Source organism: Mesorhizobium huakuii (assembly GCF_030160235.1).
GTDB classification, from domain to species: Bacteria; Pseudomonadota; Alphaproteobacteria; order Rhizobiales; family Rhizobiaceae; genus Mesorhizobium; species Mesorhizobium huakuii.
Map to the genome: position 1 here is coordinate 1 of NZ_BSNY01000051.1, position 56717 is coordinate 56717.

52 protein-coding genes, 1 tRNA gene and 1 pseudogene (1 of these 54 running past the window's edge) are annotated in these 56717 nt (G+C 64.3%); 10 read left to right on the forward strand and 44 right to left on the reverse strand.

The window, feature by feature from the left end:
* Positions 1-326 precede the first annotated feature (326 nt).
* The 11 genes and pseudogenes from QQK95_RS25650 to QQK95_RS25700 all read right to left on the reverse strand — a co-directional run bounded on the left by QQK95_RS25650 (position 327) and on the right by QQK95_RS25700 (position 14165).
* On the reverse strand, positions 327-587 hold the full coding sequence (locus tag QQK95_RS25650) for a DUF2312 domain-containing protein (RefSeq protein ID WP_010912082.1): 261 nt from the start codon (positions 585-587) through the stop codon (positions 327-329).
* 160 nt (positions 588-747) lie between these two features.
* Positions 748-4206, reverse strand: coding sequence for a pyruvate carboxylase (pyc, locus tag QQK95_RS25655; protein ID WP_284277192.1), 3459 nt, complete (start codon positions 4204-4206; stop codon positions 748-750).
* Between the two features lie 295 nt (positions 4207-4501).
* Complete coding sequence (locus QQK95_RS25660; RefSeq protein WP_284277193.1) at positions 4502-5617, reverse strand: branched-chain amino acid ABC transporter substrate-binding protein; 1116 nt, start codon at positions 5615-5617, stop codon at positions 4502-4504.
* Positions 5618-5754: 137 nt separating this feature from the next.
* Positions 5755-6102 carry a DUF6867 family protein gene (locus tag QQK95_RS25665; protein WP_013892487.1) on the reverse strand — a complete coding sequence of 116 codons (348 nt, stop codon included), beginning with the start codon at positions 6100-6102 and terminating at the stop codon, positions 5755-5757.
* Between the two features lie 110 nt (positions 6103-6212).
* Positions 6213-6941 (reverse strand): ABC transporter ATP-binding protein, encoded by a 729-nt coding sequence (locus QQK95_RS25670; protein WP_010912086.1) that lies wholly within the window; start codon positions 6939-6941, stop codon positions 6213-6215.
* Between the two features lie 17 nt (positions 6942-6958).
* Positions 6959-8044, reverse strand: a pseudogene (locus QQK95_RS25675) (ABC transporter ATP-binding protein); the annotation flags it as partial.
* The gene (livM, locus tag QQK95_RS25680; protein ID WP_284277197.1) at positions 8044-9639 is read right to left on the reverse strand and encodes a high-affinity branched-chain amino acid ABC transporter permease LivM; all 1596 of its coding nucleotides are present in this window, start codon (positions 9637-9639) and stop codon (positions 8044-8046) included. The gene livM and the pseudogene QQK95_RS25675, both read right to left, overlap by 1 nt.
* 4 nt (positions 9640-9643) lie before the next feature.
* The gene (locus QQK95_RS25685) at positions 9644-10546 is read right to left on the reverse strand and encodes a branched-chain amino acid ABC transporter permease (protein WP_284277198.1); all 903 of its coding nucleotides are present in this window, start codon (positions 10544-10546) and stop codon (positions 9644-9646) included.
* A gap of 336 nt (positions 10547-10882) precedes the next feature.
* Entirely contained in the window at positions 10883-11884 is a 1002-nt protein-coding gene (locus QQK95_RS25690) for a 4-hydroxyproline epimerase (protein ID WP_284277199.1), read from the reverse strand.
* Positions 11885-11901: 17 nt separating this feature from the next.
* Entirely contained in the window at positions 11902-13215 is a 1314-nt protein-coding gene (locus QQK95_RS25695) for an NAD(P)/FAD-dependent oxidoreductase (protein ID WP_284277200.1), read from the reverse strand.
* 14 nt (positions 13216-13229) lie between these two features.
* Complete coding sequence (locus QQK95_RS25700; RefSeq protein ID WP_284277201.1) at positions 13230-14165, reverse strand: dihydrodipicolinate synthase family protein; 936 nt, start codon at positions 14163-14165, stop codon at positions 13230-13232.
* A 69-nt stretch (positions 14166-14234) separates the two neighbouring features.
* Between QQK95_RS25700 and QQK95_RS25705 the strand changes: the two genes are divergently transcribed.
* On the forward strand, positions 14235-14927 hold the full coding sequence (locus tag QQK95_RS25705) for a GntR family transcriptional regulator (protein ID WP_284277202.1): 693 nt from the start codon (positions 14235-14237) through the stop codon (positions 14925-14927).
* A gap of 8 nt (positions 14928-14935) precedes the next feature.
* Here the strand turns inward: QQK95_RS25705 and QQK95_RS25710 are convergent, their stop codons facing one another.
* From QQK95_RS25710 to QQK95_RS25720, 3 genes are all read right to left on the reverse strand, one after another.
* Positions 14936-15250, reverse strand: a complete 315-nt coding sequence (locus tag QQK95_RS25710) for a hypothetical protein (RefSeq protein WP_284277203.1) — start codon at positions 15248-15250, stop codon at positions 14936-14938.
* A 243-nt stretch (positions 15251-15493) separates the two neighbouring features.
* Entirely contained in the window at positions 15494-15799 is a 306-nt protein-coding gene (locus QQK95_RS25715; RefSeq protein WP_284277204.1) for a hypothetical protein, read from the reverse strand.
* Between the two features lie 245 nt (positions 15800-16044).
* Positions 16045-17541 carry a CoA-acylating methylmalonate-semialdehyde dehydrogenase gene (locus QQK95_RS25720; protein ID WP_284277205.1) on the reverse strand — a complete coding sequence of 499 codons (1497 nt, stop codon included), beginning with the start codon at positions 17539-17541 and terminating at the stop codon, positions 16045-16047.
* 160 nt (positions 17542-17701) lie between these two features.
* Here QQK95_RS25720 and QQK95_RS25725 point away from each other — a divergent pair, with 160 nt between their 5' ends.
* Positions 17702-18583: a LysR family transcriptional regulator gene (locus QQK95_RS25725; RefSeq protein WP_284277206.1), complete on the forward strand. Its 882-nt coding sequence runs from the start codon at positions 17702-17704 to the stop codon at positions 18581-18583.
* Between the two features lie 30 nt (positions 18584-18613).
* Here QQK95_RS25725 and QQK95_RS25730 read toward each other — a convergent pair whose 3' ends face one another.
* Positions 18614-19189: a hypothetical protein gene (locus QQK95_RS25730; protein ID WP_284277207.1), complete on the reverse strand. Its 576-nt coding sequence runs from the start codon at positions 19187-19189 to the stop codon at positions 18614-18616.
* Positions 19190-19375: 186 nt separating this feature from the next.
* On the opposite strand from QQK95_RS25730, the gene QQK95_RS25735 reads away from it, so the two are divergent.
* Both QQK95_RS25735 and QQK95_RS25740 read left to right on the forward strand, forming a co-directional pair.
* Complete coding sequence (locus QQK95_RS25735; RefSeq protein WP_284277208.1) at positions 19376-19819, forward strand: hypothetical protein; 444 nt, start codon at positions 19376-19378, stop codon at positions 19817-19819.
* Entirely contained in the window at positions 19816-21969 is a 2154-nt protein-coding gene (locus QQK95_RS25740; RefSeq protein WP_284277209.1) for a phospholipase D-like domain-containing protein, read from the forward strand. The genes QQK95_RS25735 and QQK95_RS25740 overlap by 4 nt, the downstream gene beginning before the upstream one ends.
* A gap of 11 nt (positions 21970-21980) precedes the next feature.
* On the opposite strand, the gene QQK95_RS25745 is transcribed toward QQK95_RS25740, so the two are convergent.
* The 10 genes from QQK95_RS25745 to rsfS all read right to left on the reverse strand — a co-directional run bounded on the left by QQK95_RS25745 (position 21981) and on the right by rsfS (position 31609).
* Complete coding sequence (locus QQK95_RS25745) at positions 21981-23237, reverse strand: D-amino acid dehydrogenase (protein ID WP_284277210.1); 1257 nt, start codon at positions 23235-23237, stop codon at positions 21981-21983.
* Positions 23238-23361: 124 nt separating this feature from the next.
* Positions 23362-23904 (reverse strand): nucleoside-diphosphate kinase, encoded by a 543-nt coding sequence (locus tag QQK95_RS25750; RefSeq protein WP_284277211.1) that lies wholly within the window; start codon positions 23902-23904, stop codon positions 23362-23364.
* Positions 23905-23918: 14 nt separating this feature from the next.
* The gene (gene rnk / locus QQK95_RS25755; protein WP_284277212.1) at positions 23919-24341 is read right to left on the reverse strand and encodes a nucleoside diphosphate kinase regulator; all 423 of its coding nucleotides are present in this window, start codon (positions 24339-24341) and stop codon (positions 23919-23921) included.
* A 276-nt stretch (positions 24342-24617) separates the two neighbouring features.
* The gene (gene alr / locus QQK95_RS25760; RefSeq protein ID WP_284277213.1) at positions 24618-25763 is read right to left on the reverse strand and encodes an alanine racemase; all 1146 of its coding nucleotides are present in this window, start codon (positions 25761-25763) and stop codon (positions 24618-24620) included.
* Positions 25764-25828: 65 nt separating this feature from the next.
* Entirely contained in the window at positions 25829-26350 is a 522-nt protein-coding gene (locus tag QQK95_RS25765; RefSeq protein WP_284277214.1) for an RNA pyrophosphohydrolase, read from the reverse strand.
* Positions 26351-26380: 30 nt separating this feature from the next.
* Positions 26381-27562 (reverse strand): divergent polysaccharide deacetylase family protein, encoded by a 1182-nt coding sequence (locus tag QQK95_RS25770; protein WP_284277215.1) that lies wholly within the window; start codon positions 27560-27562, stop codon positions 26381-26383.
* 193 nt (positions 27563-27755) lie between these two features.
* Positions 27756-29087 (reverse strand): S41 family peptidase, encoded by a 1332-nt coding sequence (locus QQK95_RS25775; RefSeq protein ID WP_284277216.1) that lies wholly within the window; start codon positions 29085-29087, stop codon positions 27756-27758.
* Position 29088: 1 nt separating this feature from the next.
* Positions 29089-30459, reverse strand: coding sequence for a murein hydrolase activator EnvC family protein (locus QQK95_RS25780; protein ID WP_284277217.1), 1371 nt, complete (start codon positions 30457-30459; stop codon positions 29089-29091).
* A gap of 206 nt (positions 30460-30665) precedes the next feature.
* Positions 30666-31148 (reverse strand): 23S rRNA (pseudouridine(1915)-N(3))-methyltransferase RlmH, encoded by a 483-nt coding sequence (gene rlmH / locus QQK95_RS25785; protein WP_284277218.1) that lies wholly within the window; start codon positions 31146-31148, stop codon positions 30666-30668.
* An 83-nt stretch (positions 31149-31231) separates the two neighbouring features.
* On the reverse strand, positions 31232-31609 hold the full coding sequence (gene rsfS, locus QQK95_RS25790) for a ribosome silencing factor (RefSeq protein WP_010912111.1): 378 nt from the start codon (positions 31607-31609) through the stop codon (positions 31232-31234).
* 242 nt (positions 31610-31851) lie between these two features.
* On the opposite strand from rsfS, the gene QQK95_RS25795 reads away from it, so the two are divergent.
* Positions 31852-32703 (forward strand): mechanosensitive ion channel family protein, encoded by an 852-nt coding sequence (locus QQK95_RS25795; protein ID WP_284277219.1) that lies wholly within the window; start codon positions 31852-31854, stop codon positions 32701-32703.
* 19 nt (positions 32704-32722) lie between these two features.
* On the opposite strand, the gene QQK95_RS25800 is transcribed toward QQK95_RS25795, so the two are convergent.
* The 5 genes from QQK95_RS25800 to obgE form a co-directional block, all read right to left on the reverse strand.
* Entirely contained in the window at positions 32723-34015 is a 1293-nt protein-coding gene (locus QQK95_RS25800; protein ID WP_284277220.1) for an MFS transporter, read from the reverse strand.
* A gap of 95 nt (positions 34016-34110) precedes the next feature.
* Positions 34111-34698 (reverse strand): nicotinate-nucleotide adenylyltransferase, encoded by a 588-nt coding sequence (locus tag QQK95_RS25805; protein WP_407660626.1) that lies wholly within the window; start codon positions 34696-34698, stop codon positions 34111-34113.
* 72 nt (positions 34699-34770) lie between these two features.
* On the reverse strand, positions 34771-36057 hold the full coding sequence (locus QQK95_RS25810) for a glutamate-5-semialdehyde dehydrogenase (protein WP_284277222.1): 1287 nt from the start codon (positions 36055-36057) through the stop codon (positions 34771-34773).
* 3 nt (positions 36058-36060) lie between these two features.
* Positions 36061-37197, reverse strand: coding sequence for a glutamate 5-kinase (gene proB, locus QQK95_RS25815; protein WP_284277223.1), 1137 nt, complete (start codon positions 37195-37197; stop codon positions 36061-36063).
* A 4-nt stretch (positions 37198-37201) separates the two neighbouring features.
* Positions 37202-38233: a GTPase ObgE gene (gene obgE, locus QQK95_RS25820; protein ID WP_284277224.1), complete on the reverse strand. Its 1032-nt coding sequence runs from the start codon at positions 38231-38233 to the stop codon at positions 37202-37204.
* A gap of 132 nt (positions 38234-38365) precedes the next feature.
* Here obgE and QQK95_RS25825 point away from each other — a divergent pair, with 132 nt between their 5' ends.
* Positions 38366-39235 carry an endonuclease/exonuclease/phosphatase family protein gene (locus QQK95_RS25825; RefSeq protein ID WP_284277225.1) on the forward strand — a complete coding sequence of 290 codons (870 nt, stop codon included), beginning with the start codon at positions 38366-38368 and terminating at the stop codon, positions 39233-39235.
* Between the two features lie 7 nt (positions 39236-39242).
* Here QQK95_RS25825 and QQK95_RS25830 read toward each other — a convergent pair whose 3' ends face one another.
* The 4 genes from QQK95_RS25830 to QQK95_RS25845 all read right to left on the reverse strand — a co-directional run bounded on the left by QQK95_RS25830 (position 39243) and on the right by QQK95_RS25845 (position 41541).
* The gene (locus QQK95_RS25830) at positions 39243-39776 is read right to left on the reverse strand and encodes a GNAT family N-acetyltransferase (protein ID WP_284277226.1); all 534 of its coding nucleotides are present in this window, start codon (positions 39774-39776) and stop codon (positions 39243-39245) included.
* Between the two features lie 21 nt (positions 39777-39797).
* Positions 39798-40385 carry a GNAT family N-acetyltransferase gene (locus QQK95_RS25835; RefSeq protein WP_019861830.1) on the reverse strand — a complete coding sequence of 196 codons (588 nt, stop codon included), beginning with the start codon at positions 40383-40385 and terminating at the stop codon, positions 39798-39800.
* A gap of 116 nt (positions 40386-40501) precedes the next feature.
* A complete protein-coding gene (gene rpmA / locus QQK95_RS25840) occupies positions 40502-40771 on the reverse strand; it encodes a 50S ribosomal protein L27 (RefSeq protein WP_010912120.1) in 270 nt (89 codons plus the stop codon).
* A gap of 98 nt (positions 40772-40869) precedes the next feature.
* A complete protein-coding gene (locus tag QQK95_RS25845; RefSeq protein WP_284277227.1) occupies positions 40870-41541 on the reverse strand; it encodes a 50S ribosomal protein L21 in 672 nt (223 codons plus the stop codon).
* A gap of 181 nt (positions 41542-41722) precedes the next feature.
* Between QQK95_RS25845 and QQK95_RS25850 the strand changes: the two genes are divergently transcribed.
* Positions 41723-41953 (forward strand): hypothetical protein, encoded by a 231-nt coding sequence (locus tag QQK95_RS25850; RefSeq protein ID WP_284277228.1) that lies wholly within the window; start codon positions 41723-41725, stop codon positions 41951-41953.
* Positions 41954-41957: 4 nt separating this feature from the next.
* Positions 41958-42047 (forward strand) — tRNA-Ser (locus tag QQK95_RS25855).
* Positions 42048-42069: 22 nt separating this feature from the next.
* On the opposite strand, the gene QQK95_RS25860 is transcribed toward QQK95_RS25855, so the two are convergent.
* From QQK95_RS25860 to QQK95_RS25875, 4 genes are all read right to left on the reverse strand, one after another.
* Positions 42070-42741 carry a DapH/DapD/GlmU-related protein gene (locus QQK95_RS25860; RefSeq protein WP_284277229.1) on the reverse strand — a complete coding sequence of 224 codons (672 nt, stop codon included), beginning with the start codon at positions 42739-42741 and terminating at the stop codon, positions 42070-42072.
* Positions 42738-44063: a glycosyltransferase family protein gene (locus QQK95_RS25865; RefSeq protein WP_284277230.1), complete on the reverse strand. Its 1326-nt coding sequence runs from the start codon at positions 44061-44063 to the stop codon at positions 42738-42740. Before QQK95_RS25865 ends, QQK95_RS25860 begins: the two co-directional genes overlap by 4 nt.
* 322 nt (positions 44064-44385) lie before the next feature.
* Positions 44386-46221 carry a DNA helicase RecQ gene (gene recQ / locus QQK95_RS25870; RefSeq protein ID WP_284277231.1) on the reverse strand — a complete coding sequence of 612 codons (1836 nt, stop codon included), beginning with the start codon at positions 46219-46221 and terminating at the stop codon, positions 44386-44388.
* Positions 46218-47864, reverse strand: a complete 1647-nt coding sequence (locus QQK95_RS25875) for a sulfotransferase (RefSeq protein ID WP_284277232.1) — start codon at positions 47862-47864, stop codon at positions 46218-46220. Before QQK95_RS25875 ends, recQ begins: the two co-directional genes overlap by 4 nt.
* Before the next feature lie 173 nt (positions 47865-48037).
* Here QQK95_RS25875 and QQK95_RS25880 point away from each other — a divergent pair, with 173 nt between their 5' ends.
* Complete coding sequence (locus QQK95_RS25880; RefSeq protein ID WP_284277233.1) at positions 48038-49459, forward strand: coniferyl aldehyde dehydrogenase; 1422 nt, start codon at positions 48038-48040, stop codon at positions 49457-49459.
* 180 nt (positions 49460-49639) lie between these two features.
* Here the strand turns inward: QQK95_RS25880 and QQK95_RS25885 are convergent, their stop codons facing one another.
* The 3 genes from QQK95_RS25885 to uxaC are packed head-to-tail and all read right to left on the reverse strand — an operon-like array spanning position 49640 to position 52233.
* On the reverse strand, positions 49640-49978 hold the full coding sequence (locus tag QQK95_RS25885) for a cupin domain-containing protein (protein ID WP_284277234.1): 339 nt from the start codon (positions 49976-49978) through the stop codon (positions 49640-49642).
* A 10-nt stretch (positions 49979-49988) separates the two neighbouring features.
* The gene (kduD, locus tag QQK95_RS25890) at positions 49989-50765 is read right to left on the reverse strand and encodes a 2-dehydro-3-deoxy-D-gluconate 5-dehydrogenase KduD (protein ID WP_284277235.1); all 777 of its coding nucleotides are present in this window, start codon (positions 50763-50765) and stop codon (positions 49989-49991) included.
* 58 nt (positions 50766-50823) lie between these two features.
* Positions 50824-52233: a glucuronate isomerase gene (gene uxaC / locus QQK95_RS25895; protein ID WP_284277236.1), complete on the reverse strand. Its 1410-nt coding sequence runs from the start codon at positions 52231-52233 to the stop codon at positions 50824-50826.
* 138 nt (positions 52234-52371) lie between these two features.
* On the opposite strand from uxaC, the gene QQK95_RS25900 reads away from it, so the two are divergent.
* Positions 52372-53889, forward strand: coding sequence for a mannitol dehydrogenase family protein (locus tag QQK95_RS25900; RefSeq protein WP_284277237.1), 1518 nt, complete (start codon positions 52372-52374; stop codon positions 53887-53889).
* Between the two features lie 127 nt (positions 53890-54016).
* On the opposite strand, the gene QQK95_RS25905 is transcribed toward QQK95_RS25900, so the two are convergent.
* The 3 genes from QQK95_RS25905 to QQK95_RS25915 all read right to left on the reverse strand — a co-directional run.
* Positions 54017-54424 carry a F0F1 ATP synthase subunit epsilon gene (locus tag QQK95_RS25905; protein ID WP_095775824.1) on the reverse strand — a complete coding sequence of 136 codons (408 nt, stop codon included), beginning with the start codon at positions 54422-54424 and terminating at the stop codon, positions 54017-54019.
* Positions 54425-54668: 244 nt separating this feature from the next.
* On the reverse strand, positions 54669-56249 hold the full coding sequence (gene atpD / locus QQK95_RS25910; RefSeq protein ID WP_284277238.1) for a F0F1 ATP synthase subunit beta: 1581 nt from the start codon (positions 56247-56249) through the stop codon (positions 54669-54671).
* 70 nt (positions 56250-56319) lie between these two features.
* Positions 56320-56717: the 3' end of a F0F1 ATP synthase subunit gamma gene (locus QQK95_RS25915; protein WP_010912153.1), read on the reverse strand. Its footprint extends 487 nt past the window's final position; 398 of the gene's 885 nt are visible here — the last part of the coding sequence; its start codon lies off the right edge, out of view; it ends in the stop codon at positions 56320-56322.

Below are 56717 nucleotides of genomic sequence, written 5' to 3' on the forward strand. Positions count from 1 at the left end.
GCGCGCGCCTAACATGCTGACTTAATGACATATTCTCACAGGCGGTGTTTAAGTCGGGTGAGACATGCGCGAAATCAAAAACCTAAAGCGCGTCGCGATCCTTCGGATTCGCTCCATGCGCTTTAAGCAGCGGTCCACATTTGGATGCGCTCCAGCCCTTGATACGCCGATCCGAAATCGACGGGCCTCGGCTTCACGCGGCGGCCAGGATCGATTTCGTCATCCTGAGCCGCCCGGCCTGCTCGTGTGGCACCACCGGCATCGCTGGCCGAGGCGCGGCGGCAGCCGAAGTCAAACCATTCATGGCCGGTTTCCGGCCACGCGCCTCACACCATGCCGAGCGCGGCCATGTACAGATCGAGGATGGCGTCCTCTTCCTGGCGCTCGGCCTGGTCCTTCTTGCGTAGCCGGATGATGGTGCGTATCGCCTTGGTGTCGAACCCCGTGCCCTTGGCCTCGGCGAACACTTCCTTGATGTCGTCGGCGATCGTCTTCTTTTCTTCCTCGAGCCGCTCGATGCGTTCGATGAGGGCACGCAGCTGGCCGGCGGCAACAGTCTGGCTGGTCTCGGTGATATCGTCGGCCATGTTTTTCTCCAAAATTGGTTGGGCGCCGCGACTCGGCGAAAGACGGCGGCAAATTTGAGCCGGTTCGATGCCCGACCGGCAGCGGCGGGTCAAGCTGTTATCGAACAAGGCATGAGGGCTGCCGACAGAAGCCGACAACCTGCCCGCTCCTTGCCGGCTCTCAAGCGAAGGCGATCAGCAGATCCTTGGCATCGATCTGGTCGCCGGCCTTGACCAGCACCTCGGCGACGGTGCCGTCACGCTCGGCGTGCAGCGCCGTTTCCATCTTCATGGCTTCGATCGACAGCAGCACGTCGCCGGCCTTCACCGCCTGGCCGGTGGCGACCGAAAGGGCGGAAACCACGCCCGGCATCGGCGCGCCGACATGCGCCTCGTTGCCTGGCTCGGCCTTGCGGCGCGCCTTGGCGGCTGAGGCGCCATGCGCCCGGTCCGGCACCTTGACGCGCCGCGGCTGGCCGTTGAGCTCGAAGAACACGGTGACCATGCCCTTGTCGTCGACATCGCCAATAGCGAGGCACCGCACGACCAGCGTCTTGCCCTTCTCGATGTCGATGAAGATCTCGTCTTCCGACTTCATGCCGTAGAAATAGGTCGGCGTCGGCAGGACGCTGACCGGGCCGTAGGTCTCCTGCGCGCTGGCGAAGTCGGTGAACACCTTCGGATACATCAGCCACGAGGCGAATTCGTATTCCGAGAGCTTGCGCTCGAGCTTCTCCTCGATCTCCTTGCGGCTGGCCTTGAGATCGGCAGGCTTGAGCAGCGATCCGGGCCGCGCCGTGATCGGCTTGTCGCCTTTCAGCGCCTTCTTCTGCAAAGCCGCCGGCCAACCGCCGGGCGACTGGCCGAGATCGCCACGCAGCATCGAGACGACCGAGTCCGGGAAGGCGATATCCCTGGCAGGGTTCTCGACATCCGCGACGGTCAGGTCCTGGCTGACCATCATCAGCGCCATGTCGCCGACGACCTTGGACGACGGCGTCACCTTGACGATGTCGCCGAACATCAGATTGACGTCGTGATAGGTCTGCGCCACCTCGTGCCAGCGCGTCTCCAGCCCGAGCGAACGCGCCTGTTCCTTGAGGTTGGTGAACTGTCCGCCCGGCATTTCGTGCAGATAGACTTCCGAGGCCGGCCCCTTGAGGTCGCTTTCGAAGGCGGCGTACTGGTTGCGCACCGCTTCCCAGTAGAACGAGATCTTGCGGATCCATTGCGGGTCGAGGCCGGGGTCGCGCTCGGTGCCCTTCAGCGCCTCGACGATCGAGCCCAGGCAAGGCTGCGACGTGTTGCCGGAGAAGGCATCCATCGCCGCGTCGATGGCGTCGACGCCGCTCTCCACCGCCGCCAGCACGGTCGCCGCCGACAGGCCAGACGTGTCGTGGGTGTGGAAATGGATCGGCAGGTCGGTCGCCTCGCGCAGCGCCTTGAACAGCACGCGGGCGGCGGCCGGCTTCAACAGGCCCGCCATGTCCTTGACGGCGATGATGTGGGCGCCGGCGGCCTGCAATTCGCCGGCCAGGCCGACATAGTATTTCAGATCGTACTTGGCTCGCGCCGGATCGAGAATGTCGCCGGTGTAGCACATCGCCGCTTCGATCAGCTTGCCCTCGGCGCCGACCGCGTCCATGGCGACGCGCATGTTCTCGACCCAGTTCAGGCAGTCGAAGACGCGGAACAGGTCGATGCCGCCGGCAGCCGCCTGCTTGACGAAATGCTGCACGACATTGTCGGGATAGTTGGTGTAGCCGACGCCGTTGGCGCCGCGCAGCAACATCTGCAGCAACAGATTGGGAGCCGCCTCGCGCACCAGCGACAGCCGCTCCCACGGATCCTCGGTGAGGAAGCGCATGGCGACGTCAAAGGTCGCGCCGCCCCAGCATTCGAGCGACAGAAGCTGCGGCAAGGCGCGCGCATAGGTGCCGGCAATATTGGCAATGTCGTGCGTGCGCATACGGGTCGCCAGCAGCGACTGGTGGCCGTCGCGCATCGTCGTGTCAGTGACCAGCACTTCCTTCTGCTCGCGCATCCAGCCGGCGAACTTCTCCGGACCGAGCACGTCCAGCTTCTGCTTGCTGCCGCCGGGCACGTTGCCGTTGAGATAGGGCACGACCGGTGCGGCCGCATCGGCCTTCGGCATCGGCCGGCCGCGCGTCTCGGGGTGGCCGTTGACGCTGACATCGGCCAGGTAGTTGAGCAGCTTGGTGGCGCGGTCCTGCCGCTTGACCTGCTGGAACAGCTCCGGCGTCGTGTCGATGAACTTGGTCGTATAGGAATTGTCGGCGAAGCTCGGGTGGTTGATGATCGCTTCGAGGAAGGTGAGGTTGGTGGCGACGCCGCGGATGCGGAATTCGCGCAGAGCCCGGTTCATGCGGGCAATCGTCTCGGCCGGCGTCGGCGCCCACGCCGTCACCTTCTCCAGCAGCGGATCGTAGAAGCGGGTGATGACCGCGCCGGAATAGGCAGTGCCGCCATCCAGCCGGATGCCGAAGCCGGTGGCGCCGCGATAGGCGGTGATACGGCCATAATCCGGAATGAAATTGTGCTCGGGATCCTCGGTGGTGATGCGGCACTGCAAGGCATGGCCGTTCAGCCTGATGTCCTTCTGCTCCGGCACGCCCGATTGCGGTGTGCCGATGGCGAAGCCGTCGAGGATGTGGATCTGCGCCTTGACGATGTCGATGCCGGTCACCTGTTCGGTGACGGTATGCTCGACCTGGATGCGCGGGTTGACCTCGATGAAATAGAATTTTCCGGTATCGGCATCCTGCAGGAACTCGACCGTGCCGGCGCCGATATAGCTGGTCTCGCGCGCGATCTTCAGCGCGTGGCCGCAAAGCTCCTCGCGCTGCGACATTTCGAGATAGGGCGCGGGCGCCCGCTCGACGACCTTCTGGTTGCGGCGCTGGATCGAGCAATCGCGCTCGAACAGGTGCACGACATTGCCATGCGTGTCGCCAAGCACCTGCACCTCGACGTGGCGCGCGCGCTCGATCAGCTTTTCGAGGTAGACCTCGTCCTTGCCGAACGCGGCCTTCGCCTCACGCTTGCCTTCCGTGACCTCACGGGTGAGATCGGCCTCGGAACGGATGGCGCGCATGCCGCGCCCGCCGCCGCCCCAGGAGGCCTTCAGCATCACCGGATAGCCAATCTCCTTGGCCAGTTTCTTGACCGCCTCCATATCGTCCGGCAACGGATCGGTGGCGGGAATGACCGGCACGCCGACCTCGATGGCGAGGTTGCGCGCCGCGACCTTGTTGCCGAGGCGGCGCATCGTGTCCGGCTTCGGACCGATGAAGGTGATGCCGGCCTGCGCGCAGGCCTCGGCGAATTCGGGGCTTTCGGACAGCAGCCCGTAGCCGGGGTGGATGGCATCGGCGCCCGAAAGCCTGGCGACGCGGATCACCTCCTCGATCGACAGATAGCTCTCGATCGGTCCCATATCCTTGGCCAGATGCGGGCCGCGCCCGACCTGGTAGCTTTCATCGGCCTTGAACCGGTGCAGCGAATATTTGTCCTCCTCGGCCCAGATCGCCACGGTTTTGAGGCCCAACTCGTTGGCCGCGCGAAAAACGCGGATGGCGATTTCTGACCGGTTGGCGACGAGGATCTTCGTGATGGCCAAGGACTGGGCTCCAGCAGCGGAAGGGACGGGAAATCGGTGCAATGATTAGCGTGAAAATGCTGCAGTGCAAACAAAATCAACGCCGATTTAAACCGATTTAAATCAATTATCCGGCCAACACTCGCACGCCTTGACCCCAACGGACGGAACAATGGCGACAATTTCGATCCTGGATGCGATCTCTCCAGGCTGAGCGGAGCCGACAAAGAGCGTCATCGGCCGACTGAGACGCGCCAAAAGAAAATGCCCGGCGCGTTGCGCCGGGCATCTTGGATTTCAGGCCTGCTGGAGCAGCTTATTTCGGGAACCAGGAATACTTGCCGTCGTCCTTCTTCTTCCACTCGTACATGATGTAGCCCGGCAGCTTCGGGTCGCCCTTGGCGTCATAGGCGAGATCGCCCAGAACGGTCGGGAACGGGCCGCTTTCATGCATCGCCTTGGCAACGGCCTGCGGGTCGTTCGTCTTGGCGGCAGCAGCTGCCTCGGCGACCACCTGCACGGCGGCGTAGGCGTAGAGCGTGTAGGCTTCCGGCTCGAAGCCCTGCGCACGGAACTTCTCGACGAGTTCCTTGTTGGCCGGGATCAGGCGCGGATCGGGTCCGAACGTGTTGAGCGTGCCGGCGACGGCGTCGCCAGCGATCGCGGCGAGTTCGTCCGTCACGATGCCGTCACCCGACATCATCGGCGCCTTGAGGCCCTGGTCCGCCGACTGGCGGATGATCAGGCCGGCTTCGGTATGCAGGCCGCCCCAGTAGATCAGGGTGACGCCGGCTTCCTTCATCTTGGCGATAAGCGCCGAGAAGTCCTTGTCGCCGACATTGACGCCTTCATACATCACTTCCTTGACGCCGGCGGCGTTCATCGCCTTCTTGGTTTCATCGGCGAGGCCCTGGCCATAAGGGGTCTTGTCGTGCACGACGGCGACCTTGGCATCCTTGAAGTTCGCGGCGATGTAGGCGCCGGCGATGCTGCCCTGCTGATCGTCGCGTCCGCAGGTGCGGAACACGTTCCACAGGCCACGCTCGGTGAACTTCGGGTTGGTCGCGGCCGGCGTGATTTCGACGATGTTGTTTTCGGCGTAGACTTCCGAGGCCGGGATCGAGACGCCCGAGTTGAAGTGGCCGATCACGAACTTGACGCCGTCGCCGACGAACTTGTTGGCGACCGAAATGCCCTGCTTCGGATCGGAGACGTCGTCGCCGACTTCGAGCTTGATCTGCTCGCCATTGATGCCGCCCTTGGCGTTGATCGCGGCGACCGCCGCCTCAGCGCCCTTCTGCAGCTGTGCGCCGAAGGCCGCGTTCGGACCGGTGATCGGACCGGCAACGCCGAATACTACATCAGCCCACGCGTTGCCGCCGAACGCGACCAGCGCGGTCAGGGCGACGGCGGACAAAAGTGACTTTTTCATTTAAACGCTCCCATTAACGGAGTGGGCGTGGATGAAGCTTTCATGCGATGCCCACCCTTATCGCAGAAAGCATAGTTTGCCGATTTTCAGGCACTTGTCACGCCGATTCATCCCTGACGCGGCGTTAATGATGAACGTCAACCTTTCGGTTTCCAGCTCAAGATTGAAGCTCTTTCGTAGAGCCAATTATACTGTGTGACCATCTGGTTTGTTCGTGTGTATTGATAGCCGACGAAGCCCAATATCATCAGCACGATGGTGTCGACGATATAGTAGTGCAGCGAGAACATCGTGCCGTCGAACAGCGCGTGATGGATGAAGCGGATGCCGATGCCGAGACCCAGCAGATAGGCAAAAAGCTGGATGAAGGAGCGCCATGTCTGGGCGCTGGCCTTGCCGGTCATCCAGGCCGCCCAGCCGCCGAGCAGGCAGGTGACGAAGAAGAACTGCCAGATCGAGGGTTCCTCATAGAGAATGCCCTGCATGATGAAGTCTCCCTAGCATGATCCCGAAAAGCTGCGGACTCTTCGGACAAGGATCACGCGACAAACGAACAAGTTGGAGCGGAATACTGGATGCACGTTCCGCTCCAAACTCAGTGATGTCCGCCTTCGAGATAGGCGGCGCGCACTTCCGGATTGGCGAGCAGTTCCTTGCCGGTGCCGCTCATCGTCACATTGCCGTTGACCATGACGTAGCCGCGCGTGGCGAGCTTCAGCGCGCCGAACGCGTTCTGCTCGACCAGGAACACGGTCAGCCCTTGCGTGCGGTTCAGCTCGCGGATGGCGTCGAAGATCTGCTTGACGATCAGCGGCGCCAGGCCCAGCGACGGCTCGTCGAGCAGAAGAAGCTTCGGCCGCGCCATCAGCGCGCGTCCGATGGACAGCATCTGCTGCTCGCCGCCCGACAGCGTGCCGCCGCGCTGGGCGATGCGCTCCTTGAGCCGCGGGAACAGCGTGAACACCTTCTCGACGTCCTCGTCATAGTGCTTGAGGTTGTCGAGGCTGGCGCCCATCTGCAGGTTTTCCATCACCGTCATGCGCGGGAAGATCCGCCGGCCTTCGGGTGACTGGGCGATGCGCATGCGCGCGATCTCGTGCGTCGGCAACTGGGTGATGTCGGTGCCGGCGAAGGTGATGGTCCCCGTACGGGCGCGCGGAGCACCGAAAATGGTCATCATCAGCGTCGATTTGCCGGCGCCGTTGGCGCCGATCAGCGCCACGATCTCACCTTCCTTGACGGTGACGTCGACGCCGTTCAAAGCCCGGATGTTGCCGTAGTAGGTCTCCACGCCCTTGATATCGAGCAGCGTTGTCCCGGCCATTATTTACGCCCCCCACGCGGCTTGGCTGTCGAGGATTTTCCGGTCGGCTTGGCCGTGGCCCGCTCGGACGGCTTTCTTGGCGAATTGGCCCTTGCATCGACCTGCGCCGCCTTTGAGGCGCCCTTCGACACCGTGACGCGCTCGCCGTCGCTGTGTCCGACGGTGTCGGTCACAGGTCCGGCCAGGTATGATGACGACGTTCCCGGGCCATGCGCGGCATCCGGCCCAATGTCGAGCTGCTCGATGACGTCCTCATCGCCGACCTCGGTCAGCACGGTCTCGACCTCCTCGTCGTCGACGCCGAGATAGGCGGCGATGACGCGCGGATCGGTGCGCACCGACTGCGGATTGCCGTCGGAGATCTTGCGGCCATATTCCAGCACCACGACATGGTCGGAAATCTGCATGACCACCGACATGTCGTGCTCGATCAGCAGGATCGAGGTACCGGTGTTGTGCTTGATGTCCATCAAGAGATCGTTGAGCGCCGCCGATTCCTTCGGGTTGAGGCCGGCCGCGGGCTCGTCGAGACACAGAAGCTCCGGACCCGTGCACATGGCACGCGCGATCTCGAGGCGCCGCTGCGCGCCATAGGGCAGGTCGCCGGCCGGATCGTCGGCGCGATCGACGAGATCGGCCTTCTCCAGCCAATGCCTGGCCAGCTCCATCGACTCGGCTGATGCCTTGCGGTAACCGCTGAAGCCGAACAGGCCAAGCACCGTATAGCCCGATGCCTTCATCAGCTTGTTGTGCTGGGCAACCAGAAGGTTCTCCAGCAGCGTCATGCCCGAGAACAGCCGGATGTTCTGGAAGGTGCGCGCCACCTTGGCGCGCGCCGGGATCTCATGGTTGGGCAACCGCTCCAGCAGATAGGTCGAGCCGTCGGCCCGGTTGAGCGTGATCATGCCTTCGGACGGCTTGTAGAAGCCGGTGATGCAGTTGAACACTGTGGTCTTGCCGGCGCCGTTAGGCCCGATCAGCGCCGTGATCTCGCCGCGTCTGGCGGTGAAGGACAGGTCGCCGATGGCGACCAGGCCGCCGAACTTCATCGACAGATGGTCGACCTGCAGGATGGCGTCATTCATTTGCGTGGTCGCATTCATCAGCCGTGGCCCTCCTTGGTGAAGGAGCTTGAGACAGCCCTTCGCTCCTTGAGGAAGGCGGTCGGTTCACGACTGCCGACGAAGCCGCGCGGCTTCCACAGCATGACGATGACCATGGCCATGCCGAACAGAAGCATGCGGTACAGTTCAGGGGTGAAGTCCGGCCCGAAGATCTGCTTGAGGAAGTCGAGTTCACGCAGCGCCTCGGTGCCGCCGATCATAACCATCGCGGCAACCGCGATGCCGACCAGCGAGCCCATGCCGCCGAGAACGACGATGGCAAGGATGATGGCCGATTCCAGGAAAACGAAGGATTCCGGGCTGACGAAGCCTTGCCGTGCGGCGAAGAACGAGCCGGCGAAGCCGCCGAACATGGCGCCGGTGGCGAAGGCGGTCAGCTTGGTGGTGGTGGTGTTGATGCCGAGCGAGCGGCAGGCGATCTCGTCCTCACGCAAGGCTTCCCAGGCGCGGCCGACCGGCAGACGGCGCAGCCTGATGGTGACGAAGGCGGTAAGCAGGCACAGGCCCAGGATCAGATAGTAGAGGAAGATCTTGTAGTAGGCGCTCGAGGTCGCAATGTGCAGGACCTTGGCAATGTAGTTGGGGTCCGACACGTTGAAGGTCATCAGGCCGAAGAAGGAAACCTTGGGAATGCCGGAGATACCGGCCGACCCGTTGGTGACCTCGCGCCAGTTGATCAGCACCAGGCGGATGATCTCGCCGAAGGCGAGCGTCACGATCGCCAGGTAATCGCCGCGCAGGCGCAGCACGGGGAAGCCGAGCAGCACCCCCCACAGGGCGGCCATGCAGCCCGCGGCCGGCAGCAGGATCCAGAACGACAGGCCGTATTGCGTGGCAAGAAGCGCATAGGCATAGGCGCCAAGTGCGTAAAAGGCGACGTAGCCGAGGTCGAGCAGGCCGGCGAGGCCAACGACGATGTTCAGTCCCCAGGCCAGCATCACATAGATCAGGATCTGGATGCCGAAATTGTCGACCCATTTCAGCGAGCCCTGCAGACCTCCGGCAATCGACCAGGCGTTCAGCGACAGCACCGCGACCACGAGGATCGGGTACAGCACCAGTGCCGTGATGCCCAATTTGGTGAAGTTGGCATGGATGAAGGCGCGGAAGTAGTAGATCACGCAAGCCAGCAGATAGATGACCGCCAGGGCGCGCAGGAATTGCAGATAGCCGGCCGGTTCTGCTCCCACCCATCCGGCGAGGGAGCTGTTGAACAGGAACAGCAGCACCGCCGCGACGACAGCCACGATGAACGCCGGCAGCGTGAAGAACCTTGACCCGACGCTGGCCGGCAACAGACCGGTGGCGACGTTGGCGATCTTTTGGTTGGCCATGAAAGGCTGGCCATAGGCAACATAGAGGAAACGGCCGACGGCCGTGGCGATCACCACGGCGGCGAGCAAGCCCCAGCGCTGAGTGAGGACCAGTTCATTGGACATGTTCTGACCGGTCTTCAGCCCGATGAACAGCACGAACAGGCCAAGCGCGATGGCGCCGGCATAGAACGCTTCCTTAAGCGCGCGTTGGGTGGGGGTGGCGACGCTGTCGCTCTCACGAGATACGGTCACGGCCATGATCTCAGACCTTTTCGACTTCTGGCCGGCCCAATATGCCGGAAGGCAGGAAGATCAGCACGATCGCCAGGATCGAGAACGCCGCGACGTCCTTGTAGTCGATCGAGAAATAGGCCGACCACATGCTTTCGATGAAGCCGATCAGCAGCCCGCCAAGCACGGCGCCCGGCAACGAGCCGATGCCGCCAAGCACCGCCGCGGTGAATGCCTTCACACCCGGCACAAAACCGTCGGAGAAAGCCACCACGCCATAGTACATCAGGAACAGCGTGCCGGCGACGGCGGCAAGCGAGGCACCCATGATGAAGGTGATGGAGATGGTGCGGTCGACGTCGATGCCCAGAAGGGCGGCCATCTTGCGGTCCTGTTCGCAGGCGCGTTGCGCCCGGCCAAGCGAGGTCCTGTTGACCAGGTACCAGAACACCACCAGGAGCAGCGCGGTGACGATGACGATGATGATCTGCTTCAGCGACACGCTGACGCCGTTGATGTTGTAGACCTGGCTGACCATCGGCGGGATCGGCTTGTTGCGCGGACCCTGCGTCACCTGGACGAAGTTCGACAGCGCGATCGACATGCCGATGGCGGTGATCAGCGGCGCCAGCCGGAACGAACCGCGCAGCGGCCGGTAGGCCACCTTCTCGATCGTCCAGTTGTAGAGGCTGGTCAGCAGCATCGCCACGATCATCATGACCAGCAGCGCGATGACCACGGGCACCGAATAGAACAGCGCGCCGAGGATGAGGAAGACGATCAGCGCCGTGAAGGCGCCCACCATGAAAATGTCGCCATGGGCGAAGTTGATCATGCCGATGATGCCGTAGACCATCGTGTAGCCGATTGCGATCAGGCCATAGATCGATCCCAGCGTCAGCCCGTTGATAAGCTGCTGGACAAAGTACTGCATGTGTACATGGCTCCCCTGGAATGTCGCCCATGCAGACGCATTCCTTTTCGTATTTCCCCTAGTCGTAAAGTTTCGAGCCCGGATTGCAACGTGATTTTTTTGACCGCCCCGCGTGTTTCCGATTCACGTCGTTCCGACCGCCCGTTTTCTGCACCCGATCCCTGGACTATCGCGGACCCTATCATTGGCATAACGCAATGTCTTTGACGATTCGGCCGTATCTTGCACCCCGTTTCGAAGAAATCGCCGTCAAAATTAGGTGATAAGAAGAATCGTTGCGTTCCTGACAGGGTTCGTCTTTTCGCCACACTCCTTTCCGCAGGGTCAGGATTCTCCTCACTTGACCACGAAACCATGCGCAAACGGATCGCGGTCGTCGATGAAGATCGTGTTCAGTCCGGTCATCCGCGCCCAGCCGCCGATCGAGGGAATGATCGCCGGTTTGCCCGCCACCGCGACCTCCTTTTCGACCTTGCCCTTGAACAGCGAACCGATGATCGATTCATGCACGAAGGCGTCGCCGGCCTTGAGCTTGCCCTTGGCATGGAGCTGCGCCATGCGCGCCGACGTGCCGGTGCCGCACGGTGAGCGGTCGATCGCCTTGTCGCCGTAGAAGACGGCGTTGCGGGCGTCGGCCCCTTCCACCGTCGGCTTGCCGGTCCACAACATGTGCGACAATCGGTTGATGCCGGGGTTTTCCGGGTGCACGAAGGAATACTTCTCGTTGAGCCGCTGCCGCACCACCGGGCTCCAGGCGATCAGGTCGCCGGCGGAATGATCCGCCATGTCGCGGTAGTTCTCCTGCGGCTCGACGATGGCATAGAAATTGCCGCCATAGGCGACGTCGACGGTGATCTCGCCAAGCCCGGGACATTCGACCGTCAGCCCTTCGGCATGAAGGAACGATGGCACATTGGTAATGCGCACCTCCTCGACATATTCGCCGACCTGTTTGTACTCGGCGATGACCAGCCCGGCCGGCGTATCGAGCCTCAGCACGCCCGGCGTCTTCGGCTTGATCAGCCCATGCTCGATGGCCATCGTCACCGTGCCTATGGTGCCGTGGCCGCACATCGGCAGGCAGCCTGAGGTTTCGATGAACAGGATGGCGATATCGCAATCCTCGCGCGTCGGCGGATAGAGGATCGAACCCGACATCACGTCATGGCCGCGCGGCTCGAACATCAGGCCGGTGCGGATCCAGTCATACTCGGCAAGGAAATGCGCGCGCCGTTCCATCATCGTCGAGCCCTCGAGCAGCGGGCCGCCGCCGGCGACCAGCCGCACCGGATTGCCGCATGTGTGGCCGTCGATGCAGAAGAAGGATTTCTTGGCCATGGCGCTCCTCGAAAAATTCAAAACCGTTGTGGACTGAAGGGGGCGAGATCGACAGACGCAACCTGCCCCAGGATGATTTCTCGGATCAACCGTCCGGTCGCCGCGGCCTGGGTCAGGCCGAGATGGCCATGGCCGAAAGCATAGACCACAGGCCGGCTTCCCGACGCCTTGCCGATGACAGGCACCGAATCCGGCAGCGAAGGCCTGTACCCCATCCATTCGCGCCCGCCCGAGGGATCGAGCCCGGGCAGGAATTTCTGCGCCTTCTGCAGGAGCGCCTTCGATCTGGCAAAATTGGGCGGCCGCTCGATGCCGCCGAGTTCGACGGCGCCGCCGACGCGCAGGCCTGTCTCCAGCGGCGTGACGACGAAGCCATGACCGGAGAAGATCAGCTGCCGCTTTACGTCGAAGGCGCTTTTGGGCAGCGTCGTGTTGTAGCCGCGCTCGGTCTCCAACGGAATGCGGTCGCCAAGCTGCCGCGCCAGGAGATGCGACCAGGCGCCGGCGGCGATGATGAGGTGCCTTGCCTGCCTGGTCGTGCCGTCGGCCAGCATCAGCATCGCGCCACCCTGGTCCGCCGCGACCCGGTCGATCCCAGCCTTAACAAAGCGGGCACCCCTGGCCTCGGCATAAGCCCACACCGCCTTGCCGAGCAATTTCGGATCGGCGACCGTCTTCCAGCCCGGCACGAAGGTGCCCTTGATGAAGCGCGGGGACAGGCCCGGCTGCAAATCCGCTAGGCCTTCGCCCTCGACATGGCGAAAGCCGATGCCGAAACGCTCGCGCGCGGCCCAGCCGGACAGCGAGGCGCGAAACTCGGCCTCGCTCTCGTAGAGTTCGAGCGAGCCATCCTCGCGCAGCATCGGCCGCGTGCCGGATCGATCGAGCAGGCCCATCCATTCCGCTTCGGCGAGCTTCATCATGCCGGCCTGGGCGGCGAGGCTGGCCTCGTATTTCGCCGGCGCACCGGCGCGCCAGAAGCGGATCAGCCAGGGCAGCAGCTTCGGCAGATAGGCCGGCGGAATGCTGAGCGGGCCGAGCGGATCAGCCAGCCATTTCGGCAGGTTCTTGATCATGCCCTTGTGCGCCAGCGGCAGCACGTCCGAGAAGGCGAAGGCCGCCGCATTGCCGGAACTCGTCTCCTCGCAGATGCCGGTGCGGTCGAAGATTGTGACGCTGCGCCCGGCCTCGACAAGCAGGGCAGCGGCACAGATGCCGATGATGCCGCCACCGATGATGGCGATGTCTTCCCCTTCTCCCCGTTCCCGGGGAAAAGGTGCCCCAGCGGCGGAGCGCTGCTCCTGTTCCGGGGATTTGGAATTTCCTGGCACGTCGGTGCTGTCCCTTATTCGGCCGCCACCAGTCTGTCCGCCGATAGAGGCGACGTCTGGAGCGATGGCAGCTTCGGCCGTGCCGCCAGTGCATCCCGAATGATCTTCTCCACCGCCTTGCGGCGCTCGCCCGACAGCGGCTGGCGCGGCATGCGCACGCGGTCATTGGTATCGATTGCCAGCACTTCGGCAAGCTTGATGTTCTGTACCAGATAGGTCGAGACGTCGAGGTCGAGCAGCGGCCGGAACCAGCGGTAGATGGCGAGCGCCTCCTCGCGGCGGCCCTGCTTCATCAGCTGGTAGATGGCGACGGTCTCTCGCGGGAAGGCGGTGACCAGGCCGGCGACCCAGCCGATGGCGCCGACCGACAGCGCCTCGAAGGCGAGATTGTCGACACCGGTGAACAGGTCGTAGCGGTCGCCAAGCCGGTTGATGATCTCGGTCGAACGCCTGATGTCGTCGGAGGATTCCTTGATGGCGACGAAGCGCTTGTCCGACGCCAGCTCCTCCATCTGGTCGACGGTGACGTCGACGCGATAGGCGAGCCGGTTGGAGTAGATCATCACCGGCAGGTCGCCGGCCTCGGCGACGGCGCGCAGCGCCGCGACGGTCTCTTCCGCGTTGGTGTGGTAGATCGGGCTCGGCACCACCATCAGGCCATCGGCGCCTTCCCCGGCGGCGCGCCTGGCGATAGCGGCGGCCTCACGGGTGCCCGCTTCGTTGACCGTCAGCAGCACCGGCTTCTTGCCGGCGACTTTCTGCGCGGTCTTCAGCACCTCGATCTTCTCGTCAGGCGACAGCATCGGCCCTTCGCCGAGTGAGCCGCAGACGATGATGCCATCGCAACCGGCCTCCATCTGCAGGCCAAAGCAGCGCTCCATTTCGGCATGGTCGAGCCGGTCGTCAGCGGTGAATTTGGTCGTGACGGCGGGAAAAACTCCGGTCCACATAGTTGTGTCTCCATCTGATATATCAGCCGTATATCTGTTAAGAAACCCGCTGTCAATGCGGAATCCGTTATGATATATTCAAAATATATCAGGAGATCGCCTTTGATATCCATGGAAGCAACCATGACGTCCGAGCCGGCGGCGGCAAGGGCCTACCGCGTGCTCGAGCATATGATCGTCACGTTGGAACTGGCGCCGTCGAGCTTTGTCACCGAAGGGGCGCTTATCGAGAAGCTGGACCTCGGCCGCACGCCGGTGCGCGAGGCGATCCAGCGGCTGGCCTGGGAAGGCCTGCTGGATGTCAGGCCACGCGCCGGCATCGCGATCGCGCCGCTGCATCCCGGCGACTGGCTGCGCGTGCTCGACGCCCGGCGTGGTGTCGAGGTGGTGCTGGCCCGTTCGGCCGCCCGCTTCGTCACCCGCGAGGCCGCCGACCTGTTTCACGAGGCGGCGCTCGCCATGCAGAAGGCGGTCATCTCGGGCAATGTGCTTGCCTTCATCCAGGCCGACAAGGCGCTCGACGAGGCGCTGGCGATGGCCGCCGACAACCCCTTCGCCGCACGTCTGGCCGCGCCGCTGCAGACCCACAGCCGCCGCTTCTGGTTCCGTTACAAGGCCGACACGGGCCTAGCCGAGTCAGCCGAGCATCACGTCGCGCTGATCCGCTCGATCCTTGACGGCGACGAGGAGGGAGCCGCCAAGGATGCCAAGCGGCTGATGGCGCTGCTGCGCGGCCATGCCGAGGTCGCCGCGACCCGCTGATCGGGCGGTCAGATTCCTTGCGCGGTGGCGATGGCGGTATTTTCCCATCCCTCACCGGTCGCGAAAATGCAGCTTCGGCCCTGCACGTCGGTCACCAGCATGGACCAGGTCCCGCTTGCCGAAACATAGACTTCGACGATGGCGGCCTGGCCGACCACACCGTAGCCGATCTGCTTTTGTTGAAAGGCCTGCGCCAGTCCCGCGACAAGGTCGCTGTGGCCGCCGCAGACAAATTGCGCCTGCGCAGATAGCGTCGACAGCGCCAGCGCGGCGCCGCGGCTATCCTGATCCATGGAAACGAAAATTTGTGTGCCATCCGGCACCTCCTTCGCCTTCGCGTTCCGGCAAGGGAGGCACATGGGGCAGCCTCAGTGCACCGGGACGCTCCAGGCCGGGTTCGACGTCTTCATCACGTCACTCCTTCTGGTTTCCGGTCTGTCGTCAGGAAATTTATCATTCCCTGGAATCGATATGGTGAGGCCCCGATCCGAAAACAAGCAGCCGCAAAAGGGCCTCCCGTCACGGCGCAAGCAGCAACGCGACCTGCCGAGGAACGCACCGGCCGCTCAAGCACCCGGCAGGGCCGCTTTCATCATTGTACTGTCCCAGCCTTCACCGACGGAAAGGATGCAGCTCCGGCCCGCGGTATCGGAGGCAAGAACGGTCCAGCTGCCTTGTTCGGAAACAAAGACTTCGAGAACCACGCCGGAATTGATCAAGCCACGCCCGGCCTCGCTCTCATGGAACTTCTCGCCGAGTGCCTTGATCAGATCGGCCCGCGGTGCGCATTGTCCAGCCGCATTCGCCTGCGCCGCACCGGCTGATATCGCAAGCGACGCCAAGATCATCGTCGCCACAAGACGTCGTGTCATCTGACACCTCCTTGCGCCAGACGCGAAAACCCGGCTGCTACCGGCGCTGTTGATTGGCCTGCAAGCGCTGCAGGATACAGCGTAAGACATATGGCAGCCGCTTGGTTCCATCACATTAGCGATTTGGCGGACAACGGCGCGGCCGCAAAAAAGGCCCGGACAATGCAGCCCGGGCCTTCGATGTCGGATATGTTGCCGCGCGCCGCCGCCGAGGGCGGAGGCGTAAGCAAGAAAACCGTCAAACGTCAGTTCATCGTCGGGATGACGAACTCGGCGCCATCCTTGATGCCGGACGGCCAGCGCGAGGTCACCGTCTTGGTCTTGGTGTAGAAGCGGAAGGCGTCCGGGCCGTGCTGGTTGAGGTCGCCGAAGGACGACGCCTTCCAGCCGCCGAAGGTGTAATAGGCGATCGGAACCGGGATCGGCACGTTGACGCCGACCATGCCTACCTGGACACGGCTTGCGAAATCACGCGCGGCGTCGCCGTCGCGGGTGAAGATGGCGACGCCATTGCCCATTTCATGGTCGTTGGCGAGCTTGATCGCGCTCTCATAGGTCGGAGCACGCACCACCGAGAGCACCGGTCCGAAGATCTCTTCCTTGTAGATGCGCATGTCCGCCGTGACGTTGTCGAACAGGCAGCCGCCCATATAGTAGCCGTTCTCATAGCCCTGCATCTTGAAGCCGCGGCCATCGACGACCAGTTTGGCGCCTTCCTTGACGCCGGTATCGACGTAACCCTTCACGCGCTCCAGCGCCTGCGCCGTCACCAGCGGGCCGAAATCGGCCGCCGAATCCGTCGACGGACCGACCTTCAGGCTCTCGACGCGCGGGATCAGCTTTTCCATCAGCCGGTTGGCGGTGTCGTTGCCAACCGGGACGGCCACCGAGATCGCCATGCAGCGCTCGCCGGCCGAGCCGTAGCCGGCGCCGATCAGCGCGTCGACGGTCTGGTCCATGTCGGCGTCGGGCATGATGATCATGTGGTTCTTGGCGCCGCCGAAGCACTGGACGCGCTTGCCCGCCGCGGTACCGCGCGAATAGATGTAATGGGCGATCGGCGTCGAGCCGACAAAGCCGACGGCCTTGATGTCGGGATCGTCGAGGATGGCGTCGACGACTTCCTTGTCGCCGTTGACGACGTTGAGGATGCCAGCCGGCAGGCCGGCCTCGAGGAACAGTTCGGCGATGCGGATCGGCACGCCCGGATCGCGCTCCGACGGCTTCAGGATGAAGGCATTACCGCAAGCGATCGCCGGGGCGATCTTCCACAGCGGGATCATCGCCGGGAAGTTGAACGGCGTGATGCCGGCGACGACGCCGAGCGGCTGGCGCATCGAATAGACGTCGATGCCGGGGCCGGCGCCATCGGTGAATTCGCCCTTCATCATGTGCGGCGCGCCGATGCAGACTTCGACCACTTCGAGGCCGCGCTGGATATCGCCCTTGGCGTCGGCGATGGTCTTGCCGTGCTCGCGCGCCAGTATGTCGGCCAGTTCGTCATAGTCGCGGGCGACCAGTTCGAGGAATTTCATCAAGACGCGCACACGGCGTTGCGGGTTGGTGGCGGCCCATTTCGGCTGCGCCGCCTTGGCGTTCTCGACCGCCGCGCGAAGTTCCGACTGCGAGGCCAGCGCCACGGTGCCGCGCACGGAGCCGTCCATCGGCTGCATGACGTCCTGCTTGCGGCCGCTGGTGCCGGCGACACGCTTGCCGCCGATGAAATGACCGTATTCGATCATGATGTCTCTCCCTTGTTTGTGATGGCGCATTGTCCGCCTTTGCCGTGGCGAAGGCAACGCGAGGGAGAACGCAACCGTTGTGCGAAAATTAGATATCGATTGACGAGCGAGCATCAATTCTCGCAAATGACTAACAACAAGATATCTCCTGGGGATGCCCATGAACTGGGATGACGTCCGCATCTTCCTCGCCGTGGCGCGCGCCGGCCAGATCCTTGGCGCCGCCAGGCGGCTGGAGCTCAACCACGCCACCGTCTCGCGCCGCATCGCCGCGCTGGAGGACGCGCTGCGCACGAAGCTCTTCCGCCGGCTGACCACCGGCAGCGAACTGACGCCGGCCGGCGAGCGCTTCCTCGACATTGCCGAGCGCATGGAGGGCGACATGATCGCCGCGCGCTCGACCATTTCGGGCGAAGGCGACGATATCTCCGGCACAGTGCGCATTGGCGCGCCGGACGGTTTTGGCGTCGCCTTCCTGGCCAGGCGCCTCGGCGAACTGACCGCGCTGCATCGCGAGCTGACGATCCAGCTCGTGCCGGTGCCGCGCTCCTTCTCGCTGTCGCGGCGCGAGGCCGACATCGCCATCACCGTCGAGCGGCCGACGGAAGGCCGTCTGGTGGCGGGCAAGCTGGTCGACTATTCGCTGGGCCTGTTTGCGTCCCGCGCCTACGCCGATGCCAATGGCCTGCCCAAGACAGCGGCCGAACTCGGCCGGCACACGCTCATCGGCTATGTGCCCGATCTTATCGTCAGCCCTTCGCTCGATTACGCGGCCGAATTCAGCGCCGACTGGCGCACCAGCTTCGCCATCTCCTCGGCGCTCGGCCAGGCCGAAGCGGTGCGCTCGGGCGCCGGCATCGGCATCCTGCACACTTTCGTCGCGCGTTCGATGCCTGAACTGGTGGCCGTCGATGTGGTGGCGCCCATCCGCCGCGCCTACTGGCTGGTCTATCATGAATCGGTGCGACCCCTGCGCCGCGTCCAGCTTGTCGCCGGCTTCATCACCAAGGCAGTGGAGCGGGAGCGGGGCCTCTTTACCTGATTTCGCAAACCGGTAGACGCAATGCGCTGTTCAAGGCGAGTCGAGAACGAACGAATTCACCACACGTTCGGCCTTGTTCGCCAGCGGCGCCCACATCTGCTCCACCTGCTCCGCGCTCTCGCCCATCACGCTGCAATTGACATAGCCATAGCGCGCTCCCCGCAACGAAAACGCAAATCTGGAATGGCCGTGCAGGCGGACATCATTATCGATAACCGTAAAATCCAGATCGGCAAGTCGCACAGGATAGCCATCGGGAAACCTCGCAAGCTTGTCATTGCTGAAATCGGCTGTGCTGAACGATTTGCCCATCATCTTCTTCCATGTTTCCATGGACCAGCCCTCGATGAACTTGCGTGGATCAGGGGGAGACCCCGGTGCGGATGCATCGTAGAGCGAGGCCGACACCATGCAAGTAAGAGCCTGATCGGAGGATTGAACGCTCAGCCGCATCGCTTCGCCGGAAGGCGGCTCAGTGATCCATTCTTGTGGAAAGGTCAGTGCAAACCCATTCTCCCGGTCGTGGACGGTCTTATCGGCAGCAATGGCCGCTGTTGCGCAAAACAGAAATCCAACGACGACCGTGACCAGGAAGCAGATACGCATTACCGCTCGCGAATGTCAGGCGCAGTTAGCGCCATGGGCTTGTGCCGCCACGATATATCACGATCGGGCGATAGACGACGCCTTTTCCTTGCCACAAAACCGGCCAGTGTGGCATCAGGCATGCGGTCGCCGGCCACGAAGCAGGGCCGCCGGTGGGGAATAGTTCAGAAAGCTGGCGCGGAAAAAATGCGAGCCGTTCTTGCTATCCTGCCGCTGGTTTTCGTTTCGGCCTGCGCCAACCCGTGGACAAAAGTGCCGGAAGCCGAATTGCCCAAGCCGATCCGCTACGCCATGGCGCGCCCCTCGCCCTTCGTCTTCGGCAATTATTGCGGCCCCGGCACCCGCACCGGCGATCTGTCGGCCCGGCCGGTCGACCGCCTCGACGCGGTGTGCCAGACCCACGACGCCTGCTACATCGCCCGCCACAATCATTGCGACTGCGACGGCGCACTTGTCGCCTCCGCCAGGGCAATCCGTGACGACAAGACGGCGCCACGCAAGATTCGCGGCGAGGCGCAATTGCTGATCGCTACCTTCGCCATTCCCGTCTGCAAGGTGTTTCCCCAGGGCTTCATGCCGCCGCGCGACCCGGCACAGTTGAGCGCCATGAAGGCCGGAGCCACCGGGTGAATCGCCACGCATTTATCATCCTTGCCCTCATCGGGTTGACCGCCCTTGCCGGTTGTGTCGGCTTTGGCCGCAATGCCTGCGATCTCCTGCCGGGACAGGCGGCCTGCGCGCGGCCGTCGCTGTCGGCCAGCACGCCCGGGCCGCAGGTCGCGGCGTCGCAGTTTTTTGGCGATGCCGGCGCCAGCGACTACGAAAGGCGCTTCCTGGCGCTGCTTGCCCACAATCAGCTCGGCGCCATGGATCGCGCCAACGGCACCGGCCCGTTCGGGCGCAACCGCCGCGATGTGCAGAACGGCGACTTCCAGGCGACCTATTCGACGCTGCAGCAACTCGCCGGCCCACTCGCCAAGGCGCATCTGCCGCCGGCCAATGGCGGCATCGGCGAGGGCCATTTCGACGGACGCTGGCGGGTGTCGCGGCAGACGCTCTACATCGACGCGGCGGCGCGGCCCTCGGCCCCCAAGATCTTCGACTTCTCCGGCCTGCAGGCGCGCAGCATCGAGATCGTCGTGCGCCAGGCCGGCGAGCAGCCAGCCGAGATCGAGGCCACCTGCGACAGCGCATTGGCGATCCGCACCGCCGGCGTCTCGCGCACCATTGCGGCCGGCACGGCATTTCGCTTCCGCCTGGCGGGCGAGGACGACACCGTCAGCCTGTTTCCAAGCGACAGCCTGAACCGCTGCACGGCAAGGATCCGCTCCAGCCTTGTCCCGGCCGGGGCTCCGCTCACCATCCGCCGCGAAGAGACCGCAGATCCGGCTCTCGCCAGCTTCGACAGCCGCTATGAGCGCTGCCCGATCCCCGACAGCGCCGGCCTCGACGCGCTCGAGCGCGCCTTCTATGCCAGCCGCTGGCTGTCGCAGACCTGCGCCCTGCCGATCGGCGAGCCCAGGCTGCTGCGCAAGTCGCGCGACGGCTTCAACGCCAAGGTCGAGGCGCTGATGGGCGCGCCGCTATCCGATGCCGCAATAGACAAAGGCGATCCGGAACTGCCGCTGGATTTCTCCAGGGCACCAAGGCTGAAGCTGATCTATCTGTCCTCGCTCGAATTCAAGGCCGACTTTTCCGGCCGCGTCATCGAGCGGCTGATCCGCCATCATGCCGCCCTTGGCACCAAGGTGCGCATTCTGATCACCGACGTGCTGGAGCGCGAAAAGGACGACGCCATGCTGCACCGGCTGGCGGCGGAGTTCCCCAATGTCGAATTGCAGGAATACCGCTGGCGCGCCGACCATGGCGCGCCGATCGACGAGCAGATTTCACAGATGCACAAAACCCATCATATCAAGATGCTGGCGACGCTGGCTGTGGGCCCAGCGCGCTCGCGCGTCATCATCGGCGGCCGCAATATCCATGACGGCTTCCTGTTCCATAGTCCGATCGACCTGTCGCGCTATCCGGACCTGCAGCAATACGGCAAGACCGACGGCTTTTCGCTGAACTACTATTCGAACTGGAGCGACTTCGACATCGAGTTCGCCGACCAAGCGACGGTCGAGACGCTCGCCGCGCATCTGTCGACGATATGGTTGCGCGACGCCGACACCAATCTGGCACGCCCCTTCTCCATCCCGGTTCGTGGAGATGGCCGCCCCCGGGGCAATGCCCGGCATTTCATCTCGGTGCCCTATGAGGACGACCATGCGCTGGAGGACTATTTCGTCGAACTGGTCGACGCCGCCCGGCAGCATATCCAGATCGTCAACCCCTACCTGAATCTGACGCCGAGCCTCGCCCAGGCCTTTGACCGGGCGCTCGCCCGCGGCGTCAAGATCGACATTGTCGGCCGCATCGACCTCAAGGGCGACATTGGCGGCAAGTTCCTCACCGCGCTCAACAAGCTGTTCGTCGAGAAATATGGCGATAGCATCAACATCCGCGAGTTCAAGGCGCCCGACGTGGTGCTGCATTCCAAGATCATGATGATCGACGAAAGGCTGGTCGCCATTTCGTCGGTCAACCTCAACAACCGCAGCTTCTTCCACGATTCGGAGAACGGCATGATGGTGCTCGATCCCGCCTTCTACGCCAGGATGAAACCGATCTATGACGACTATCTCGCGCATTCGAACCCGGTTTCCAGCAATGTGACGATCCCATGGGCCTATCGGCTGCTGTTCGACGGAGCCTGGGTCCGGCAGGCGTTCTGATCTTCCCGCACCTATTTCAGGTAGCGCTCCTGCGCCAGCGCTCGGGCATCGATGTCGGGCACCTTGTTCGACATGATGTCGGCCAGCACCTTGGCCGAGCCGCAGGCCATGGTCCAGCCGAGCGTGCCATGGCCGGTGTTGAGGAAGAGATTGGAAAGCTCGGTGCGGCCTATCAGCGGCGGCCCATCCGGCGTCATCGGCCGCAGGCCGCACCAGAAGGTCGCCTCGCGCATGGCGCCGGCGCCCGGAAAGAGATCGCCAACCGAATGTTCGAGCGTGCGCCGCCGCGATTCATGCAGCCTGAGGTCGAAGCCTGAAATCTCGGCCGTGCCGCCGACGCGGATGCGGTCACCCAGCCGTGTGATCGCCACCTTGTAGGTTTCGTCCATCACGGTCGACACCGGCGCCAGGGTGGCATCCTTGATCGGCACGGTGATCGAATAGCCCTTGACCGGATAGACCGGGATAGACCGTTTCATCCGGCGCATGAAGCCGGCCGAGTAGCTGCCCAGCGCCATCACATAGGCTTCGGAGGCCTTGAACCCCTTGCTGGTGCTGAGATTGGAGATGCGGTTGCGGCTGCGGAGGACACGCCAGATCGTCGTGTCGTATTCGAACTTGACGCCACGCGCCACGCAGAGCTCGGCCAGTTTCTCGGTGAACATCTTGCAGTCGCCGGTCTCGTCATGCGGCAGCCTCAGCCCGCCGACGAATTTCTCGCGCACGCCGGCCAGTGCCGGCTCCGCCGCGATGCAGCCATCCTGATCGAGGATCTCGTAGGGCACGCCATATTTCTTCAGCACCTCGACATCGCCGCCGGTGCCGTCGAGCTGCTTTTGCGTGCGAAACAGCTGCAGCGTGCCCTGGGTGCGCTCGTCATAAGTGATGCCGGTCGCCTCGCGCAGCGCCTTCAGCGTGTCGCGGCTGTATTCGGCCAGCGGCACCATGCGCGACTTGTTGATGGCATAGCGCTCCGCGGTGCAGTTACGCAGCATCTTGACCAGCCAGGTCCACATATGCGGATCGAAGGCCGGCCGCACCACCAATGGCCCATGCTTCATCAACAGCCATTTGATCGCCTTGAGCGGAATGCCGGGCCCGGCCCAGGGCGAGGCATAGCCGGGCGAAATCTCGCCGGCATTGGCGAAACTGGTTTCCAGCGCCGGGCCTTTCTGGCGGTCCAGCACCGTCACCTCGTGGCCGGCCTCGGCAAGATAATAGGCCGTGGTCACCCCGATGACGCCGCCGCCCAGCACCATGATCTGCATCGTTCACTCCTTGTCGCGCCGCGCGTCCTCAGGACGCCCGTGGACGCGACCGCATTTCTCGATTTGCGCATGATCCCCAATGAAAATCGATGCCGATTTTCGAGAACCATGCGCTGTTGCCCATTCACGCCGCCGAGGGACCGGGGTCGTCGTCTTCTGTCTGCCGCATTCCGGCCGTCTCGCCAAGAGGCCGCCAATCGTCTGGCGCGCTGTAGACGAGAGTGAGCCCATGCGGTCGCCGCCCGTCGGCCCGGTCTTTCTGCCTGACCGCGCGCCGGGCAGCCTCCGGCTGGTAGAGCACGGCCTTGATCAGGATCGACTCTCGCCGGCCGTCGGCGTACTCGATCGAAGCGGTCTGGCCCTGCGCCATGCCAAGCATGCACAGCCCTCGCCTGGTTGCCACCGACAGGCTGGAGCCGACCGGTCCGCGCACTTCGTTCTGCACCAGGGTGCGCGTCTCGGCGTGGCCGGCATCGATGCTGAACACCACCCTGCTGTTCAGCGTGACGATATCGGGGCCGACCGCACCGATCGGCACGACAGCGGCGCTTGAAAGCTTGTGTTCAAGCATGTGCACGATCGGATCCGCGAATGCCCGCCGGCGCTCCAGCATGACTTCGAGGACGGCGTGGTCCTTCGTCGTCAGACAAAAATTCGTGCTCTTCATCGCCGCCTCCACGATCAGCGCCGCTGCGGGCCGGAGGCCAGCGTGTCGACGGCCTCGACGGTCACCGACAGTTCACGGCCGCCACGGCTACTCCAACACACCGCCTGCCCGGCCGACGCCCCGATGAGCGCCGTGCCCATCGGCGTCAGCACCGAGATCCTGTTTTCGGCAATGTCGGCTTCGCGGGGATAGACAAGCATGATGCGCTGGGTCTCCCCACCTTCTCCGCGGACTGTTACGATCGAACCCATACGCACCACGTCGGCCGGCATCGCCGCCGCGTCCGTGACCACGGCGCGGTCCATCTCGAAGAGCAGTTCCTCGGCCGTCTCGGGGGCACGGTCGAGCAAGGCTCTCGCCAGCCCGGTCAACCTGTCATGGTCGGTGTCGCTGATCAGAATCCGGCTCGATGGCCGCGGTCCTGTTGCATGTTGCATGGCAAACCTCATGGATCGGCGCATCGAATGGATGCGCGCCTGCCGCCGCGCTGACGGCGGTACGTGATGAAAAGCCGGTAGCCGAGAGGGCTGTACAGCTTGATGGCGGTTCTGGATGTATGGATGCCCCGATACGGACGGACGCCAATAGGCGGCCGCGTCGGGGCTACGATCCCGCGATCGGGCAGACCCTGAACAAGGTTCTGGTGTAAGCGAGGTTGCTCATGCCCCGAACCTTGCCGACCGGCGCCTGCTTGTCAAGCGCGGCCAAACCGCTCAGCTGCCGACATAGTGGCGGTGAAACCGCGGGCCGAGGCTGGCCAGGATTTCATAGCCGATGGTGCCGGCATGGCCGGCGGCATCGTCGACGCTCTGCGAGGGACCGAGCAGCTCGACCAGATCGCCCTCGCGCAGCCTGCCGGGCGGCACGGCGGACATGTCGAGAATGATCGAATCCATCGACACACGCCCGAGGAAAGGCAGGCGCACGCCTTCGAACCAGGCCGCCGAAGCGGAGCGGCGCAGCCAGCCATCGGCATAGCCGAACGAAATCGTCGCCAGGCTCAGCGGGCCGTCCGCGTGATAGCTGTGGCCATAACCGATGCCGGCGCCCTTTTCGACGCGGCGCGTCTGCGCCACCTTGGCCTGCAGCCGCACCACGGGCAGCATCGGATTGGGCTCGCCCGGCGTCGGGTTGATGCCGTACAGCGCCGCTCCCGGTCGAGCGAGATCGTGATGGTAGAGCGGCCCGAGAAAGATGCCGGAGGAGTTGGCGAGCGAGGCAGACGCCCGGGGCAGCATCGCGCGCAGCCGCTCAAAGGCCAGCCTCTGCTGTTCGTTGGCCGGATGGCGCGGCTCGTCGGCGCAGGCCAGATGGCTCATAATATATCTGACGTCGATGCCGTCGAACGCACGGCTCTCCCCGCCCAGCGCCTCGACTTCGGCCGGCGCCATGCCGAGCCGCGACATGCCGCTGTCGACCTGGATGGCGGCGGGCAACCGGCGACCGGCGCCATGCGCCGCCGCGCGCCAGGCTTTCAACTGCGCACCGCTGTTGATGACGGCGCAAAGCCCAGCCGCCACCGCTTCCGGCTCGGAGCCCGGCGGCAGCCCGTTCAGCACGTAGATGTCCGGTCCGGTCCCGATAGCCTTGCGCAGCGCGATGCCTTCGGCCAGCAGCGCGACGAAGAAGATGTCGCAGCCTTCCCGGGTCAGTGCCGCCGCCACCTGGGCCGCGCCAAGGCCATAGCCATTGGCCTTGACCACACCGGCGCAGGCCACGCCGCCCAGCCGCGCCTTCAGCCGTCGGTAGTTCTCACGGATCGCGCCGAGATCGATCGTCAGGATCGCGCCGGCCGCCGCCTCGCTGACCGGCCAACCGGTGACGGTTTTTGCAGCAGTCGGGTTGACGGCGTCGTTCATGGCGACCCTCATTGCATCGGCCATCCATACGACCCCCGCACCGGCGCGGCAACCTCGACGCGCGACTACCGCGCCAGGTGACTGAACGCCGCCACCACCTCTTCATAGACCTTGCGCTTGAACGGCACGATCAGGTCGGGCAGATCCTGCATCGGCCGCCACGACCATTTGTCGAATTCGGCGGTGTGGCCGCCCGGCGGCGGATTGATCTGGATTTCGCTGCTCTCGCCGTGAAAGCGGAAGGCGAACCATCTCTGCGTCTGGCCGCGATACCGGCCCTTGAAGGCAATGCCGACGAGGTGGTCCGGCAGGTCGTAGTTGATCCAGTCCGGCGCCTCGGCGAGCAGCGAGACGCTGCGCATGCCGGTCTCCTCATAAAGCTCGCGCTCGGCCGCCTGCAGCGGCTCCTCACCCTTGTCGATGCCGCCTTGCGGCATTTGCCAGAGCTGCGTCGTGCCGGCGAATTCGCTGTCGGGTTCGGCAATGCGATGCCCGACCCAGACCAGGCCCTCGCCATTGAGGATCATCAAACCGACACAGGGACGGTAGGGCAGCGTTTCGCGGTCGACTATTTTCGTCTTCGGCATCAGTCAGTCTCTCCAGCCATCTTACGATGGCTAGCCCTTTTGCGGATCGATCGCCACCGCTGAAATCGGCACGATCTCGATGCCGCGCTTCTTGGCCTCGGCAATCCAGGATGAGACGATCTCGACCGTGAGATCAAAGGCCGAGCCGATGCCGACGGCAGTGCCCTTGGCCCGCGCCGTGGCTTCGAGACTGTCGAGTTTTTTCAGGATGGCGCCGCGATCCTGCACCGCGTCGATCGCCGTGTCGCCGGCGACGAAGGGCACGCCGTCCTTCAGCGCCAGGTCTGGCGCCAGGCTGCGCGCCGACGAGCCGTCGTCTATATAGGCAAGCCCCCGTTTGCCGAGTTCGGCCATGAACGGCTCCATCGCCGCCGGGTCGGCGGAGAAACGCGCGCCCATATAGTTCATGACACCGGTATAGTTCGTCGTCCGCGACAGCGCCCAGTGCAGATTCTTGAGGTTCTCCTCCGCGCTCGCCGCCACGGTCAGCGTGTTGCGGCCGGGGTTGACGTTGGGGTAGTCGAACGGTTCGAGCGGCACCTGCATGACGATCTCGTGGCCGCCCTGCCGGGCGGCCTGCATCCAGCGGCCGATGCTGTTGCCTTGCGGCGCGAAGGCCAGCGTCACTTCAGGAGGCAGCTTGGCGATCGCTGCCTGGGTGCCGGTCTGCGAGACGGCCAGCCCGCCGATGACGATCGCCACCCGCGCCCCGCGCGCGCCAGACCACGGCCGTGCATAGACATCGAACGGCCGCCTTCCATCGGCGGAGCGTATCGGCAAGGGCCCGGTGTCGCTGGCTTCAATCAGCGCCTTGTCGGGAAGATGCGCGATCTTCAGGTTCTGCCCGATGCTAGACGGATCGCGGATGACGATGGCGGCCTGCGGCGGACCATCGCCCTCCTCCTTCTGCACATGGATGATCTGGGGGCCACCGGTCTTTGACGGCGTTTCGACCTTTGGCGCCGCGACCGGGGCAAGAGGGGGTGGCGCGGCGGCGGGCGCGGCCGCAGCCGTCACTTTCGGCGTCGAAACGGCGACCTCTTGCGGCTTGCGAAACGGCTTTTCCCGGAGCGCGATCGCGGCCGAGACGCCAACCACCGCCAGCACGACGACGCTTGCTGCGACAATGCCCGCGCTGACCTTGCCGGCAGCGCGCGGCGCCCGGACGGTCTGTCCAAGCGGGCGTTCGATGTCCTTGCCGATGTCAGCCAAGCCCTGTCCCCGGAGCGCATGGTTGCGAAGGCGACCCCTTCGGCGACATGCGCGCATTCATCAACCTTGGCGCACCCCTGGCGCCGCATCCGGAGGCCTGGTCTTGCCTCCCCGAATCAAACTGCCGGAACCTTTCGGTCCCGGCAGCATCGCATTGCTTCGTTCGGGCGGCCAGACCTGGCCGACCAAACCGTTACTGGTTGAGCACGGCCTTTTCCGGATTGGGCGGAAAGGCCGGATCGGTCTTTTCGCCGCGCAGCAGCTGCTCGGCAAAGATCAGCTGCAGATCGTCCTTCGGATCCGGCGGCACATAGGCTGCCGAGCCCGAGCCGGTCTTGCTCTCGTCGGCGCCCTTGATGTGGCCCTTGAGATCGGACTCACCGCGCGTCAGGTCCCTGCCCTGCAGTTCCGGCGGCAGCGGCTGGTCGACCTTGATGTCGGGCGTGATGCCCTTGCCCTGGATCGACTTGCCCGACGGCGTGTAATAGAGCGCCGTCGTCAGCCGCAGCGCGCCATTCTCGCCGAGCGGAATGATGGTCTGCACCGAACCCTTGCCGAAGGACTGCGTGCCCACCACCGTGACGCGACGCAGATCCTGCAAGGCGCCGGCGACGATTTCGGACGCACTGGCCGAGCCGCCATTGACGAGCACGATCATCGGCTTGCCGTTGATGTCGTCGGTCTGCTTCGGCTTGGCGTCGAAGCGGGTGACGTCCTTCGGATCGCGGCCGCGCGTCGAGACGATCTCGCCGCGCTTCAGGAAGGCGTCGGACACGCTCACTGCCTGGTCGAGCAGGCCACCCGGATTGAGGCGCAGGTCGAGCACATAGCCCTTGAGCTTGTCGTCCGGCACCTGCTTCTTGATGGTGTCGATGGCGTTCTCGAGGTCGTCATAGGTCTTTTCGGTGAAGGAGGTGATCTTCATGTAGCCGATGTCGTTCTCGACCCGGAACTTGACCGCCTTGACCTTGATGATGTCGCGCACCACCGTCAGTTCGATCGGCTTGTCGGCGCCCTGGCGCAGGATGGTGAGCTTGATCGGCGTGTTGACCAGGCCGCGCATCTTGTCGACCGCGTCGTTGAGCGTCAGGCCGCGAACCTCTTCACCGTCGATCTTGGCGATGTAGTCGCCGGCCAGCACGCCGGCCTTGGCAGCGGGCGTATCGTCGATCGGCGTGATCACCTTGACCAGGTCGTTCTCCATGGTGACCTCGATGCCGAGGCCGCCGAACTCGCCCTTGGTCTGCACGCGCATGTCCTGCGCCTGTTCGGCATTCATGTAGGAGGAGTGCGGATCGAGAGAGGAAAGCATGCCGTTGATGGCGTTCTCGACCAGCGACTTGTCGTCGGGCGGCGTGACATATTGTGCCCGCACCCGCTCGAAGATGTCGCCGAAGATCGCCAGCTGCTTGTAGGTCTCCGATCCCGCAGCGTTCGCCGAGGAGCCAGGAGCACCATAGACAAGGCTCATGGCGGATGCGCCCATCAGCGCACCGGCAAACAGAAGCGACAGTTTCCGCATCATTTCACGTCCTTCCAGAAAAACGGTCCGCCCACCATGGGGCCGGATCGACGGGTTTTCCATCCTTGCGGAACTCGACGTAGAGTTCCGGCGTGGCATTTCCATTCTTCGAAACCGAGGTGCTTGCCACCCGGGCTTCTCCCATCGCACCGACCGGCTCTCCTGCGAGCACTGACTGGCCAGTCACGACGCTGATTCTGCTCATCCCCGCCAGAACGACATGATAACCGTCGCCGGCATTGAGGATCAAGAGTTGACCATAAGAGCGAAACGGCCCCGCATAAAGCACATTCCCATCCGCCGGAGCGGTGACGATGGCTCCCGATTGTGTCGCAAGCATGTCACCAAGCATCACCGCGCCGTTACCGTCGTCCGCGCCAAACCGGCGTTTGATGCGGCCGGTGACCGGTAGGGCGATCTGCCCCTGCAGCGCCGAGAAGGGGGCCGTCGCGGTGAGCCGGTTGCCTTCGGGAACCGGCAGTGACGCCAGCGATGCCGTTTTGTCGCCGCCATCGCTTCCATCACTGGTCTGAACGTCACCCGGCTGGCTCGCGGCCGCTGCCTTTGCGGCATCCGCGGCCTTGCGGGCCTTGTCGGCTTGCGCTTCGAGCGAGGCGATCAGCTCCTTCAGGCTGGAGGCCTTGGCCGCCAACTGTTCGGAACGCTGCTGTTCGGCAGCCATTTGCGCCTGTGTATCGTTCTCCAGCTTCTGCTTGGCTTCCAGCAGCATGCCGAGCCGCTTCTTTTCCGCCACCTGCTCGCCGACCGCTTCCGTCAGCCGCGCCCGCTCGGCCTCGATCGAGGCCGTCACCCGGGTCTGCTCCTTGAGGTCGGCCAGCAGGCTGTCGGTCTGCTGGCGCAATTCCGGCACCACGGCGCCGAGCAGGATGGCGCTGCGCACCGACGACAGCGCGTCCTCCGGCTTGACCAGGATCGCCGGCGGCGGGTTGAGCCCCATGCGCTGCAGCGCGCCCAGAACTTCGGCCAGCACGTCGCGCCGCGCCACGAGCGAGGCGCGGATTTTCTGCTGCTGGTCCTTCAGCCCTTCCAGCTTGGCGCCGATATCCTCGATATCCTGGCCGAGCTTCTGCTCGGTCATCGCCGACTGGATCAGCGCGGCGGTGATCGAGGCATGGTCCTTCTTGACCGCGGCAATATCGGCGGCGAGCTTGGCAAGCCGTTCCGACGAAAGCGTTATTTCCTTGGAAACCTGCTCGTATTCGGCGCGGCTCTGGTCCGGATCAGGCGCCATGTCGAGCGTATTTTCGGCCCAGGCGCCATGGAACGACAGGAGCACAGCCGCCACCGCGATGCCGCAGCGCGCGCGCCAGGAGCCCCCTGTTGGACCCGGTGTCGATTTCCAGCCTTCAGACATTCGCGATCTATACTATCCGCGGCTTCGTTAACGAATCATCAACCATGTTTGACGACCCCGCCCCCGAATGGATGTTGGCCAAAGTGGTCCCCGCTCTGGGCATGGACATGCATCAAAACCACAGATTCTGAATCTAGCTCGGCATTGGGGCGAAAATCCGGGCAAAGGGCGACGAATCACCGCTGGCGGCAACTCTAGCGGCAGGCTCACGCGCGATGATAGGGGTGGCCGGAAAGGATCGTCGCCACCCTGTAGAGCTGCTCCCCCAGCATCACCCGCACCAGCTGATGCGGCCAGGTCAGCGCTCCGAACGACAGCACCAGGTCGGCCTGGTCGCGCAGCGGCGGATCATGGCCGTCGGCGCCGCCTATGGCCAGCACCAGCGCCTTGCGCCCGCCATCGCGCAACTGTCCGATACGATTGGCTAAATCCTGCGAGGAAAGGCTCTTGCCGCGCTCGTCGAGCAGGATCAGCGCCGTGCCCGGCTGCAGCAGCGCCTGCAGTCGCGCGCCCTCGTCGCGCTGGCGCTCGGCAGCGCTCTGCGAGCGGCCCTCGGCGATCTCGGTAATCCCGGCGAATTCGAGCCCGACCCCCGGCCCGCTCTTGGCGAAGCGCTCGAAATAGCGGTCGGCCAACTCCCGCTCGGGGCCGGCTTTCATTCGGCCCACGGCATGAACTGAAATCTTCATCCTCGCCTCTATAAGCCGCTAATGCATGTCACCCAAAAGTGGGAAGCGGTTTGGGCAATGACATGCATCAAAACAAAGGCGGCTTAGTGGAGGGTCTCTTCCTCGAGATCCGGCGCCTGCCACATCTTTTCGAGATTGTAGAATTCGCGGACTTCGGGGCGGAAGACATGGACGATGATGTCGCCCGAATCGATCAGGACCCAGTCGGCGCCTGACAGCCCCTCCACGCGCGCCGTGCCGAGGCCGGCATCCTTGAGCGCCTTGAGGAGATGGTCGGCGACAGCCGAGACATGACGGTGCGATCGGCCCGACGCGACGACCATGTAGTCGCCGAGGCTCGATTTCCCCTGAATGTCGATTGAGACGATATTTTCGGCCTTGGAGTCTTCCAGACTGGCAAGGACTGTGTTGATGGCGCGGGACACGGCGTCGTTTACGCTGATCCCGGCCGGCGAAGGCACGATGTCGGCCTTCTTCCGCAGTGCTGTTCTCAGTGTATTTCCTTTCGCAGCAAGAACAACCAAATCACCCCCAAAAGCAGGTGACACCACTTAGATAGGCAGAGTTCCCTGACAGTTTCAAGACGCAGCCGCAACTCACGCGAACTCGCCGGTTGCCCGGTTGTTCCATGCGAGAAGCAAAAAGATCGGAACCCAGCCGTCGCGCAGCGGTTATCGGCTGACCGACCAACCGGAATCCCGCCATGCCGATCGACCCGCAAAACACCCTTCTCACCGTCCAGGCCGGCCTGGCGCAGCTCAGTACGCTGATCGTCTCCTATTCCTTCTCGGCCATCGGCGCCATCATCCTTCTGGTGGTCGGCTACATCGTCGCCGGCCTCGCCGAGCGCTCGATTTTTGCCGGCCTCGGCCATATCCATGGTTTCGACGCGACGCTGCGGCATTTCTTTTCCAAGATCGTCCGCTACGCCATCCTGATCCTGGTCGTCATCATGGTGCTCGGCCAGTTTGGCGTGCAGACCGCCTCGATCATCGCCGCGATCGGCGCCATCGGCCTTGCCATCGGCCTGGCGCTGCAAGGCACGCTGCAGAACATCGCCGCCGGCATCATGTTGCTGGCGCTGCGGCCGTTTCGCATAGGCGAATCCGTCGAGGTCGGCGCCATTTCAGGTTCGATCGAGGAGATCGGCCTGTTCGCCACCAGGCTCAGGACCGCCGACGGCGTCTACATACTGGCGCCCAATTCGACGCTGTGGAACCAGCCGGTGCGCAATTTTTCGCGCAACGGCGTACGCCGCGCCGACATCAGCTTGAGCATCGGTTCGTGGAACGACATCGACGGCGCCCAGAAGACATTGCTTGCCATTGCCGGCGCCGAGAAGCGCATCCGTCGCGAGCCGGCGCCGGTCGCCTTCGTGGCCAGCCTCGGCGATACGACCGTCTCGCTTACCTTGCGCTATTGGACCGCGGCGGCCGACTACTTTTCCACGAACATCGACATGACGAAGCGCGCAAAGCAGGCTTTCGACGCGGAGGGCATCTCCATCCCGCTGCCGCCGCCGGAAGCGCCGGCGCCGGAGGCCCGCAAGCAGTAAGCAGTTGCGGAAATGCTTCTCAGTCCTTGGCCCGGCCTGCGGGCTCGTCCGGCGCATAGGCGAGTTCCACCGGCAGGGGCGCCTGCGCCGTCATCGGTGCGAAGCTGCCGGTCTCGGTGGCCGCCTGCGTGGTGAACACGCGCAACAGCACGAAGAGGCAGAAGGCGCAGGCGATGACGACAGCCACATAGATGAAGGCCTGGGTGCCGAAGACCGCCGACAGCGCCGTCACGATACCCGGCACCACAAAGCCGGCCAGAGACCAGGCGAACAACAGCGAACTGGACAGTGCCACCATGTCGTCCTTGCCGGCGCGGTCGGCGGCATGCGCGCTGGACAGCGAATAGATCGATTCCGAGGCGCCGTCCCACAAGACATAAATCACCAGCAGCGCCGGCAGCGCACCGCCGTCGAAACCCAGCGCCAACATGCCGGCCAGCGCGGCAAGCGCGGACGCCCCGATCAGCACATAGCGGCGATCGGTGCGGTCGGAAATCCAGCCGAAGGGAAGCTGCAGGATCAGCGTGCCAAGCGGCATCACCGAAAGCAGCAATGCCACATCGGCCTGGCTATAGCCCTTGGCCGTGGCATGGATCGGCGCGAAACCGGAAATCGACATCGACAGGCCGCCGACCGCCAGCATGCCGGCAACGCCGACCGGCGAAATCCGCCAGGCCCGGCGCAGCGCCACCGAAGCGGCCTGCGGCGCCGGCGGCTGCGCCAGCCGTGTCATGCCGACCGGCAGGATCGACAGGGCGGTGAAGGCGATGCCGATCAAGGGCGCGTCCGCGGTCTTGATGTCGACCAGCGCCAGCGTCGCATAGCCGACGCCGAGCCCGGCGACATAGGCGACGTAGAAAAAGGCCATCACCCGGCCGCGTATGGCGTTGGCCACGGCATCGTTCAGCCAGCTCTGCGCGACGATGAACAGGCCGCATATGGCGAAGCCGTAGAGTGCGCGCGCACCGATCCACAGCAGGGGATGCGGGCCGGCGCCGATGGCCGCGTTGGAAAGCGCGATCAGCGCCGACAGCACCATGAAGGCGCGGGCATGGCCGACCCTGCGCACCAGCGGCCCGGTCAGGATGCAGCCGGCAAGACCGCCCGCCGAAAGCCCGGTGACGATCAGTCCCGCCCAGGTCGGATCGAAGCCCTCGACGCCGAGCCGCACCGGGATGTAGGCAAACATCAGCCCGTTGCCGATGGCGATCAGCGCCATCGACACGATGACGCTGGCGATCGCGATCAGCGGTGTCGGCGCGCTGCCGTGCTCCGGCTCGACTGCGGGTTGGGTCTTGGTTTGAATTGCCATGTCAGGTCAGCATCGCCGATCCGCCGGGCAAGCGCCGCTGTAAAAACGACATGACCGGGCGGCCGAAACATCGGCTCTTCCCCTGGCGAGAGGCCCTACCCCTTGGCCATTTTGCGGATCGCGCTCGACGACAGCGACGAGCGCGGGCCATGGATGAAGGTCCAGGCCGGCGCCTGCATGCGGGCGAGCAGCGGCGCGTCGCCTTCGTCGATGCGGGCATAGTCGAAGGTCTTGGCGACGACCGACGACAGGAACGACAGCGTCGCGCCCGGCCGGTCGATGACCGCGATGGGGAACGTCAGCACGATCTCGCGCCAGCGCTGCCAGCGATGGAAATCGCGCAGACTGTCGGCACCCATGATCCAGACAAAATCGACGCCGGGATTGCGCGCCTTGACCAGCGCCAGCGTGTCGGCGGTGTAGCGCACATGATGCGCCGCCTCGAAGGCGGTGACCTTGATCTTCGGGTTTCTGGCGATCCGCTCCGAAAGTTGCAACCGCTCGGCCAGGGGCGCCAATTCCCTGGTGCTCTTCAGCGGATTGCCCGGCGTCACCATCCACCAAAGCTGGTCGAGCCCCAGGCGCCTCAGCGCAATCTCGGCGACCAGCGCGTGGCCGGCATGCGGGGGATTGAACGAACCGCCGAACAGGCCGACGGCAAGGCCTTTTTCGGCATGCGGCATCTTCAGGTAACGGGAGGGGACCGCCGGTTCGGAAGATGCCAGCATCGCCTCACGCTCTAGCGACAAAAAGCGTCAAGGCCTCACCTGTCCCGACCCGCGCACGCGATATTTGAACGAGGTCAGCTGCTCGACGCCGACCGGGCCGCGCGCATGCATCTTGCCGGTGGCGATGCCGATCTCGGCGCCCATGCCGAACTCGCCGCCATCGGCGAATTGCGTCGAGGCATTGTGCAGCAGGATCGCCGAATCGATCTCGTTGAAGAACCGTTCCACGGCCTTCGCGTCCTCGGCGATGATCGCCTCGGTGTGATGCGAGGAGAAGGTCTCGATATGCTCGATCGCGCCATCGATGCCGTCGACCAGCTTCACCGCGATGATGGCGTCGAGATATTCGGTCACCCAGTCGGCATCGGTCGCCGGCCTGGCGTCGAAAAACATCTTCAGCACCTCTTGATCGGCGTGGATCTCGCAGCCGGCGGCGCGGAGCGCGTCGAGGATCGGCACCAGATGCGTGGATGCCACCGCACGGTCGACCAGCAGCGTTTCGGCGGCGCCGCAGACCCCGGTGCGCCGCATCTTGGCGTTGACGGCGATCTTCACCGCCATGGCCAGATCGGCGGAGCGGTCGATATAGAGATGGCAGATGCCTTCGAGATGGGCAAAGACCGGCACCCGCGCCTCGCTCTGCACCCGCCCGACCAGGCTTTTGCCGCCGCGCGGGATGATGACGTCGAGCGCACCACCTAGCCCCTTCAGCATCTCGCCGACAGCGGCGCGGTCGGTGGTCGGCACCAGCTGGATGGCGTCTTCCGGCAGGCCGGCGACCTTCAGGCCTTCGACCAGGCAGGCATGGATGGCGGCGGACGAATTGAGCGAATCCGAGCCGCCGCGCAGGATCACCGGATTGCCGGCCTTGAGGCAGAGCGCGCCGGCATCCGCCGTCACGTTCGGCCGGCTCTCATAGATGACGCCGACGACGCCGAGCGGCGTACGCACGCGCTCGATTCGCAAGCCGTTCGGCCGCGCCCATGCGGCGATCACGTCGCCGACCGGATCCTTGAGTTCAGCGATTTCGCGGATGCCGTCGGCCATCGCGCGGATGCGCGCCGGATCGAGCTTCAGCCGGTCCATGAAGGAGGCGGACAGCCCTGACTCCTCGCCATTCGAGACATCGATGGCATTGGCTTCGAGAATGTCCTGCTGGCGGGCGACGATCGCGTCCGCCATGGCAAGGAGCGCGGCATTCTTCGCAGCGGTGGTCGCGATGGCCAGCGGTCGGGCAGCGGCGCGGGCGCGGCGGCCAATATCGGCCATCAGCGCCACGGTGTCGTCTCCGGATTTTTCATGCAGCTTAAGCATGGCTCATCCTCCGCTTATGTCGCCTCCCGCGTGACTCACCACGAGGTCATCGCGGTGGATCATCGCCGAACGCGCTTCGTAGCCGAGCACGGTTTCGATCTCGGCCGTCTTCAGGCCTGCGATCCTTACGGCATCGGCGGCATCATAGGCAACCAGCCCGCGCGCGATCTCGCGGCCGTCGGGCGACAGGATCGCCACCGTATCGCCACGCGAGAAATTGCCGCTGACCAGCTGGACGCCGGCCGGCAGCAGCGATTTGCCCGATGCGAGCGCACCGACGGCGCCGGCGTCGACCGTCAGCCGGCCGGCCGGTTCGAGCTGGCCGGCGATCCAGGTCTTGTAGCCCTTGACCGGATTGGCGCTCGGCCGGAAGAAGGTGGCGCGCTCGCCGCGCTCGATCGCCATCAGCGGCGACAGCCGCGTGCCCGAGGTGATGATCATCGCCGTGCCGGCGGCGGTGGCGATCTTGCCGGCATCGAGCTTGGTGCGCATGCCGCCGCGCGACAGTTCGGAGGCGGCAGCCCCCGCCATCGCCTCGATGTCAGGCGTGATGCGGTCGACCACCGGAATGAACCTGGCTTGCGGGTCGCGCGCCGGCGGCGCCGTATAGAGCCCGTCAATGTCGGAGAGCAGCACCAGAAGGTCAGCGCCCATCATGGTGGCGACGCGCGCGGCCAGCCGGTCATTGTCGCCGTAGCGGATTTCGGAGGTGGCGACGGTATCGTTCTCATTGATGACCGGCACCGCCTTCATCTTGAGCAGCGTCGAGATCGTCGCGCGGGCATTGAGATAGCGGCGGCGCTCCTCGGTATCGCCGAGGGTCAGAAGAATTTGGCCTGACTTCAGCGCGCCCCTGCCGAGCGCATCCGACCAGGCGCCGGCGAGCGCGATCTGCCCGACGGCTGCCGCCGCCTGGCTTTCCTCGAGCTTCAGCGCCCGCTTGCCAAGGCCAAGGATGGTGCGGCCAAGCGCGATGGCGCCGGAGGAGACGACGAGGATTTCGGCGCCGCCCTCGGCCAGCACCGCGATGTCGTCGGCGAGCGAGTCCAGCCAGTCGCGCTTCAGGCCGCTTGTGCGGTCGACGAGCAGCGCCGAGCCGATCTTGACGGTGATGCGCCGGTATTTCTTCAGCGACTGCATGGCCTTACTTTTCCCAGCGCGTCTCGACCACGGGCGCGGCCTCCGCGCGCGCCTCGGCAATCACCGTCATCAGCGCCCGCAGAACGGCCTCCACGCCTTCGCCGGTGACGGCGGACAGAAGCATCGGCGCCCGGCCGGCGGCGCGCTTCAGCGAGGCGACCTTCTTCTTGCGTTCATTGGCATCGAGCGTGTCGACCTGGCTGAGCGCCAGGATCTCGGCCTTTTCGGTCAGGCCGTGGCCATAGGCCTCAAGTTCGGCGCGCACGGTCTTGTAGGCCTTGGCCGGGTTTTCCTCCTGCGCCGAAACCAGGTGCAGCAGAACGCGCGTGCGCTCGACATGGCCGAGGAAACGGTCGCCAATGCCGACGCCCTCATGCGCGCCTTCGATGAGGCCCGGAATGTCGGCGATGACGAATTCGCGCGCATCGATGCGCGCGACGCCGAGGCCGGGATGCAGCGTCGTGAACGGATAATCGGCGATCTTCGGCTTGGCCGCGGTGACCGCCGCCAGGAAAGTCGACTTGCCGGCATTGGGCAGCCCGACCAGCCCGGCATCGGCGATCAGCTTCAACCGCAGCCAGATGTTGAGCTCTTCGCCGGGAAGGCCGGGATTGGCGCGGCGCGGCGCCTGGTTGGTCGAGGTCTTGAAATGCTGGTTGCCGAACCCGCCATTGCCGCCCTTGGCGAGCAGGAAACGCTGGCCGACTACGGTGAGGTCGCAGATCAGCGTCTCATTGTCTTCCTCGAACACCTGAGTTCCGGCCGGCACTTTCAGCGTGACGTCGGCGCCCTTGGCGCCGGTCATGTTGCGGCCCATGCCATGGACGCCGGTCTTGGCCTTGAAATGCTGCTGGTAGCGATAGTCGATCAGGGTGTTCAGTCCGTCGACCGCTTCCAGCCAGACATCGCCGCCGCGGCCGCCATCGCCGCCATCCGGCCCGCCGAACTCGATGAATTTCTCGCGCCGGAACGACACCGAACCGGCGCCCCCGTCACCGGAGCGGACATAGACCTTGGCTTGATCGAGAAATTTCATGGGATTGCAGTTTCTTTTATTGGCCTTGCGGCATTGCTCTAAACCTTGGGCCTTGCTCTAAACCAAGGCGCGGTCAAGGGCGAGACCGTTTTGTGACAATGGCCGCTTGGGGTCGGCCGGAGACATGTTGCTATGAAGCTTGTAACCTACAACATCCAGTACGGCATCGGTCTTGATGAGCAATACGACATCGCGCGCATGGCCGACACGGTGCGCGGCGCCGATGTGATCGCGCTGCAGGAGGTTACCCGCAACAATCCCAGGAACGGCGGGCGCGACATGGTCGCCGAGATCGGCGAGGCGCTGCCAGACTATTTCGCCGTCTATGGCAGCAATTTCGAGGCCAATATCGGCTCGCGCATCGAGAACGGCCGCGCCATCACCACCACCTTCCAGCTCGGCAACATGATGCTGTCGAAGACGCCCATTCATCTGTCGCGCAACCTGCTTTTGCCGCGCAGCCGCAGCTTCGAGATGATGAACTTCCAGCGCGGCGCGCTGGAGGCACTGATCGAGACGCCGCTTGGCTTCATCCGCTTCTATTCCATCCATCTCGATCATCGCAGCCCGGTCGAACGCACCAGCCAGATCCAGTTCCTGCGCCGGCGCCTCTTGAACTATGCGCTCGAAGGCGGCGCGCTGTCCGGCGTCGCCGAGATCGGCCTGCCGGAATTGCCGCATCCCGAGGCCTTTGTGGCCATGGGCGACTTCAACATGCTGGCCGGCTCGCCCGAATATGTCGAACTCGCCGGCCGGCCGGACCACCAGTTCGGCATGCCGCTGACCGCCGACTTCGCCGTCGACGCCGCCGTGCGCCTCAACCTCACCGGCGACGATCTCGCCAGCTGGGTCGACCCCAAGGACCCGGCAAACACCAGCCGCCACAAGCGCATCGACTACGTCTTCACCAGCGCCTCGCTTGCCCGATCGCTGCAGCGCCTGTGGGTCGACCACAAGGCGGCCGGTTCGGACCATCTGCCGGTGTGGGCCGAACTGGGCTGACGGCTCTTCATCGGGCTGCGTTTTCGCGTTCGACGATCGCCATCATGATCGTATCGCCGTATTGCCCGTCGATACGGATAGCGTCGCGCTGCACACCCTCCCGGACAAACCCGACCTTGTCGTAAAGAGCGATGGCGCGGGCATTGTCGGCATGTACGAACAGCTCGACGCGGACAAAGCCCACCTTGCGCGCCTGCGCCAGGGTCGCATTGATAAGCCGCAGTCCGAGGCCACGCCCGCGATGGGAAGCAACGATCCCCATTCCGAGGCTGCCGCGATGGGCATGGATGAGCCGGTCATGTCGTGAGATATCGCACCAGCCGACAACCTCGCCACGCACAATCGCGACGAAGCCTGGATCGCTTGCCGCGATCCGGTCCAACACGAATCGCCGGGTTTGATCCAGCGGCGGCGCCTCGAGGAAGGACAGATACTTCCGCTCACGCGCAACGAGATCAAGCGCGCGATGAAAGCTTTCGATGTGACCCGGCGTTATCGGCGCGATCGCGATCGTTTCAATATCGTTGCCGTCATCGACCATTGGCTTGCCCGGCGCCATCCATCAAAAATGCACCCAGTTGCGCAGGCTGATCCACGTCTTCCTGTCGAGCCTGTAGCGCTCGACCGGCACCTGGCCCGCGACGATCGAGTTCAGCATGCCCTGGCCGGCATACTGGAAGCCGCACTTGTGGATCACCCGGCGCGACGCCGGATTGATGACCCTTGTCGAGGCATGCAGCACCTGGACCGACGTCTTCTGGAAAGCGAGGTCGACCAGCGCGTGGGCGGCTTCCGTCGCATAGCCGCGCTTCCAGTAGGGTTCGCCGATCCAGTAGCCGAGCTCCAGCCCGCGATCGGTGGTGTTCAAGCCAGCGCAGCCGACGAACGTGTCGGTGCCGGCCAGCGTCAAGGCATAGGCGATGCCGGCGCGGCGCGACCGTGTCATGGCCAGGAAGGCCCGCGCCTCGGCCTCGCCATAGGGGTGGGGCATGCGCGCCAGCATTTCGGCGACATGACGGTTGTCGGCAAGCTCGACCAGTTGCGCGATGTCGCTCTCGCGCGGCGCCCGCATCACCAGCCGCTCGGTGACCAGCACCGGGCAGTCTATCGCGTAACTTTCGTCTTCTGAGTCTTCCGCTTCGGCAACCATTTTAGTCCTCCAGGCAAGAAAAAGGGGAGATGGAAACCCATCTCCCCTGATCCTTTTCCTGGCGTTGCCAGACACCGGTTCCCGAGATGGGCGCCGGTGTTCTAGTGCGGAACCGGCTACTCCGCGGCTTTGGTAATCGGGTTGACCGATACGTAGGTTCGGCCGTTGGCTTTTTTGTTGAAGGTGACTGCGCCGGATTCGAGCGCAAAAAGCGTGTGGTCCGTGCCCATGCCGACATTGACGCCGGGATGCCAGGTGGTGCCGCGTTGACGAATGATGATGTTGCCCGGGATGACGGCTTCGCCGCCGAACTTCTTCACGCCCAGACGCTTGGAATGCGAGTCGCGACCGTTGCGCGACGAGCCGCCAGCTTTCTTGTGTGCCATCTAACTAACTCCGTTGCGCCGCAAGGCGCCTAAAAGGCCTTATGAACGCGTTCGCGTTCCGTTTCAAGTCCGATCCGGCGGATGTTTCGCCGGAAAAATTACTTCTTCGCCAGTTCCTTGGCCTGTTCGCGCCAGTCCTTGATCTGGTCGGCGCTGAACGGCATGTGCTCGTCGATCTTGGCGACATCCTTGTCGGTCAGCTTGGCGAGCTGCGCGAAGGTGATGATGCCCTGCTCGTTGAGATCCTTGGCGGCGACCGGGCCGATGCCCTTGATCACGGTCAGGTCGTCCGGCTCGCCCTTCGGCGCCTTGAACAGCGGCGCGGCGGCGGTTTCGGCCGTCGCTTCTGCCTTGGGGGCGGCTTCCTTCTTGGCCTTGGCCTCCTTCGGAGCGGCCTCGGCGGCAACCTCGGCCTTGGCTTCCGCCTTGACGGCGGCCTTCTTGGCCGGCTTGGCGCCACCCAGCAGGATCTCGGCGATCCGCACGGTGGTCAAAAGCTGGCGATGGCCGATCTTGCGGCGCGAATTCTGACGGCGGCGCTTCTTGAAAGCGATGACCGTGCGGTTCTTGCCCTGCTCGACGACTTCGGCGGTGACCAGAGCGCCATCGACGAACGGCGCGCCGAAGGTGACATTCTCGCCCTCGCCATGCGCGAGCACGTGGCCGATCTCGACGATATCGCCGACATTGGCTTCGACTTTTTCGATCTTCAGGAGATCGTTGGCGGCAACGCGATACTGCTTACCGCCCGTTTTAATGACTGCGAACATTTTTTGCCTTTCGCTGTTCGGTCGGCCTCGATGAACCGCCTGAGGCGGTTCGGCCGTCTTTTTGTCAGTCTGCGGGTTCAAAAAACAAGCGGCGCGGAAGAACCCTCCACGCCGATTGCGCGCTGTCCCTAACCGAAGGTTGCGTGGGAGTCAAGGCAAAGGCCATTGCCGGGACAGTTCATTGGCCGGCAAGACCGGGCATGTCGACATGACCGCCCGGCGTTGCCGTCTCCTGGCGGCGAGGATGAGCGGCCGGCCCATGAAACGGCATGGGTTCGACGGCAAAGACCTGCCCTGTTTCAGCCGCTTGTCCGGCAGGCCGGATGACAAGCCAAATATCGGTGGATTTGGCCTTGTAACCTGCCCGTTCAGCCGTTATCTAGTGCGCCGCGCCGGCAACGGCCGACCATGACCGCGGAGAGGTGGCAGAGTGGTCGAATGCACCGCACTCGAAATGCGGCATGGGTGCAAGCCCATCGGGGGTTCGAATCCCTCCCTCTCCGCCATTTTCATCCATCTCTCGTCACACTAGACGGCGGATGCCGGGGTTCCGCGAACTGTCATGCCGGGCGGGACGCTGCGAGTGACCACCGAGGCGGCTCCCACCGTTGCGCCGGGACCAATCTCCACGCCGGGCATCAATTGGGCGGCGCTGCCGATGCGGGCTCCTGCCCGGACGACAACGGGGCCGGCCGGCGTCTTTCCCTTGGCACTGAATGTGGTGGCGAGCGCGACGACGTAGGGGCCGATGGCGCAGTTGCTTTCGATAATCGTCCCTGCCGGAAATCCACAGAACCCTTGAATTCTCGTGCCCTCCCCGATGACGCATCTGCTTCCCACGCTACTGGAGAAACCGACGCTGCTTTTCTCCCCGAGACGGGCGCCTTCGCGGATCAGGGCATGGTCCCCGATATAAGCGTCGGGGCCGGTTATCGCTCCGGAACAGACGATGGCGTAGGCGCCAACGATGGTTCTCTCGCCGATTTCGGTCGGCTGCTGAACCGTCGGCTGGGCGACCGAACCGGGATTCGATTGGCTTGGCCTGCCTATTATGGCGCCATGCTCGATACGCGCCCCGCGCCCCAATCGGGTGCCTGGGTAGAGAACCACATAGGCGCCGATGGAAACATCGTCCGCGATTTCGACATCGTCCGCGCACATGAGGTAAGGCGCGCGATCGGATTTCTTCAACTCGTTCATCCTATGAGCCTTCGATACTGCCTGCGGATCAGGCGCTTTATCTTCGCCGCGACCACGCGACGCTTGATCTGGGACATGCGGATCCGCTCACCCGGTTTTTCCATGATGCTTTCGGACAATTTGCCCTGATCCACCTGGAGTTCCTGCTCGACTTTAGCTGCCAGTCGACGCCGAAATTCGTTTCGCTCTTCCCCGGCCGTCGCGATCTTGAGTTCCGTTGCCAGCTGTTCGATCACATGGCGATAGCGTTCGTTCCTGTCACGAAGTCGGCTGACCTCGTCCTCGGCCCGTTTGGCGCGCTCGGCCACCGGTCCAAATGCGATCCGGGCAGACAGCAACTTGGATTCCGATCTCCAGTTCGATTCCACCAATCGCGAAAGCTCGAGTTTTGGCGTGGTCCGGCTTGCCGTCGGCTTTGCCAGGTCCGAACACAGGTCGATCATCTGCTGCGCATGGATTCGCGCGTGATGATGCATCATCACCAGTTTCCTGTTGGCCAATCCCATCAGGGGGTCATAGGCACCTAGATCGGTGACCAGTTGGGCAGGATCAAAAGGGCGGGACAGGGCGAGCCCCGCGAACGCGTCGGCCTCCATCGCATCATAGACCTGCGGGGTCACCCATCCATCCGTCCCAAAGACGTCGTACACGTAGGCGGGTCGGCCGCACGACATGGCATCCAGGACCGCCCGCGCCTTCCCCACGACAATATCGGCTTCTGCTATCGCTTGAACTATGTCCACGGAATTGGTGCCGGAAGGGTTGCCGATCTGGGTGAACTCAAGCCCGGCGCCACCCCACGCCTCCATCAGAAGGCGCTTTGGGTCACCTTGCAGATAATTTCCCAGCAAAAGGGCCTTCCTTGGCTGTTTACGCGCCGCGCCGCGGGGCGCCAGCCTGTCGACATCGATCGGCTGGCGAAAGCGAACGATCCGATGCTTCGTGGCCAGGGCACGAAGCCGGTTTTCAAATCGCTCGCTCATCACGACAACGGCGCCGACCACGCCAGGAACGGCTGGAGGCGTCTGCAGTTCGAAAAGCGGACTATGGCAGATGAAAGCGTGAGGAACCTCCGGCCACTTGGCCGACATCTCATAAGCGACAACGCCGTCCTGGCTGAGCACGACATCGGGCTTTGGCAGTTCGAGATCCGTTGCAATCCTGATCTCGCGTTCCCTTGCCACCTCGGCCATCATTCCAGGCGACTTCACGTAGATCGTGATGTCGTGGCCAAGCCTCAGGAACTGTTCGGCAATCGTTATTGCATAGGTCTCGCTGCCGCCGACACTACCGAACTGATACGTTCCTAGAACTATTCTCACAGGTGGATCCTGGCACGACTTTTCGGCACCGAGCGGGTTCGGCTGGCACCGCCGCTTACCGGCAAATGATGTGAGCTGCGACAATTCGATTGAGTGAGAGCGGATACACCCGTCATCGTCATATCACCCCCCAAATCCAGCATGCGTATTTTAGCAAGACGTGTCAAAACCGGAGCCATATCCTCACTGCGAGCCGAGGCCGCTCTCTCGGCACCTTCGTTCCCGGATTCGCCGATCGGCTTCCTGTCCGCGGCGACGGCAGCCTTCTTCGGCGCGCTTCGCCGGCGCCGTGCTCACCTCGCCAGCGAATTGGTGAGGGATTTCAGGCCGATCCGTCGGACTGGTGCGCGGCAATCGCCTTCAGAAAAATCTCCCCGAACTCCTTGAGCTTCGCCCCGCCCACGCCATTGACTTCGGCAAAGGCATCGAGGTCGCGCGGACGGCGTTCGGCCATGTCGATCAGCGTGCGGTCGGAAAACACCACATAGGCCGGCACCTGGCGTTCCTTGGCCAGGCGCAGCCGCAGGGATTTGAGCGTGGCCAGCAGCGAGGCGTCGACGCCTTCGGCGTTGGCCGCCGAACCCTCCGCCCGCATCTTGCGCAAGGCGCGGCTGCGCATCTCGACACGGTAATGGAACGGGATCTCGCCACGGCCGAGCGCATGGCCTTTCTCGGCGATGGCGAGGCCGCCATGGCCGCTCGGGTCCGGCTCGAGGAAACCGCCGGCGACGAGCTGCCGGATCAGCGATTGCCAGAGATCCTTCTTGTGCGCCGCGCCGCTGCCGAAGCTGGCGAGCTTCTGGTGACCGCGGGCGAGGATCTTCTCGGTTTCATGGCCGAGCAGGATATCGATGACATGGGCGGCGCCGAAGCGCTCGCCGCTCTGCGCGACCGCGGCCAGGATGATACGCGCTTCCGCGCCACCATCGGCGCGCGGCACCTGCTCGAGGCAGTTGTCGCAATTGCCGCAAGCCTCGGCGTCCTCGCCGAAATAGCCGAGCAGCACCTGGCGGCGGCACTGCGCCGTCTCGCAATAGCCGATCAGCGTATCGAGCCGGCGATGCGCGCGCTTCTTGTGCTCGACCGCAGCATCCTCGTCGTCGATGAACAGCCGCCGCATGCGGATGTCGCCAAGCCCGTAAAGCATATGCGCTTCGGCCTTGCGCCCGTCACGCCCGGCACGGCCGATCTCCTGATAATAGGCCTCAAGGCTGCCCGGCATGTCGGTATGGAAGACATAGGCGACGTCTGGCTTGTCGATGCCCATGCCGAAGGCGATGGTCGCCACCATGACGACGCCGGACAGTGTCATGAAGGCGTTTTGGTTGGCCTCACGCGCGTCCTTGCTCATGCCGGCATGATAGGCGAGCGCGGTGACGCCGTTCTTCTCGAGGAAGGCCGCCATCTCTTCCGTCTTCTTGCGAGACAGGCAGTAGACGATGCCGCTCTTGCCGGGATGACGCTCGATGAAACGCAGCAATTGCCGCTTGCTGTCCTGTTTGGACTCTATCGCCAGCTTGATGTTGGGCCGGTCGAAACCCAGCACCAGCGTTTCGACCCGCTCGGCGAACAGCCGCGCCTCGATATCGCTGCGCGTGCTCTCGTCCGCCGTCGCCGTCACCGCGATGATCGGCACGTTGGGGAAGATGTGCCGCAACCGCGACAGATCCTCATACTCGGGCCGGAACGCCGGACCCCATTGCGAGATGCAATGCGCCTCGTCGATGGCGATCAGGCTGATTTCGAGCCTGGAAAGCGCCTCGAGCATGCGCTCGGTCATCAGCCGCTCCGGCGCCAGGTAGAGCAGCCGCGTCTGGCCTGATGCCACGCGTCGCCAGGCGGCGACATTGGCCTCGCGGTCGAGCGAGGAATTGATCGTATCGGCGCCAACGCCCGCCAGGCGCAAGGCGGCGACCTGGTCCTGCATCAGCGCCACCAGCGGCGACACGACCAGGGTGAGACCGCCCATGACCAGCGCCGGCACCTGATAGCAGAGCGACTTGCCCGCACCGGTCGGCATCACGGCCAGCACATGGCGGCCGCCGAGCAGCGCGTCCATGACATCGGCCTGGCCGGGGCGGAAATCGTCGAAGCCGAACACGTCCTTCAGGACGCGCCGCTTGGAATCCTCGGCCCTAATGCCGGTAGCCTGCGTCATTCAGCCAATTCCGTCGTCAATATGCCGGCCGAATTGTCATAGCCGAACTCCCGGCAGAAGCCGTCGACGCGCTCAAGGAACGGTGGCGGCAGCCCGCGCAGATAGGTCCTGAATGCTTCATTGCGCTCCCATTTTCTCAGCGAGGTGGACCTAATGGGGTTGTTTGCATCGCGGCTGAAGAGCGTAGCCGGCGTCAGGCCGAAGGATCGGGCAATCCTCGCCTGCACGATGTCCGGCTCGGCGATCATGTCCTCATAGCGCAAATAGGAGATGACTCTCTCCGGCTGGGCCTGTCGCAACCGCATCAAACCGTCGTACTCCGCCTCCCAGCGCTCCATGGTCACGTGAAAAGGCCGCAGAGCGACGGTCTCCGGATGAGAGCTGGTCAGCACATCGAAGGGATGCCGCACGCAATAGATCAGGCCGACCGAGGCCGGCAAGTCCTGGAGATCCCTATAGCTCACGAAAGTGCGTTTTACGACCAGGTTCGCTTGGTAGCGATCCAGTTCTATCAGTGTCTGGTACGGCGCTTCGCCGGCATGGACAAAGGTATCCTCAAAACAGCCCATCAGATTTAGACTGAGCGTAGTGCCGCTGCGCGCGCAGCCTGCGATGAAGATTCTATTTCGGGATCTCATTGCCGAAGGCAGCATTGGCGCCTTCCGTCGAAGGTACCAGAAAAACCGCCTCGCGCGGCGGCGCAACGTCGCAATCGGCTTCCGGGCCACCCCGGCCCGCACCTCGGAAAAGTCAAGCTCGGCCAGGGCAATCCCACTTTCTCCGGCGACCGCGTACAGCAGCCAGCTCCGATTATCCTGCTCGAAAACGGCCGGGTCGCGCAACGCGTTTTCCCTGCCCTTTGCCAGACCGAGCCGGCTGGGGCGGATCGGTAGGCCGGCCCCTTCGAACTCCATCCGCGGCCGCAGCACTTCACTGTCGCCGCGCACGATCCAGTCCCGCCACTCCTCGGCGAGATCGATCGTGCCGCAAAGGATCCGTTCCGGCACGTCGCCCCGACGCGTGTAGTAGACCCGCAGCCAGCGGCCGGATTTCTGCAGCGCGACATGCCGTGGGGCGAGATCGCGCCGCATGGCGGGTAGCACGACCGGACCGCGTTGGAAATCCGAAATGCCGCTTCTCGATCGGTATACGGTGATCGCGCCCGTCCCAAGCAAACCGTACCACCAGCCATCGTGACGGAAGACGCGCGCGTAGAACGGCCCGAGCGGCGCGGGAAGCGGCGTGAAATGCAGCCCATCGACGGATGTCGCGGCGAACGTCGTCTGGCCTTCGCCGGATTTTGCCGGGCCGTGAAAATACATCACGAAGTGGCGAAGCTTTTGGTCGACGTGAACATCGGGCGAGGCGATATGCCCGACGATGAATGGGCATTGATCGAGAGACAGCACACCGCCGGGGTGAATGCGCCAAGGCCCGTGCAGCGAATCGGAGTAGGCGAGGCGGATATAGGTCCCCATGTGGTGGGCAAAGTAGAGATAGTAGGCACCGAGCCGGCCGGGCACCCAGTCAGGCATGCTGATCAGCGATGGCCCGTTGATGTTGGCCCCGTCTTCGCCGGGCAGCATATCCGGCGTAATGACGGGACCGTGTCGCATGGCAGTGACACGAATTTGCGGAATCATGCGCACGCGCCCTTGGCGTAGATTTCAGCTTACCGCATTCGGTACAACGGCATGGATGCAAACGGAAGGTCGAACGATTGCCATGTGAGCCTCGCCTGCCCTTGCGGCACGTGCTCCCAGCTGGATTCGGGCTGGCTCTGATGTAAGCTGGACTCGAGCAAGGAGAGCGCGCGATGCTGCAAGTGAGACAAGATGTCCTCGGCGAGCGATTCCAGCTGCAGCGCACCGCTTTCGAGAAGCAGCCCTTTCCCGACATGGACGTTCGAAAGGACCGGCTGAAGCGCCTGCTGGCGCTGACCGAGCGGCACGAAGCCGACATTTGCGCCGCGATCGACGCAGACTTTGGCGGCCGCTCGGCGCATGAGACACGCCTTGCCGAACTGTTTGTCGTGCGCGCCGGCATCCGCCACACGATGTCTCATCTGAAAGGCTGGATGCGGGAGCGCCGTGTCGCCACCACCTTGCCGTTCCTGCCGGGCCGCAATCGCCTCGTCGCGCAGCCGCTTGGCGTGGTCGGCATCGTCTCGCCCTGGAATTACCCCTTCCAGCTTGCCGTCGCGCCGGTGACGGCGGCGCTCGCCGCCGGCAACCGCGTGCTGGTCAAGCCGTCCGAACTGACGCCAGCCTTCTCGGCACTGCTCGCCAGGCTGGCCGGCGAGCACTTCGCCCCGGATGAACTCAGCGTCATCACCGGCGATGCCGAGATGGGCAAGGCTTTCGTCTCGATGCCGTTCGATCATCTGCTGTTCACCGGTTCGACGGCGGTCGGCCGCCAGGTCGCGATCGCCGCCGCCGCCAACCTGACCCCGGTCACGCTCGAGCTCGGCGGCAAGTCGCCGGCGATCTTCGATCCTTCCTGCGATCTCGATGCGGCAACAGCCAGCGTCGCCTATGGCAAGCTGCTCAATGCCGGGCAGACCTGCATCGCGCCGGACTATCTGCTGGTGCCGAAGGGACAGGCCGGCGCGGTCGCAGCCAAGCTCGCAACCGCGGTGGCGCGGCTCTACCCGACGCTGCGCGACAATCCCGACTATACCGCCATCATCAGCGACCGGCATTTTCAGCGCCTGCGCGCCATGATCGCGGAAGCCCGCGATGCCGGTGCCGATGTCACCGAAATCAACCCGGCCGGCGAAGATCTCGGCGCCACGAGCCGCAAGCTTCTGCCGACCCTGGTCAGCAATGCCGGCCCGGATTTGCGGCTGATGCGCGAGGAGATTTTCGGCCCGGTGCTGCCGATCGTCGAATATGCCACCGTCGACGAGGCGATCAGCCATGTGAACCAGGCCGACCGGCCGCTGGCGCTCTACTGGTTCGGCAAGGACAGCGGCAATCGCCGGCGCATCCTGCGCGAGACCGTCGCCGGCGGCGTCACTGTCAACGACTGCATGCTGCATCTGGTGCAGGAGAACCAGCCTTTCGGCGGTGTCGGCGCCAGCGGCATGGGCGCCTATCATGGCGAATGGGGGTTCCGCACCTTCAGCAAGGAGAAGCCGGTTTTCCTGCAGTCGCGCCTGAGCGCCGGCGCCCTGCTGCGTCCACCCTACGGCAAGACGTTCGAGCGGCTTTTCGGCCTGCTTCAGAAGATCACCTGATCGAGCGCCGCGACCTCCGCGCGTTAAGTCTATATTCACCAAGATCCGGCAGGTTTTCCATCCTGCGGTGATGTTTCGAGTACCGCGGCGCGACAAGCGCCCAGGCAACAGACCCGCGCCTTTTCCAAGGGGCGCGGGTTTTCCGATTTCCGGGGTCCGTGAAGTCGGAGGCGAGCCGTCTCAGGCGAGGAAATCTGCGCGGTGCGGGGTAAAACTGTCGACCAGCCGCCCCGCCTCCAGCGCCTTGACGCCATGCACCAAGCCGGACGGCACGATGAAGCTGCCGCCGGCTTCGAGAATTTCCGTCCGCCCGTCGATGGTCACCTCGAAACGGCCTTCGGCGACATAGCTTGACTGGACATGCGGGTGCGAATGCAGGGCGCCGAGGCCGCCCTTGTCGAAGCCGAATTCGACCAGCATCAGCTCATCGGTGGAGAGGAGAACCCTCCGCCTGTTGCCGTCGGGCGTAGGCGTCCAGGCACTCTCGCCGGCATGCGCGAAGATCTTCGGTTCGAGCATCGTCCTCTCCTCATCGCGCCAGCCAGCCGCCATCCACCGGCACCGCCGCGCCATGCATATAGTCGGAAGCCCGTGCCAGCAGGAAGACGGCGGCATCGCCAATGTCCGACGGCTCGCCCCACCGCCCGGCCGGAATGCGCCCGAGAATGGCGGCGCTGCGGTCGGGGTCGGCCCGCAGCGCCCGCGTGTTGTTGGTCTCGACATAGCCCGGCGCGATGGCATTGACGTTGATGCCCTTGGCCGCCCATTCGCAGGCGAGCAGCCGGGTAATGCCGAGCACGCCATGCTTCGAGGCGGTGTAGGAGGCGACGCGGATGCCGCCCTGGAAACTCAGCACCGAGGCGATGTTGACGATCTTGCCCCGGCGGCCATCGGCAAGCGCGCGCCTGGCGAAGGACTGGCAGAGCAGAAAGACCGTCTTCAGATTGACGTCCATGACGTCGTCCCAGTCGGCCTCGGTCAGATCGACGGCATCGGCACGCCGGATGATCCCGGCATTGTTGACCAGTCCGTCGAGCGGCCCGCTTTCGTCCCACACCCGATCGAGCAGAGGTCCGGCGGCCGCCGTGTCGGCAAGGTCGGCGTTCACCGCTTCGAACCGGCCACCGAGGGCCGCGACCTTGGTCGCCGTATCGTCCATCGACGAGCGGCCGACGCCGATCACCACACCGCCGGCACGGGCGATCGAGAGGACAATGCCTTGGCCGATGCCGGTGTTGGCGCCGGTGACCAGGATGCGTTTGCCGGCCAAGCTGAAGGCGGAGAGATCGATGCCGGTATTGTTCATGTCCGCACCGTCAGCCTGTCTCGCTGATCCAACGGCCAAAGTCGTCGAGCCGCCGCCATCAAAGCCGGTACGCCTTCTTCGCCAGCGTATAGGCCAATTCCCGTGCCAGCTCATGCGCCTCGTCCTCGCGCAGCCGGTGCTCGGCGACGAGGCGCGCCAGGAAGGCGCAGTCGACCCGCCGCGCCACGTCGTGGCGAGCCGGGATCGAGGGAAAGGCACGGGTGTCGTCGTTGAAGCCGACGGTGTTATAGAAGCCGGCCGTCTCCGTCGTCATCTCGCGAAACCGGCGCATGCCTTCCGGGCTGTCGTGGAACCACCAGGCGGGGCCGAGCTTCAGCGCCGGGTAAACACCGGCCAGCGGCGCCAGCTCGCGCGCGTAGCTGCTCTCGTCGAGCGTGAAGAGGATCACAGTCAGGTCACGCTCCAGCCCGACGCAGTCGAGCAGCGGCTTCAGTGTCGTCACATAGTCGGTCCGCATCGGGATATCGAAGCCCTTGTCGCGGCCGAACCTCTGGAAAATGGAAGGCGAATGATTGCGCCAGGAACCGGGATGGATCTGCAGCACCAGCCCGTCATCCCGGCTCATCTTGGCCATCTCGGTCAGCATCTGGGCGCGGAACAGTTTGCGCTCGCGCTCATCCTCCGAGCCGCGGCGGATGCGGTTGAAGAGCTCCTGCGCCGCCGCGTCGGAGAGATTGGCGGTCTCGGCCGTCGGATGGCCATGATCCGACGAGGTCGCGCCAGAACTCTTGAAGAAGGCGCGCCGCTGGCGATGCGCGTCGAGATAACCGGCCCAACTGCCGGTGTCGCAGCCGGTGATCTCGCCAAGCCGGTCGAGATTGGCCGAAAAACCTTCGAAATCGGGATCGACGACCGCGTCCGGCCGATAGGCGGTGACGACACGACCCTCCCAGCCACTGTCGCGGATCATCTTGTGCCATCTGAGATCGTCGAGCGCGCCTTCGGTCGTGGCGATGACCTCGATGTTGAAGCGCTCGAACAAGGCGCGCGGTCGGAAATTCTCCCACTGCAGCACGGTCGCGATCGTGTCGTAGTGGCGGTCGGCCGTCGTTGCATCCAGCGGCTCTTCGATGCCGAACAGATGCGCCAGCACATGGTCGAACCACAACCGGGTCGGCGTGCCGCGAAACAGGTAGTAGTGCTCGGCAAAGCGCCGCCAGATCGTCCGGCCGTCGGTCTCCACCGGAGCGCCATCCAGGCTGGCCACGCCGAGATCCTCCAGCCGCACGCCCTGGCTGAACAGCATGCGGAAGATGTAGTGGTCGGGCACGATGAGCAGTTGCGCCGGATCCGGGAACGGCTCGTTCAGCGCATACCAGCGCGGATCGGTATGGCCGTGCGGGCTGACGATGGGTAGGTCCTTGATGCCGGCGTAGAGGTCGCGGGCAAGCGAGCGCGAATGCGCTTCGGGCGGAAACAGCAGGTCCGGATCGGTCAGCGCGACCATGGGGAAAGCGGCTCCTCCAGCCTGGATAGCGGTACGTTCGGGCCAAGGCGATGTCAATGTGCGTTGGCAAAGCGGCATCCTTGCGGCAGGCGCAAACAGGTGTTACGCCGCCTGTCATCCACAGCCCCCAGCCCCGGTATGCTGATGACCAGAAGCCATCTGTCCGACGCCACGCTACGCAAGCTGCCTGCCGGGACCAAGATCCCTGCATATGACCGCGGCCGCATTGCTCCAGGCATCGTGCATCTCGGCGTCGGCGCCTTCCATCGCGCCCATCAGGCCGCCTATGTCGACGAGTGCCTGGCAGCAGGCGAAACGGACTGGGGCATAACAGGCGTCTCCTTGCGCAGCCCCGACACGCGCGATGCGCTGTCGCCGCAGGACGGGCTCTACACGCTGGCGATCCGCAGCAGTGGCGAGGAGGAGCTGCGCGTCATCGGCTCTATCCAGTCGATGCTTGTGGCGCCGGAAGATCCCGGCGCGGTGCTGGCCGCACTGACCGATCCGCGCACCCGCATCGTCACGCTGACCATCACCGAAAAGGCCTATCTCCGGGCCGCGGGCGGCGGATTGGACGCCGCCCATCCCGACATCATCCACGATCTGGCCAATCCGCAGGCGCCGAAGACGGCGCATGGTTTCCTGGCCGAGGCGCTTGCCCGCAGACTGGCCGCCGGCACCCCGCCCTTCACCGTGCTGTGCTGCGACAACCTGCCGGCCAACGGCGCCACGCTGCATAGGCTGCTGACCGAATTCGCCGCGTTGCGCGATGCCAGGTCTGTCACCGCAGGCGACACTGGAATCACCGACCATATCGCGAATGGGGTCGCCTTCCCGTCGAGCATGGTCGACCGCATCGTGCCGGCAACCACCGACGCCGACCGGGCACGCGTCGCCGGCGAACTCGGTGTCGACGACGCCTGGCCCGTGATGACCGAGCCCTTCCGCCAATGGGTGGTCGAAGACAATTTTTCCGCCGGCCGGCCCGCCTGGGAAAAGTTCGGCGTCACCATGGTCGGCGATGTCGGCCCCTTCGAGGACATGAAGCTCAGGCTGCTCAACGGCGCGCATTCCGGCATCGCCTATCTCGGCCTGCTCAGCGGCCACGCCACCGTCGACCGCGCTTTCGCCGATCCGGCAATCCGTGAGTTCGTCGACGGGCTTTGGGAAGAGGCCATCCCGACGCTGCCGGCGGACGCCGGGCTCGACACGTCGGCCTATACGGCGGAACTTGCCGAGCGCTTCTCCAACACCGCGCTCGCACACCGCACGGCGCAGATCGCCAATGACGGCAGCCAGAAATTGCCGCAGCGCATCATCGCCGGCGCAATCGAGCGGATCCAGGCCGGCTTCCGGCCCGAGTGTCTGACGCTGGTGATCGCCGCCTGGATCGCGGCTTGCGAGGCACGCGGCAAGACCTTGCCGGACAATCACTTCACCGATCCGCTCGATACGGCGCTGGCCGCGCTCGGCGAGCGGCGGACGCTTGAAAGGGTCGCGGCGGTCTTCGATCTGGCCGGCTTCGCCAAGGGCAGTCCGGAGCGCCAGACGCTCATCGAACTGGTCGCCGCCCATCGTGTCCATATTCGCCAGGGCGGAGCAGCTCTCGCGCTGTCGGCGCTCGGCATACTCCCGGCAATTCCAGGAAAAACCTGAAACGGCTTTTGGTTGGCAATTGCCTGAGGAACCTTAGCGCATTGCCTCTCTCGTGAAGCGTGAGCCATTCCAAACAAAAAAGCGAGGCAAGGGCCCCGCTTTTTCACCAAGTCATCTGGTGCGGATCTCAGGCTGGCAGAATCGCGCCTTCCAGCGTGGTCAGCTGGCTGAGGAACTGCTCGGCCTTGCTGCGCGCCTGGTCGTCCTTGGCGTCGGCTGCGTCTTCCTTGGCTTCCTGGATGCGGCGGGCGAGATCGGCCCGGTCGACATCCTTGACCGCGACAGCCGATTCCGCCAGCAGCGTGCAACCGGCCGGAACGATGTCGGCGAAGCCGCCGAACACGACATAGCGTTCTTCGCCGCCCGAGGCGGTCTTCACCGTGACGACACCCGGCTTGATCGTGGTCATGACCGGTGCATGATGCGCCATCACGGTCATCTCGCCTTCGGCGCCGGGGATGACGACGGATTCGACCTCGGCGGAAACCAGCAGGCGCTCCGGCGAGACCAGTTCGAATTTGAAAGCTTCAGCCATTATCGTATCCGTTCAACCCATTCGGGCGGCACCCACGCAAAATGTATGGTTGCCGATTGGCTCAGAGCGTTGGAGATCTCCAACTGACCGAGTTTCTCGTGCCACTCCCCTACAGTCCACTCTCGACCGATGAGGGTGTTTAGCTCCGCGACGTCCTCTTCCGAAAACCCAGAAAGAAATTCATCGCTGAGCCGAAGTAACCGGACCCGATCACCTTGAGCGTAATCGGGTCCGCTGTCTTTCATCAGGCCGCTTCGGCTGCCAGGCGCTGTGCCTTCTCGACCGCTTCCTCGATGCCGCCGACCATGTAGAAGGCGGCTTCCGGCAGGTGATCGTAGTCGCCGTTGCAGAGGCCCTTGAAGCCCTTGATGGTGTCGGCGAGGTCGACGAGCTTGCCCGGCGCGCCGGTGAACACTTCGGCGACGAAGAAGGGCTGCGACAGGAAGCGCTCGATCTTACGGGCGCGGGCAACCGTCTGCTTGTCCTCTTCCGACAGCTCGTCCATGCCCAGGATGGCGATGATGTCCTGCAGCGACTTGTAGCGCTGGAGGATCGACTGCACCTGGCGGGCAACCGCATAGTGCTCTTCGCCGACAACCATCGGGTCGAGCATGCGCGAGGTCGAATCCAGCGGATCGACCGCCGGATAGATGCCCTTTTCGGCGATGGCGCGGTTCAGCGTCGTCGTCGCGTCAAGGTGGGCGAACGAGGTCGCCGGCGCCGGATCGGTCAAGTCGTCGGCGGGCACATAGATGGCCTGCACCGAAGTGATCGAACCCTTGGTGGTGGTGGTGATGCGTTCCTGCAGCGCGCCCATGTCGGTGGCGAGCGTCGGCTGATAGCCCACGGCCGACGGGATACGGCCGAGCAGAGCCGACACTTCCGAACCCGCCTGCGTGAAGCGGAAGATGTTGTCGACGAAGAACAGCACGTCCTGGCCCTGGTCGCGGAAATATTCAGCGACCGTCAGGCCGGTCAGGCCGACGCGGGCGCGCGCGCCCGGCGGTTCGTTCATCTGGCCGTACACGAGGGCCGCCTTGGAGCCTTCGCCGCCGCCCTTCTTGTTGACGCCGGATTCGATGAACTCGTGATAGAGATCGTTGCCCTCGCGGGTGCGCTCGCCGACGCCGGCGAACACCGAATAGCCGCCGTGCGCCTTGGCGATGTTGTTGATCAGTTCCTGGATCAGCACGGTCTTGCCGACGCCGGCGCCGCCGAACAGGCCGATCTTGCCGCCCTTGGCGTAAGGTGCCAAGAGGTCGAGCACCTTGATGCCGGTGATCAGGATCTGCGCTTCGGTCGACTGCTCGACATAGGTCGGAGCCGGCTGGTGGATGGAGCGCATCTCGATCGCGTCGACCGGGCCTTCTTCGTCGACCGGCTCGCCAATGACGTTGATGATGCGGCCGAGCATGCCCGGGCCGACCGGCACGGTGATCGGCGCGCCGGTGTCGCGCACTTCCTGGCCGCGCACCAGACCTTCGGTGGAGTCCATGGCGATGCAGCGCACGGTGTTTTCACCGAGATGCTGGGCGACTTCGAGCACAAGGCGATTGCCGACATTGGTGGTCTCGAGCGCGTTCAGGATCGCCGGCAGGTGATCGCCGAACTGCACGTCGACGACGGCGCCGATGACCTGGCGGACCTTGCCGACAACGCCCGTCGCCTTGGCGGCCACGGCCGAAGTCTTGGCGGCTGAGGCCTTGGCCGGCGCTGCCGCCGTCTTTGCCGGGGCTGCCTTCGCGGCGGCTGCCGGGGCCTTGGCCGCCTTTGCGGGGGCTGCGGCCTTGGGGGCCGCCGTCTTGGGGGTCGCTGCTTTCGCCATCGTCTTTACCCTTTTTCGTCCTTTGTTTCTCACGCGGTCCTGGAGCGGGCCGATGGCCCGCGAACCGCGCCTAGAGCGCTTCGGCGCCCGAAATGATTTCGATCAGTTCCTTGGTGATCTGCGCCTGCCGCTGGCGGTTGTAGGTGATCGACAGCTTGTTGATCATCTCGCCGGCGTTGCGCGTTGCATTGTCCATGGCGCTCATCTTGGCGCCCATCTCGCCGGCCGCGTTTTCGAGCAGCGCCCGGAAAACCTGCACGGAAATGTTGCGCGGGATGAGGTCGGAGAGGATTTCGCCCGGCTCCGGTTCGTACTCGTAGACGGCATTGCCGCCATCCACCGCCGCGGCGGGAGCCGAAGCGACACCGGCGGGAATGATCTGCTGGGCCGTCGGGACCTGGCTGATCACCGACTTGAACTGCGAATAGAACAGCGTGCAGATGTCGAAGGCGCCCTCGTTGAAGAGGT

What these genes read in the sequence shown, in the direction of transcription:
- QQK95_RS25650 (WP_010912082.1), bottom strand. Translation starts at nt 587, where the DNA reads ATGGCCGACGATATCACCGAGACCAGCCAGACTGTTGCCGCCGGCCAG.
- QQK95_RS25660 (WP_284277193.1), bottom strand. Translation starts at nt 5,617, where the DNA reads ATGAAAAAGTCACTTTTGTCCGCCGTCGCCCTGACCGCGCTGGTCGCG.
- QQK95_RS25665 (WP_013892487.1), bottom strand. Translation starts at nt 6,102, where the DNA reads ATGCAGGGCATTCTCTATGAGGAACCCTCGATCTGGCAGTTCTTCTTC.
- QQK95_RS25670 (WP_010912086.1), bottom strand. Translation starts at nt 6,941, where the DNA reads ATGGCCGGGACAACGCTGCTCGATATCAAGGGCGTGGAGACCTACTAC.
- livM (WP_284277197.1), bottom strand. Translation starts at nt 9,639, where the DNA reads ATGGCCGTGACCGTATCTCGTGAGAGCGACAGCGTCGCCACCCCCACC.
- QQK95_RS25685 (WP_284277198.1), bottom strand. Translation starts at nt 10,546, where the DNA reads ATGCAGTACTTTGTCCAGCAGCTTATCAACGGGCTGACGCTGGGATCG.
- QQK95_RS25690 (WP_284277199.1), bottom strand. Translation starts at nt 11,884, where the DNA reads ATGGCCAAGAAATCCTTCTTCTGCATCGACGGCCACACATGCGGCAAT.
- QQK95_RS25700 (WP_284277201.1), bottom strand. Translation starts at nt 14,165, where the DNA reads ATGTGGACCGGAGTTTTTCCCGCCGTCACGACCAAATTCACCGCTGAC.
- QQK95_RS25705 (WP_284277202.1), top strand. Translation starts at nt 14,235, where the DNA reads ATGATATATTCAAAATATATCAGGAGATCGCCTTTGATATCCATGGAA.
- QQK95_RS25715 (WP_284277204.1), bottom strand. Translation starts at nt 15,799, where the DNA reads ATGACACGACGTCTTGTGGCGACGATGATCTTGGCGTCGCTTGCGATA.
- QQK95_RS25720 (WP_284277205.1), bottom strand. Translation starts at nt 17,541, where the DNA reads ATGATCGAATACGGTCATTTCATCGGCGGCAAGCGTGTCGCCGGCACC.
- QQK95_RS25725 (WP_284277206.1), top strand. Translation starts at nt 17,702, where the DNA reads ATGAACTGGGATGACGTCCGCATCTTCCTCGCCGTGGCGCGCGCCGGC.
- QQK95_RS25730 (WP_284277207.1), bottom strand. Translation starts at nt 19,189, where the DNA reads ATGCGTATCTGCTTCCTGGTCACGGTCGTCGTTGGATTTCTGTTTTGC.
- QQK95_RS25735 (WP_284277208.1), top strand. Translation starts at nt 19,376, where the DNA reads ATGCGAGCCGTTCTTGCTATCCTGCCGCTGGTTTTCGTTTCGGCCTGC.
- QQK95_RS25745 (WP_284277210.1), bottom strand. Translation starts at nt 23,237, where the DNA reads ATGCAGATCATGGTGCTGGGCGGCGGCGTCATCGGGGTGACCACGGCC.
- QQK95_RS25750 (WP_284277211.1), bottom strand. Translation starts at nt 23,904, where the DNA reads ATGAAGAGCACGAATTTTTGTCTGACGACGAAGGACCACGCCGTCCTC.
- rnk (WP_284277212.1), bottom strand. Translation starts at nt 24,341, where the DNA reads ATGCAACATGCAACAGGACCGCGGCCATCGAGCCGGATTCTGATCAGC.
- alr (WP_284277213.1), bottom strand. Translation starts at nt 25,763, where the DNA reads ATGAACGACGCCGTCAACCCGACTGCTGCAAAAACCGTCACCGGTTGG.
- QQK95_RS25765 (WP_284277214.1), bottom strand. Translation starts at nt 26,350, where the DNA reads ATGCCGAAGACGAAAATAGTCGACCGCGAAACGCTGCCCTACCGTCCC.
- QQK95_RS25775 (WP_284277216.1), bottom strand. Translation starts at nt 29,087, where the DNA reads ATGATGCGGAAACTGTCGCTTCTGTTTGCCGGTGCGCTGATGGGCGCA.
- QQK95_RS25780 (WP_284277217.1), bottom strand. Translation starts at nt 30,459, where the DNA reads ATGTCTGAAGGCTGGAAATCGACACCGGGTCCAACAGGGGGCTCCTGG.
- rlmH (WP_284277218.1), bottom strand. Translation starts at nt 31,148, where the DNA reads ATGAAGATTTCAGTTCATGCCGTGGGCCGAATGAAAGCCGGCCCCGAG.
- QQK95_RS25795 (WP_284277219.1), top strand. Translation starts at nt 31,852, where the DNA reads ATGCCGATCGACCCGCAAAACACCCTTCTCACCGTCCAGGCCGGCCTG.
- QQK95_RS25800 (WP_284277220.1), bottom strand. Translation starts at nt 34,015, where the DNA reads ATGGCAATTCAAACCAAGACCCAACCCGCAGTCGAGCCGGAGCACGGC.
- QQK95_RS25805 (WP_407660626.1), bottom strand. Translation starts at nt 34,698, where the DNA reads ATGCCGCATGCCGAAAAAGGCCTTGCCGTCGGCCTGTTCGGCGGTTCG.
- QQK95_RS25810 (WP_284277222.1), bottom strand. Translation starts at nt 36,057, where the DNA reads ATGCTTAAGCTGCATGAAAAATCCGGAGACGACACCGTGGCGCTGATG.
- proB (WP_284277223.1), bottom strand. Translation starts at nt 37,197, where the DNA reads ATGCAGTCGCTGAAGAAATACCGGCGCATCACCGTCAAGATCGGCTCG.
- obgE (WP_284277224.1), bottom strand. Translation starts at nt 38,233, where the DNA reads ATGAAATTTCTCGATCAAGCCAAGGTCTATGTCCGCTCCGGTGACGGG.
- QQK95_RS25825 (WP_284277225.1), top strand. Translation starts at nt 38,366, where the DNA reads ATGAAGCTTGTAACCTACAACATCCAGTACGGCATCGGTCTTGATGAG.
- QQK95_RS25830 (WP_284277226.1), bottom strand. Translation starts at nt 39,776, where the DNA reads ATGGTCGATGACGGCAACGATATTGAAACGATCGCGATCGCGCCGATA.
- QQK95_RS25835 (WP_019861830.1), bottom strand. Translation starts at nt 40,385, where the DNA reads ATGGTTGCCGAAGCGGAAGACTCAGAAGACGAAAGTTACGCGATAGAC.
- rpmA (WP_010912120.1), bottom strand. Translation starts at nt 40,771, where the DNA reads ATGGCACACAAGAAAGCTGGCGGCTCGTCGCGCAACGGTCGCGACTCG.
- QQK95_RS25845 (WP_284277227.1), bottom strand. Translation starts at nt 41,541, where the DNA reads ATGTTCGCAGTCATTAAAACGGGCGGTAAGCAGTATCGCGTTGCCGCC.
- QQK95_RS25860 (WP_284277229.1), bottom strand. Translation starts at nt 42,741, where the DNA reads ATGAACGAGTTGAAGAAATCCGATCGCGCGCCTTACCTCATGTGCGCG.
- recQ (WP_284277231.1), bottom strand. Translation starts at nt 46,221, where the DNA reads ATGACGCAGGCTACCGGCATTAGGGCCGAGGATTCCAAGCGGCGCGTC.
- QQK95_RS25875 (WP_284277232.1), bottom strand. Translation starts at nt 47,864, where the DNA reads ATGATTCCGCAAATTCGTGTCACTGCCATGCGACACGGTCCCGTCATT.
- QQK95_RS25880 (WP_284277233.1), top strand. Translation starts at nt 48,038, where the DNA reads ATGCTGCAAGTGAGACAAGATGTCCTCGGCGAGCGATTCCAGCTGCAG.
- QQK95_RS25885 (WP_284277234.1), bottom strand. Translation starts at nt 49,978, where the DNA reads ATGCTCGAACCGAAGATCTTCGCGCATGCCGGCGAGAGTGCCTGGACG.
- kduD (WP_284277235.1), bottom strand. Translation starts at nt 50,765, where the DNA reads ATGAACAATACCGGCATCGATCTCTCCGCCTTCAGCTTGGCCGGCAAA.
- uxaC (WP_284277236.1), bottom strand. Translation starts at nt 52,233, where the DNA reads ATGGTCGCGCTGACCGATCCGGACCTGCTGTTTCCGCCCGAAGCGCAT.
- QQK95_RS25900 (WP_284277237.1), top strand. Translation starts at nt 52,372, where the DNA reads ATGCTGATGACCAGAAGCCATCTGTCCGACGCCACGCTACGCAAGCTG.
- QQK95_RS25905 (WP_095775824.1), bottom strand. Translation starts at nt 54,424, where the DNA reads ATGGCTGAAGCTTTCAAATTCGAACTGGTCTCGCCGGAGCGCCTGCTG.
- atpD (WP_284277238.1), bottom strand. Translation starts at nt 56,249, where the DNA reads ATGGCGAAAGCAGCGACCCCCAAGACGGCGGCCCCCAAGGCCGCAGCC.